The following is a 57,671-nucleotide window of genomic DNA, read 5'->3' on the forward strand; positions in this document are numbered from 1 at the left end:
TCATCCATCAGGAATACGGCCGGATCGCGAACGAGCGCACGGCCGAGCGCCACGCGCTGCTGTTGGCCGCCCGAAAGTTCGCGCGGCTTGCGCTCGAGGAGCTGCGTCATGTCGAGCACCCGCGCTGCTTCCCTGACCTTCTTGTCGATCTCGTCGCGTGGCAGTTTGCGCATCTGCAGCGGGAAAGCCAGGTTTTTGTACACGGATTTCTGCGGGTAGAGCGCGTAGTTCTGGAACACCATTGCGATGTCCCGGTCCTTGGGGTCGAGGTCGTTGACCACCCGCTCGCCGATGACGATGTCGCCGGATGTGATAGGGATGAGCCCCGCCACAAGATTGAGCGTGGTTGTCTTGCCGCAGCCTGAAGGACCGACGAGCGCAACGAATTCGCCGTCATTGACCGTCAGCGAAACATCGTTGACAGCTTTGAAGCTGCCATAGGTCTTGACCAGATCTTTGAGGACCACGTGGGCCACCGGCAACTCCCTAGTGCTTGACCGCGCCTTCGGTGAGGGCGCGTACGAAGTATCGTTGAAGGACAAGAAACAGGACGACGACCGGCACGCTCATCATGAAGCTGGCCGCCATAAGACCCGGAAAGTCCGTCGTGTTTTCCGAGAAGAAGCGCTGGATGCCGACCGGCAGAGTCAGCTGCTCGTTCTTGGAGAGGAAGGTGTAGGCGTAGATGTACTCATTCCATGCGCCGATGAAGGAATAGATCGCGGTGGCGATGATTCCCGGCGCCGAGAGCGGCATGACGATCAGGAGAAAGGCCTGGAACCGTGTTGCCCCGTCGATGCGCGCCGCTTGTTCGAGTTGCACCGGGATGTTGTCGTAGAAGCCCTTGAGGAGCCAGATTGCCAGCGGCAGGCCGAATGTGAGGTAGGTCAGGACAAGCGACCCGTGCGTGTTCACCAGCCCGATCGCGCGCATCAGGATGAAGAGCGGCACGAGGAAGATCACTGCCGGGAACATGTTGCGAAGCAAAACGGCAAAGAACAGAAAGTTCCGGCCCGGGAAGGTGAAGCGCGAAAACGCGTAGGCCGCAGGAACGGCCACGATCACCGAAAGGATGGTCGTGGCGGTGGAGACGAAAAGGCTGTTCCAGAAGAAGCGCAGGAAGTCCTGGCCGACGCTGTTTTGCGGATCGAGCAATTTCTGGTAGCTGGCGAGGGTGGGTTGGTCCGGCCACCATTGCGGCGGAAACTGCATGGCCGCGAAGCCGGATTTGATAGAGGTGATCAACATCCAGATCATCGGTAATGCAGTGTAAAGCAGCATGAACACAAGGAAGATGCGTCCACCCCACCGCCATCCGTCGATGCGGATACGGCGACGGGCCTGGCTTCGATGAGCAGTCTCGGCGATCGCGCTCATGCGCTCCCATCCTTCTGCTCATTCCCGCTCAGCGCGCGGACGTAGAAGTAGCCGAGCGACATCAGGATCAAGAACAGCAGCACCGAATAGGCCGATGCCACCCCCCAGCGCTGGCGGCCGAAGGCGAGTTCATAAATGTGGGTGATCCAGATGTGCGATGCGTTCGAGGGCCCGCCGCCGGTCATGATCCAGGGGATGATGAAAGAATTGAAGTTGGCGACTGCCAGCAGAAGGATCGTCACCGTCGAGACGTTTTTCAAGTGTGGAAAGGTGACGTGCCAGAAACGCTGCCATGCGTTGGCTCCGTCGACTTTTGCGGCGCGCAGCAACTGGTCGGGAACGGTCTGCAGGCCAGCCATCATCATGATCATGGCAAAGGGAAACTCTCGCCAGATATTGACGACGATCAACGAGGGCAGCACTGTGCTGACGCTGTCGATGAAATTCGGCGGCCGATCGGCCCATCCGAGGCCGACCAGCACCGCGCCGATGATCCCGAAGTCGGAATGGTAGATCCACTTCCAGATGTAGGAGGCGGCGACCGCGCTGATGACCCAGGGAATGATCAGGATGGCTCGCAGAATTCCGCGGCCGAGAAAGTCGCGATGGAGCGCCAGTGCGCAGGCAAATCCCAGGACAAATGAAATGAGAGTGGATCCCAGTGTCCAGATAAGAGTGTTCGAGGTGACCTTCCAGAACACCGGACTTGTGAGGATGGCGGTGTAGTTGTCGAAGCCGACGAAGATCTTGTCCCGGAGCTGCAGGCCAGGCGGTGTATTGAAAAACGACAGTTCGATCGTGTAGTAGATCGGGTAGGCAATGACGATGAGCATCACGGCGATCGCGGGAAGCACGTACGCATAGTCAGCGCGATGCTCCAAGATGTTTCGCAGCACGCCGGACCGATCCGGTTGCAGTCTTCGGTGAGCCTCGGCCTTGCCAGTCAAGATCGTCACGGTGCGGTGCCCTTATTCTTCGGAACAAACCGGCTGCAATCGAGGTGCAGCCGGTCAGATCGTCAGGATTGACTAGAGTCCGCCGTCCATCAGGTCTTTTACCTTCTTGGCTGCGTCGTCCGCTGCTTGGTCGACTGTCATCGCCCCGGTGAGGGCGTTCTGCAGCATGTCCGGGACGATGATATTCATGATCTCAGGCGACTGCGGCAGCGCCGGGAACGGGATGCCGTAGGGCAGCATCGAAGTCGTGACATCAAGGAACTTGATGTTATCAAGACGTTCCTTCATCCACTTGGTCTTGAAGCCGTTCAGGTTGCCCGGGTTCGAGCCGGCATAGGCCATCTTCAGCGACCATTCGGGGCTCGTCCACATGCAGATGATGGCCTTTGCGGCCGGCTCGTCTACCTTGCCGCCCTCGACATATTCCGGCTTCAGGATGTGGATGTTGGAGCCGCCGAACACGACGGCACGCTTGCCGTCGGGGCCAGTCGGAATGAGGCCGTAGCGCATGTTGTCGATGACGGTCTGGGCTTTGTCCTTATCGCTGCCCGTCGTCTTCTTTTGCAGGTCGAGCATGACGTTGTAGTCGGACGGGTGCGAGATCATCATGCCGAGCTGGCCAGCGAGGAAGAGCGGTTGGTTGTCGGCCTGCTGGTTGGTGAGCGCCGAGACCGGAACCGACTTGTCGCGAACGTACATGTCGTAGGAGGCTTGCAATGCGGCCTTGCTCTGCGGGCTATTGAGCTGGACCTCCTTATAGGTCGGATTGGCGGTCGCTTCGTCGAAGACGCCGCCGCCATAGGCCCACAGCTGCGGCATGAACCGGTACGGCGTATTGCCGGCATTCTTGCGAGCCACGAGGCCGTAGCCGGCAATGCCGAGCTTGTCGTGGATCTGCTTGGAATATTTGACGACGTCGTCCCAGGTTGCCGGAGCCTTGTCCGGATCGAGGCCTGCACGCTTGAAGATGTCGGCGTTCCAGATGAACGCCATCGTCTCGTTGTTGGTTGGAATGCCGTAGGTTTCCCCCTCCCAGGTCACAGCCTTCATGGCGCCCGGCCAGAAATCCTCGGTCGAATAGCCTACATCCTCGGGCTTGAGCGGCTGCAAATAGCCCTTCGAGGCGAACTCGGTGCCGCCGAGGATTTGCAGGCGGACCGCCATGGGCGCGGCATTGCCTAAAAGCGCGGTCCGGAACTTGTCCAGCAGGTCGTTATAGGTGAGGGCTTGTTCCTCAAGCTGGATGTTTGGGTAGGTCTTGCGGAAGGTCTCGAAGAAGTCCTTGTAATACTGGCGCAGGAGGTCGGGGTCGCCCTCGAATACGCCCTGATACCAGAATGTCAGGCGGCCCTTATAGTCGAGCGGGGTAACCTTGCCGCAATCGGCCGCCGTGTCGAACTCCTGCGTGCCGGCGATGGAGCGCACATATTGCGGTGACCACTGGCTCAAGTCGACCGGCGCACTGAGCGCAGACACGGACATCAACGATACCATCAAAGCAGTGGATACAGTGCCGCGTACGACGACACCGCCGAGCGAAAGACTCGTCATAGGTATTCTCCCAGGTTTTCTCCCAAGCCGCTCTGCATCGAGGCGAGCGGTCTTGCTCCCAGGCCGTGGGATTCTCCCACTTAATGTATCCCTTCGACCTTATCATACGTTTTCATGTCAAGGATTGTCTGTCAACTGAAGAAATCGTACATTGTTTTGGGAGGTTTTGCATGATATCCCGAAAATGTATGTATGGATTGGGGACAGTCTTGACTGAAACAAGCGAATTTAAAGCACAGCCCCCTGAGGGGATCGATGCTACAGGGGCCTCGAGCGAGGGCGCGTCTGTTTACCAACTGATCAGGGACGACATCATCGAAGGGCGGCTCGCGGCCAACGAGCGGCTCGTCATCACCGATCTCGCCCGGCGCCACGGCACCTCGACCAACCCCGTGCGAGAGGCTTTGCAGCTGTTGCGCGGGGAGGGCTTTGTCACCTTCTTTCCCAACCGCGGAGCGCGCGTCCGGCCCATCGATCAGGACTTTGTTCGGGATATCTACGAGATCGGCGTTTTGATCGAGCCGTCACTGACGCGCTGGTTCGTGAATATGGCGACGGTGGAGGACATTGCTGAACTCGAACGCATCCAAAGCCTCATTGAAGAGAACAACTTTGCCGACACGGTAAGGCATAGCGAACTGGACACCGCCTTTCATACCGTCATGTACCGGAAGCACTACAACCGCCATGCCGCCGAGCTTTGGTGGAAGCATCGCGAAGTGCTTCGAGCCGTGAGCCGCCGCTTCGATTTTACGCTTGCCCGGCGTGCGGCGATCCTGAGCGAGCATCGCGAGCTCATCGCGCATGTCAAAGCCGGAAGGGCGAACGAGGCAGCCGAACTTATTGCACGCCACGTCGAAGGCTCAGGCCGACACATCCTCGAACACATGCGTGCGCGTAACGCCGCTCGCGCCGGATGAATATCGTTACCCGGAACACTTCAGGTAAAGGCAATTGAGATGAAGATCACCAGCGTTCGGCCGTGGCTAATCAAGTCCGATTCTTCCTATTGGGGAGAGTTTCTGTTTGTCGAAGTGACGACCGACGAGGGGGTGAGCGGCTGGGGAGAGATCACCACCACGACAAGGCTCGCCAATCGCGCCCTCTGCACGATCTTGCGGCAGATCGGCGCCGCTTTGATGGGCGAGGACCCGGCGCGCATCGAGTATCTTTGGCACAAGATATTCCGCAGCTTCACCTACATGGGCAGTCGCGGCGCCGCCGTCGAATGCGTGAGCGCCATCGACATAGCCCTCTGGGACATCTGGGGCAAAGTCCTTGGCAAGCCGATTTACGAGCTGTTGGGCGGGCCGGTGCGCGATGAAATCGCGCTCTACACCCATCCCAACCAGGCCAAGTTTACCAGCAAAGAGGCGGTGGTCAGGGAAATTCGAGACATCGTCGAGTCCGGTTACACAGCGCTCAAGTTCGATCCTTTCCCCTACCAGGGCAGCACCGCCGATGGACAGGCTCGCGAACAGCGGGACGGCTACCTCGATGGCAGCATGACGCGCAAGGATGAGCGTGAGGCCGCCGAGCTCACCGCCCTGATCCGCGAAACGGCGGGCTCTGATGTCGACATCCTCATCGATGCGCATGGCCGGTTCGACGTTCCCACCGCCATTCGCCTTTGTCGGAGCCTCGAGGAAGCTGGCCAGATCGACTGGTTCGAGGAGCCCTGTCCGCCGGAGAGCCTCAATGCTCTCAGACAGGTCCGCGACAAGGTCAGCGCCCCTATCTCGTGGGGCGAACGCGGCCACACGAAGTGGGATTTCGTGCCGGTGCTCGAAAACAAGCTCGCCGACTACATCATGCCTGATGTCACCTGGACCGGCGGCATTACCGAGCTCAAGAAAATATCAGCCCTATGCGAAGCCTACTACATCCCGGTATCGCCGCATGACGCCGCAGGACCGATCAACGTAGTTGCCGGAGCGCAGGTGATGATGACCGTTCCCAACTTCTACAAGCTTGAAACGTCGGAGTGGAACCTCGGCAAATACGACCACCTCATCGACACACCGCTCGATGTTTCGAACGGCAGCCTAAAGCTTACACCGAGGCCCGGTCTCGGCGTTGAAATGAACCGCGACTACCTTGAAAGCCACGAGATAGATCTGGCCTAGCAACGCTCTACGCCGCCGCCGTGTGCGGCAGCGATCCCGCCGACCGAAACGAGGATAAATCATGCCAGAGGCATATGCAGCCGACGAGGCGCTCAATCGGGTCAACACGCATTCCAAGCCTTCCGAGCTTCGCATAACCGACATGCGGGTAGCCGAAATTGTCGACGCGCCGTTCACCTCGGTGCTGCTGAAGATTTATACCAACCAGGGCATTGTCGGGCTTGGCGAGGTCCGCGACAGCGCCAGCGCCACCTACGCGCTGATGCTGAAGAGCCGGCTGCTGGGTGAGAACCCTTGCAACATCGATCGACTGTTTCGCCGGGTCAAGCAGTTCGGCGGGCATGGACGGCAAGGCGGCGGCGTATCGGCGGTTGAAATCGCCTTGTGGGATCTTGCCGGAAAAGCCTATGGCGTCCCCATCTACCAGATGCTCGGCGGACGATTTCGGGAGAAAGTGCGCGTCTACTGCGATACCGACGCCGCTGTGGCGAGCGGCACCGCAACCGGCAAGCGCCTCAAGCAGCGCATGGAGCTCGGCTTCACCTTCCTGAAGATGGACCTGGGGCTGATGCAGATCGCCGATGTGCCCGGTGCCGTCGTCTTTCCCGCCGGCTCACTGGAAGGATACCGCGACCGTCCCAGCCGCGGGCCGCTGAAGACCATTGAAGAGCGGCTTGTTCGCAATGCAGCCTACGATTTGCATAACGTCCAGCATCCGTTACCGGACTCCACTTTTCCGACAAGGGCCTCGACCTGCTCGAGCAGTACATCGCCGAGGTGCGTGAGGTCATCGGTATGCAGGTTCCGCTTGCGATCGACCATATCGGCCATATCTCGATGCAGAACGGCATTCGCCTTGCCAGGCGAATTGAGAAATACGTGCCAGCCTGGCTCGAGGATGTGATCCCGTGGCAGTATACCGAGCAGTATCGACAGCTGCAGGACTCCACCACGGTGCCGATCTGCACCGGCGAGGACATATACCTCAAGGAGGGCTTCGAGCCCCTGCTCAAGAGCGGCGGCGTCTCCGTGATTCACCCGGATCTGCTCACCACTGGAGGCATCCTCGAGACCAAGAAGATCGGCGATATGGCGCAGGACCATGGTGTTCCCATGGCCATACACATGGCGGAAAGTCCGATCGCCGCAATGGCCGCCGCGCACGTCGCGACGGCAACCGAAAACTTCATGGCGCTCGAATACCACTCCGCCGATGTCGACTGGTGGGACGATATCGTTACCGGGCTTCCCAAGCCGCTGGTGAAGGACGGCTTTATCACTGTTCCGGACAAGCCGGGCCTGGGGATCGACGACGTCGTCGACGAGGTGATCTCGCAGCATCTGCAGCCGGGGGTCACCGGCATCTGGCAGCCTACGGATCATTGGGATGATGAGTATTCCTGGGATCGCACCTGGAGCTGAACGGACGGACCTATGAAGATCACCGACCTGCGCTGTGCCGTTATCGGCAAACACCCGATCGTCCGCATCGTCACGGACGAGGGCCTCTATGGCTTGGGCGAAGTCGAATTCACCAAGGCCTATCTCAAGCCCTGGGTGCTGCATTTCCGCGAGGCGCTGATCGGCGAGGACCCGACCGACGTCGAGAGAGTGATGCTGAAGATCCGCCAGCGCGGCTCCTTCAAGCCATACGGCGCGGCGGTGAGCGCGATCGAGCATGCGCTGTGGGATATTGCCGGCAAGGCCGCGGGCGTGCCGGCCTATAAGCTGCTCGGCGGCAAGGTGCGGGACAAGGTGCGGGTCTACAACGGCTCGGTCCGCCGGAAACGCTCCGGCGACCGGCCGGAGGATTACGCCGCTGACGTCAAATGGATGATGGAGCAGCCGCAGAACTTCTTCATGATCAAGCAAGGAATCTCCTTCCACTCCAACATGAAGGACACCATCGAGGGCTTCCACTACGGGGTGACGCAGAGGAAGGCCGGCTATCACGGTGCCATGGATCAGGGCGCAATCAGTGAGCGGGGTTTCAATCACATGCTCGACTGCGTGATCGCGATGAAGGAAGTGCTGGGCGATAAGGTCAGCCTGGCGCTCGACTGCGGCCCGGGCTGGATGCTGCCAGATGCGATCAGGTTCGCTCGCGCGGTCGAGAAGTACAATTTGATGTGGCTCGAGGACATGCTGACCGGCGACTACGTGCCGTGGGTCAATCCGCAGGCCTACCGGGAACTGACAACCTCCACTTCGACACCGATCCACACTGGTGAGCAGATCTACCTCCGGCACAATTTCAAGGAACTGATCGAGACGCAGGCAGTCCGCGTTATCGGCCCCGATCCAGCCGATATTGGCGGCATCGCCGAGCTCAAATGGGTCGCCGAGCATGCCTACATGCACTCGATCCTGATGGCACCGCACGGCACTGCCAACGGGCTGCTCGGTCTCGGCGCGCTGATCAATGTCTGCGCCACGTTGCCGGCAAATTATGTCGCCTTCGAATATCCGACTGCTTCGGACCCCTGGTGGGAGGATCTGGTCATCGGCTTGCCACCTGAGATCGTCAAGGACAGTATGGTGGATCTACTGGAAGCGCCGGGCCTGGGCCTCGATATCGACGCTGAAGCGGCAAGGAGATTTCTCCGGGAAGAGGATGCGGGCTTTTTCGACTGAACCTTGCTCCACCTGCCGTGCCTCCTGTCGGGCGCCAGGAAACAGGGCTTGCGCCAGTCCTTAAATGCCCGACCCGTCCAGTTGCTCGTCGTCCTCGCCTTCCCAGGGTGAGGGCATCGAGGTGCGATTGGCCGAGGGCATCGGCATCCAGCACTTCAACTCCGGCTCGGCATATTCGATGATGTGCCCGGGCGAGGAATCCGAGGCACGCCAGCCCTCTCCACCGAACTGATCGCCATGCGACCAGTAGGCGAGGTCGACTTCCGCCGGCCCCTGTTCGGACGCACGGATCGTCACCAGGATGCGGCTGCCGTCTCTCGGTGCGCTTGCCATCTGGCGCCAGCGGTCTTGCTCGTCCATCATGTTCCTCCTGCCTTGCTGCAGTGCAAGTGTTGCTTCGCCAACGAAAACGGTCAACTCAAACTTTGGGAAACCATCGCCCGTTGATCGACAACCGCGGCTGCGTGACGGAGATGACCGAAGCCCAAGCGTTGGAGGCGGCCGAAGAGATGGGCATCCCCGTCGCCTGAGCGGGGTTGACGCTTCTTTATCGAAGCCAGAGGGAATGCATCCGAAGCGTAGGAATACGATGTGCCGCGCAGCCCCGTGGAGCTGCGCGGCACTGTCCTCAGTTCTTCTCGCCGAGTTTTCGGTCAAGAAAGTCGTGAATGAGCGGCGCCATTACGTCCAACTTGTCCTCCAGCGCGAAATGGCCGGTATCGAGAAGATGCAGTTCGGCATCCGGGAGATCACGGAGATAGGGATGCGCGCCTTCGGCCGGGAAGATTTTGTCGTTCTTGCCCCACACGATCAGCGTCGGCGGCTTGTGATCCCGGAAGAAGGCCTGGAACTGCGGGTAGAGCGGCACATTGGTGCGATAGTCATAGAAGAGATCCAGCTGAATGTCCTTGTTGCCGGGTCGATCGAGCAGCGCCTGGTCATGAACCCAGTTGTCGGGGCTGATGCGGCTCAGATCGCTCATGCCGTCCGTGTACTGGAATTTCGTGGTCTCGAGGGTGACCAGGCCAGAGAGCCCGTCGCGGCTTTCCTTCGAGCCGTCAGCCCAATATTTTTTGATTGGGTCCCAGAATTCGCGAAGGCCCTCATCATAGGCGTTGCCGTTCTGTACGATGAGAGCCGTCACGCGATCCGGATGCTTCAAGGCGAGGCGATAACCCACCGGCGCACCATAATCCATGACGTACATCGCATATTTTCTTGCACCAAGCTGATCGAGCAAACCGTCAACAAGGTCGGCATAATGACCAAAGGTGTAGGCGAATTTGGTGTGGTCCGGAGCGTCACTCTGCCCGAAGCCAGGATAGTCCGGTGCGATGACCCGATAGCGATCGGCGAGAAGCGGCATCAGATTGCGGAACATATGCGAAGACGTCGGGAAGCCATGCAGCAGAACGACGACCGGGCCGTCTTTTGGGCCTGCTTCGCGGTAGAAGATGTTCACACCATCGACCGTTGCGGTCCGATAGTTGACCGTGATGGCAACCTGCTGGACAATGGCGGCTTGGGCGGGCGTGGGCGATGCCGCAAAAGACATCGGGGCAAAGCTGACGGTTGCCAGCATCAGGGTCATGATCAGGCGTTTCATGGCGGTCTCCTTCGGGTTTGAGGCGCCAGCTGCGGCTGCCTTGGAGATCAACATAGCCTTCCACGAAAAAACGATAATCCGCTCAATGCGGAACTGATAATTACGGTGTGTGTAATAATCGGAGGTACGGCCCCTGCTTGATTCAGGAGCTGTGTCCCAACATTCCGGCCCGCAATGCTGAGATCTGGCGCTCAAGGCGGCTGGCGATTGCGGCGGTGGCGCTAGTTCAACAACCGGTTTTCGCGCAGGCGGGCCGTTGCCATATCCACGAAGGCCCGTACCTTGGCAGGCGCGTGCCGCCCCTCAGGATGAAGGATGTGGATGGGCATTGGCGGCTCTTCAAAGTCGCTGAGGACGATCTGCAGCTCCCCCGCCAGCAGCGCCGGGCCGATCTGGTAGTGCAGGACTCGGGTCAGTCCCCAACCTGCGCGGGCGGCTGTGATGACGGCGTCGTTGGTGTTGCATTGTAGAAGCGGGTCGATCGTCACCCGCTGATCGTTTGCAAAACGCCATTCCGGCGATGCCCAGGCGCTTGTGGAGGCCGCGATGCGATGGTTCTTGAGGTCGGCCGGCGTGATGGGAACGCCGTGCGTCTCGAGGTAGCTTGGAGAGCCGCAGATCACATGCCGAACAGTTCCGACCTTTATCGCCGAGAAGCCTGAATCCCGCAGGTGGCCGATACGAACGGCGACGTCGACCCCTTCTTCGACAATATTGACCGGGCGATCGATGAAGAGGGTCCGTGCGTGCATGGTCGGGAAGGTGTTCAGGAACTCGGTCACGATGGGCAGCACATACATCTGCCCGAACAATGCTGAAGCCGTGATCGCCAGCGTCCCCGTCGGAGTGGCGTAGGAGCCACCCGCCGCAGCCTCTGCTTCGGCGATATCCGCCAATATGCGGCGGCAATCCTCGAAATATCGTGTGCCTGCCTCCGTCATCTTGACGGAGCGTGTCGTGCGAACGAAGAGGCGGGCGCCAATCAGATCTTCAAGCGCCGCGACGGCGCGGGTGACAGCCGGTGCACTCATATGCATGTGGCGCGCGGCATCTGCAAAACTTCCGGTTTCTGCAACCCTGGCAAAAATCCGCATTGCCTGCCATCGATCCATTCGCCCCTCAAAGATTGCTTGTGTTGCTCTCACGTGACCATCGGCCAGATATGTATCAATCGGGAAAGAGATCGAGCAAGGCCATTTCGAGACTGATACCAATGACATGACTGGAAGCGTCACGAAAGGATGGCGGTGGCTATGCCGATCGCAACAGAGATGGGTCGATATAGGACGCCGCCAGTTTTTCGATGTCGGCACAGGTTTGCCCATCTATGCCGGCTTTCATGGCGCGCTCGCGGTGTTCGGCGTCGGGTGCGAGCGCCACGGCTATCGCCTTGGACAGTTGGAAGTCGAAGCTCGAGCCCTTGCGGGCCATATCGATTTCAGCCCCGGACATGCCGAGTGCCTTAGCGTCTTTTTCCTGCTGATGAGCGATATCGGAATCGCCACGTCCGGCGGTAAGCGCGAGCTCGATCGACAGCCGTGCGCGCGCATCGAGCTTGAACCCTGCCATGGTGGCGACCTCCTTGATCTGGACCTGGCGTTAGAAGCCGAAGTCACTCAAGCCGGGGTGATCGTCCGGCCGGCGGCCGAGTGCCCATCGGAACTTGCGCTCGGCCTCGGAGATCGGGTGCTCGTTGATGCTGGCATGGCGCGTCCGCATCAGCCCGTCCTCGGCGAATTCCCAGTTCTCGTTGCCATAGGCACGAAACCACTGACCGCTGTCATCGTGATACTCATAGGCATAGCGAACGGCGATGCGGTTGCCCTGGAAAGCCCACAGTTCCTTGATCAACCGGTAATCGAGCTCGCGGTTCCATTTGCGCCTGAGGAAAGCTTCGGCCTCGGCGCGATTGGTCGCGAATTCGACGCGGTTGCGCCAGCGCGTATCGAGTGTATAGGCGAGCGCCACCTTGGCGGCATCGCGGCTGTTCCAGCCATCTTCGGCAAGGCGGACCTTTTCGATGGCGCTCTGTTCATTGAAAGGGGGAAGTGGCGGACGAGACATGGTCGGTTCCTTTATGGGCTGGAATGGAGAGTGCGGCGGTGGTCGCCACGCGGCGACCACCGTCCGTTATTCATGTTGCAAAGACGATGAAGGTTGAAAAAGAGCAAGATGCTGTTGCGTCGGATGCATCAATGGGAACCGTCAGAGTTCGAGCTGGATCTGGTTTTCCTCATCACTCTCCTGTTCGGCAGGAACCGAGCAGCACAGCAGCACTTCGCCTTCGCCAATCGCTGCCGTCGGCTCCTTGATGTAGGTCACCGCACCCTTGATGAGCTTGGTCCGGCATGTGCCGCAATTGCCTTCCCGACAACTGAATTCCGGGCTGAGGCCGCGCGCTTCCGCCAGCTCCAGCAATGTGCCAGCCTCGGGTGTCCAGCGGGCTTCCTTCAACGATCCCATGAAGGCGACCGGTACGGGCTTTGTGGATGGCGGTCGACGGGCTGGCGCGGCCACCCCGACGTCCAGCGTCCGCTTCAGGGATGACGGGCCGAAAGCCTCCGCGTGAATGCGCCCATCGGCAATATTGTAGTTGCGCAGGCCATCGTAGAGTGACTGCGTGAATTGCGGCGGGCCGCAGAGATAGAAGTCATAATCGTTGAATGGCAGATGGCGGGTGAGGAGTGACATATCGATCCGCCCGGTGGCGTCGTAGTCGGCGCCTTCTTCGGCGCCTGTGACATCGCTCAAGACCCGGATCAGCCTCACGGCGCCTCGCGCGGCGTCGACAAGCTCGGCGATTTCCCGGTCGAAGGGACGCTCCTGTCTGGAACGCGCCGCGTGAAAGAGAATGATCGGGCGAATGCGCTGCTTGCGCAGCCCCTCGTAGACAACGTGGCGCAGCATGGCGAGCAGGGGCGTGATCCCCACGCCGCCGGCAAGCAGCACCGCCGGACGGGTCACGCGGACGTCAACGGTAAAGCCGCCGGCCGGCGCACGCGCCTCGATCGTGTCGCCGACGCTGATATGATCGTGGAGATAGCTCGATACTGCGCCATCGCGCTTGACACTGATACGATAAAGGCCGTCCGAGGGTGCCACCGACAGGGTGTAGGTTCTGATGACAGGCTTGTCCGCGCCGGGAAGGCTGATGCGGATCGGCAGATGCTGGCCGGCGACATGGGGCAGCAAACCTGCCCCATCGCTCGGCTGAAGGTGAAACGAACGGATGGAAGCGCTTTCCTCCACGATCCTGGTCACGGTGAGCGGGCGCCAGCGGGTGGCGAGTTCGGCAGCGCGCAGCCGGTCGGCCGCCTGCGCCCAATCGCCGGTCATCAGCGAATTGGCGGACCAGCCCTCGTCGCGGAAGGACCAGCGCAGGGCCAACGCGTTCCTCCGGCGGACGATGCGGCGTGCCTTGAACGTCCACAGTCGCTCGGCGCCCTGGAAGGCAGCTATCTCCGGTGAATCCAGGATAAGCTCGGCGTCGCCGGTCATCTGCAGCATGTCGCCGCTGGTATAATCAACGAAGACAAGCCCGGCCTTGCCGTTCAACAGGATGTTGCCGAGCGTTGCGAAAAAGAGGTTGCCGTCGAAGTCCGGGATCGTCAGTGACCCGTCGTCGGCAACGCGAACGAAGCCGGCCTTGCCGCCGCGATGCGACACGTCGACCTGACGGCGATCTTCGCGATCGGCATAAGAGGCGACGAAGAATGCATCCGCTGCCGCGATCATGGCGCGCGCAGCATCATCGAGGTCAGGCAGGTCTTCAACGGTGCCGGCAAAATCTTCGCCGGGATTTCGAACGAATTCGAAATCCCGGAGCTGAATGTAGCGCGGGCAGTTTCCAAAACTTTGGTCGACATCGACACGGAAGCCATCGGGCAAATTGGAGACGAAGCCGTTCATGCGGTTGCGCCGCCTTGTGTGCATCTCGATGCCAAGCAGGCCAATGGGCAGGCCCTCCGCCAAACCCTCGCTTGCCGGGTCTCTGGCATCTCTCCTGGCCGCAATATCCAGGGTCGTCGGCGATGGAGAGGACATGAAGCCCGGACGCCCTTCAAGGAAGGTCGCCCAGGCGTCGCCGCGGCTATCGACGCTGCCGAGCACGATGAACGGCAGCTGAGCGTAGAAGTCGCGGTGCTGGTCCGGCATGTAATCGCGAATGACACGTTGGCCGACGGCCGCCATGCGTTCGGCGACGCCCACCTTCTGCTGAATATAGGTCTCGCCTTCATGCCAGACCGGCAGCGTCTTCAAGGTCTCATTCATGTCCGTCTCTCCTCGAAAATGAAGATCGGGCGCATGCAGCCGCACGCCCGTGTGCTGGCGTCAGGCGGCTAGGCCAACGGGTGTTTGAACGAACGGGACGAAGCCCGGCAGCGCTTCGATACGACGAAGGAACGCGTTGACGGCGGGGTAGGTGGAGAGATCGACGTTGCCTTCCGGTGCACGGGCCACATAGCTGTAGATCGCAACATCCGCGATCGTCGGCCCATTGCCGACGAGCCAGTTGTGATCGGTAAGCTGGCTTTCGAGGTTGCGGAGCAGGGCATGGGCGCGAGCGATAACCTCTTCGGGATTATACTTGGCGCCGAAGACGGTGATCAGCCGTGCCGCTGCCGGACCATAAGCCACTTCACCGGCGGCAACCGACAGCCAGCGCTGGACGGCGGCGGAGCCTTTGGCGTCTTCGGGAAGCCAGTCCGTGCGGGTCGCTTTCTTTGCGAGGTAGACCAGGATGGCGTTGGAGTCGGCGATCACGACGTCACCATCCTCGAGCACCGGCACCTGGCCGAACGGGTTGAGCTTGAGAAATTCCGGCTTCTTGTGTGCGCCGGACTTCAGGTCGACTTCGACCAGCTCGTGAGGCAGGCCAAGCAGCGAGACGAACAGACGTGCCCGATGCGAGTGACCCGAAAGAGGGTGATGATATAGTTTCATGATGCGCTCCTGCGAACTCTTCCGGCCGGGTCCATTCCCGATCCGCATGCCGAAGGTGCGATAGGCGGCCGTCAATGAGAACGGCCGCGTTGCGCAGTTCATAATTACAGATGACGCAATAATTCCGAAAAGCTGCCGGCGGGATCGACGCGACCTGACGTAAACTGCAGGGCCACGACTTCCTATTGATTATGACCCCCGAGCTTCGGAGCCCTTTGCGTTGTGTGATCCAGGCGTGCTGCGTGCGTTAAGAACTTTGTTCAGCGGCGCGGCCATTGCATTTCGATCACGCAACGAAATGATGTCTTGCCTGGATAACGTCTTCACCATCAGGACGCTTTGTCGGATTCTGCCGCCTGGAACGGGATTTCACGGGTGACAGAAATGTACGACGACATCATGATAGCCGAATGGATTGAAGCTACGCTCACGGCGCAGGCCACGCTGCCGGACGGAAATAATCTGGCAGAGCATCCCCAGGGTCCGAGCCGTAGCCCTAGCGAGCGTTTTCTGACCGACAACGATTATTTTGAACGCTTACGAAACACGTATGAGCAACTGCTAGCGCACTAAAGCGCCAGCCGTAGCTCCGTGACTGACAATATACGCGAGATCGATGATCGCTGGCGCCGCCGCAGCAGCAGTCTGCTGCCGCGAAGTCCCGGGTCGATCACGCCCGATACTTTTTCATCTCTTCCCAATTTTCCCACCTGCTTGCCAAAAAACCACAATTGCCTCACTTAGTTCACACATCCACCCTCGGCATTAAGAATTGGATCAAGACTGAATGCGCATAGCCTATGTTTTTCTCGGTGCATTTCTTGCACTCGCCCCGTCCGCCTATGCCGAGGTCGCAGCGCCGCCGGTTTTAAAACCGTTGACGCGGCAGGCGCAGGCGGCTGAGCTCAGCGCGCAATTTCTCTCGCGATACAGCTACAAGCCGGTTCCGCTCGACGATGCCTTATCGGGCAGGGTGATGGATCAGTTCGTCAAATCGCTTGATCCCGACCGCATGCTCTTCCTGCAGGCCGACGTCGACAAGTTCATGTCCGACCGCAGCGAGATCGACGACGCCATCGAACGACAGGACCTGAAGATCCCGTTTGCGATCTTCAACGCCTATCAACAGCGCGTCGTCGACCGCATGACCTATGCGCGCAGCTTGCTCAAGCAGGGCTTCGATTTCAGCGGCAAGGAAGATTATGCGGTGCTGCGCGACAAGGCACCCTGGCCGCAGTCGGAAGCCGAGAGCAACGATCTCTGGCGCAAGCGCGTCAAGAACGACTGGCTGCGGCTGAAGCTCGGCGGCAAGGACGACGCGGCGATTCGCGAAACCCTCGACAAACGCTATGAAAACACGCTCGAGCGCGCTTACAAGTTCAAGAGCGACGACGTCTTCCAGTCGTTCATGGATGCCTATTCGAACTCGATCGACCCGCATACGGATTATTTCGGCGCGGCGGCTTCCGCCGACTTCAATGTCTCGATGAAGCTTTCGCTGTTCGGCATCGGCGCGGTGCTGCAGGAGCGCGACGATTACACGACGATCCGCGAACTCGTGCCCGGCGGGCCGGCGCAACTCTCCGGCAAGCTCGCCGTCGGCGACCGCATCACCGGCGTCGGCCAGGGCAAGGACGGGCCGATCAAGGAAGTGGTGGGCACACGCCTCGATGAAGTCGTGCAGATGATCCGCGGCAAGAAAGGTTCGGTGGTGCGGCTCGACATCCTGCCGGCCGATGCCGGCGCCGATGGCGTGCATCGTGTCGTCAACCTGGTGCGCGACAAGATTAGCCTCGACAAGCAGGCGGCCAGGAAAGCCGTGCTGTCGGTGAAGGCGGGCGAGACCACGCGCAAGATCGGCATCATCACCCTGCCGGTCTTCTATGAGGATTTCGAAGCCAAGAACAAGGGCGACAAGGACTACAAGAGCGCCAGTCGCGATGTCGCCAAGCTTCTTGAGGAACTGAACCAGGAAAAGGTCGACGGCGTTCTCATCGATCTGCGCAACAATGGCGGCGGTTCGCTTGACGAGGCGATCGATCTCACCGGCCTCTTCATCGGCAAGGGGCCGGTCGTTCAGCAGCGCGCCGGCAACGGCAAGATCGAGGTCAAGAGCGCCGACCTGACAACGCCGGCCTGGACAGGTCCCTTGGGGGTTCTGATCAACCGCGGCTCGGCCTCGGCTTCGGAGATCTTTGCCGCGGCGATCCAGGATTACGGCCGCGGCGTGATCATCGGCGAGCCCAGTTTCGGCAAGGGCACGGTTCAGACGGTCGTCGATCTCGACCAGGTGGTTCACAACAGCAAACCCGAATTCGGAGAGCTGAAGGTGACGATCGCCCAGTTTTTCCGGATCAACGGCGGCACGACGCAGCTGCGCGGTGTCACCCCCGATATCAGCCTGCCCGCATTGTCCGATCCCGCGAGCTTCGGCGAGACCAGTTATGACAATGCCCTGCCGTGGGCGGAGATCAAGCCGGCGAAATATGCGCCGGAAGGCGATGTTACGGCATTGCTGCCGGCCTTGCAGAGCCGCCATGATGCGCGGATCAAGGGCGATCAGGATTTCCAGCGTCTGCTGCAGGACATCGCCGATCTGAAGGCGCAGCGCGAGAAGGGCGTCGTTTCCCTGAACGAAGCCGAGCGCCGCAAGGAAGCGGCGGCCCGGGAGGCGCGGTTCAAGGCGCGGGCCGAAGCCGGTGATGGCGAAGATCTTGCCGGCGACGACGGCCTGCAGGCGGACGAGCGCAGCCTGAGCGCCGATATCGCCATGGAAAACGCCCGCAAGAAGGCGAAGGACGTCCTGCTCGACGAAGCCGCCGCCATTGTCGGGGACGAGGCGGATTTGCAGGGCGGCGCTGTAGAGGCCGCCACGAAGCCGTCGGGAAAGGCGGAGCAGAAATAGGCGTAACCGGCGCCGATAAACCGTATTATGTCGCTTGGAATGCCCTAACGCTTTGATGATGCGAGATGTCCGTTTAACGACAGTTCGATCGACTCAACGTCGCGGCGGTATCGGTTGCCTCATACTGTTTTCTATTCCAGTATTCTGACGGGCCGGTCCCACTGGATGAGGACGACGCAGCCGGTTTCGCTCCAGACCGAATGCTCGGTGCCGGGGGCGTTGACGATGTAGCTGCCGCGGCCGTAGTCGCCCGCTTCATCCGATTGCACTCCGTCGAGCACGAGAATGGTTTCCAGCCCCTCATGCCGATGGCGGGGAACGCCGGCGCCGGCTTCATATTTCAGGAGCGCTACTCCTGGCTGATCGTCCTCAAAGGGTCGGATCCAGTGGATCGTCACCTGATCGCGGAAGGGTCCGAACTCCAGATCCCTCCAACCGCCCGAGGTCAGCAATTCGCGGGTGGTTTCAGGCATGGGCGATGCTTTCCAAAATGGCGTCGACATGGGCCGTCCAGCCGACGATTGCACCCTGGGCGCGGATCATGGCGATGGCTGCGGCCTTGAACTCCGGAAAATAGCTTTCCGTAGCCTGCTCGGCGAGCAGGCATTCATAGCCGCGGTCGTTCGCCTCGCGCATGGTGGTCTGCACGCAGACTTCGGTCGTCACACCTGCGAAAACCAGCTGTTTGATACCCTTCTGCTGCAGCACTTCGTCGAGCTCGGTCGCATAGAAGGCGCCCTTGCCCGGTTTTTCGATGACGACCTCGCCTTTGATCGGAGCAAGCTCCGGCAGAATTGCTGTGCCGGGCTCGCCGGAGATCAAAATGCGGCCCATGGGGCCTTCGTCGCCGATCCTGAGTGTGGGATTGCCGCGGTCGCGTTTGGCCGGCGGCAGATCCGAAAGATCCGGCCTATGGCATTCCATCGTGTGAATGACCGGCAGCCCGGCATAACGAAAGCCCTGGATGAGTCGTTTGACATCGGGCACGATCCTGGTGATGCGACTGACGTCGTTGCCGAGGCTTGCGCCGAAGCCGCCGGGCTCGGCGAAGTCTCGCTGCATGTCGATGACAATAAGCGCGAGCTGGTCGTGCTTCACCGGAAAGGCGAAGGGTTCTGCCTTGATCTCAGCCATCAGTGATGCCCCGCCATGTGGGCGCCGATCATGCCGATATCGGCTGAGCGGGCCGGCGTTTCGTAGACCAGCTTGCCTTCCGAAATCACCATGATGCGATCGGACATCTCGAGCAGCTCGTCGAGGTCCTCGGAGAGCAGCAACACGGCCGCGCCCGAATTTCGCGCCTTCATGATGCGGGCGCGGATTTCGGCGACGGCGGAGAAATCGAGGCCGAAACACGGGTTCGAGACGATCAGCAGATCCACCTTGCCTGTGAGTTCGCGGGCAAGCACGGCGCGCTGCACATTGCCGCCGGAAAGTGCCGCGATCGGCGAGGCAGACGAGGCTGTCTTCACCTTAAAGTCGGAAATCAGCGCCGCGGCGCGCTTCCTCATCTTGCCCTTGTTCAGCCAGACCGCGTCCTTGCCGTCGGTCTTGAGATCGAAGGTCCGAAAGGCGAGATTTTCGCTGACCGTCATGCGCGGCGCGCAGGCGTTCTGCAGCGGCTCCTCGGGAATAAAACGGACATTGTTCTTGCGCGTCTCCGGCCGTGACGCGCGGTAGGCGTCGCCGTTGACGATAACGCGGCCGGTCTCCGTCGGGCGCTGGCCGGCGAGGATTTCGGTCAATTCCTTTTGGCCATTGCCTGATATTCCGGCGATTCCGACGATCTCGCCGGAGCGGACCATGAGTTCGTCGATTTCGATGGTCTTGTGCCCCGAGCGGTCGGCCGCCTTGACCTGCTCGAGCTTGAGGACCGGCTTGGCGCCCTGCGGGGTGGGAACGCGGCTGTCGAGCTCGGCGAGCTTGACGTCGCCGATCATCATCGTCGCCATCTCGGCCGTGGAGAGTTCGCCGACCATGCCTGTGCCGACCAGCTTGCCGCGCCGCAGGATCGAGACGGCATCGGCAAATTTCGTCACCTCGTGGAACTTGTGGGAGATCATCAGCACGGTCAGTTCGCCTCGCTCCGTCATCCCGCGCACGAGGCCGAGCATCTCGTCGGCTTCCGCGGGCGTCAGCACCGAGGTCGGCTCGTCGAGGACGAGAAAGGAGCGGCCGAGATAGAGCTGCTTGACGATTTCGAGCTTCTGCTTCTCGCCGGCGGCCAGTTCGCTCACCGGCCGGTCGAGCGGGATCTGGAAGGGCATGCGCTCCATGAAGGCGGCGAGATCCTCCCGCTCCTTCGCCCAGTTGAGGATGGCAGGGACTTCAGCGCGGCTGATGACGAGGTTTTCGGCACCCGTCAGCGAGGGGACCAGCGTGAAGTGCTGATAGACCATGCCGAGCCCATAGGTCGCCGCATCCCTGGGCGAGGCAATCGCCACTTCGCGACCATCAACGGAGAGCGAACCCGATGTTGCATGATAGAAACCCATGATGCATTTGACGAGCGTCGACTTGCCGGCGCCGTTCTCGCCGAGCAGGGCATGGAAGCTGCCGGCGGGGACCTTGATCGAGACATGGTCAAGCGCGGTGAAGCTGCCGAAGCGCATCGTCATATCCATGGTGTCGATGCCGACGGCCTTGCCGGCCTGCGGAAGGGGCGTGTCGCGGATTGTGCTCATGGCTGCTGGCTCACGAACGTTTCGGAATTGGAGACGGAGCCGAAGACGCCGCCCTGCATCTTCACCATCTTGATGGCGGCGAGATGATTGCCGTAATCGGTCGCCCCGCAGCAGTCTTCCAGCAGCAGGCATTCGAAGCCGCGGTCGTTCGCCTCGCGCATCGTCGTGGAAACGCAGACGTCGGTCGTGATCCCGGTCAGGATGATGTTCTCGACGCGCTTCTGGTTGAGGATCAGCTCCAGGTCGGTGGCGCAAAACGAGCCCTTGCCGGGCTTGTCGATGATCGTCTCGCCTTCGATCGGGTAGAGTTCCGGGATGATGTCCCAGCCGGGTTCGCCGCGTGTGAGGATGCGCCCGCACGGGCCTGGATCGCCGATGCCTGCGCCGATGCGTTGTGAGCGCCAGCGCTTGTTGGCCGGCAGATCGGCGAGATCAGGGCGATGGCCCTCGCGGGTGTGGATGATGTGATAGCCCTTGGCGCGCATGGCGGCCAAAACCCGTCTGATCGGCTCGATGGGCGCCTGAACCAGCGACAGGTCGTAACCCATGTGGTCGACATAGCCGCCCTTGCCGCAGAAATCGGTCTGCATGTCGATGATGATGAGGGCCGTATTGTCCGGGCGCAGGGCGCCGTTATAGGGCCAGGGATAGGGATCAGCGTCGATATAATGTCCTTTGGTCTCGACCATGGCGTCCATCGTCTTCTTCTCCTATTCACCCGCAAGTTTGAATGTTTTGATGCCGCGGTTGGACATCAGATGCTCCCTCCTCACTTCGTCAGCGAGAGCGCGCCCGGCGCACCGGCAAGCGAGCGTGTCGGTGAGGAGGTCGCGATCATGATGACGAGGGTGAGCACGTAGGGCGCGGCGTAGAAGAGGTAGTAGCCCTGGGTCACGCCGATCGATTGCAACGCCGGCCCAAGTGCGCCGGCGCCGCCGAAGAGCAGGGCGGCGAGGAAGCACCCGATCGGGTTCCAGCGGGCGAAGATGACGAGTGCGACGGCCATCAGGCCTTGGCCTGAAGAAATGCCCTCGTTCCACGATCCCGGATAGTAAAGCGAGAGATAGGCGCCGCCGATGGCCGCCAGCGACCCGCCGACGGCGGTGGCCAGCAGGCGCACCCGATCCGGTTTGATGCCCATGGCGCGCGCCGCATCGGTGCTGTCGCCGACGACGCGCAGGATGAGGCCCAGCCGCGTATTGCCGAAGGCCCACCAGAGGGTGAAGGCCAGCAAGGCGCCGAGGATGAAGAGCACGTTGATGTTCAGCGCTGCCTGAATCTGCGGCAGGCTCGACCAGAAACCGAAGGGAATCGACGGCAGATGCGGCGCTGCAGGCTGAATGAAGGACTTGCCGAGGAAGAAGGCGAGGCCCAGGCCGAACTGCATCATAGCGATGCCGATTGCGATGTCGTTCACCTTCGGCCACTTGCAGATCCAGCCGTGAACGAGACCGAAGATGGCGCCGGTCGCCATGGCCGCGAGCACGCCGAGCCAGGGCGAATTGGTCATGACGGCGACGGCGTAGGCTGTCATCGCACCGAAGACGAGCGTACCTTCCAGGCCGAGATTGATGCGGCCGGAGCGCTCGGTAATCGTCTCGCCGAGGCTGACGAAGATGAAGGGGGTTGATACGCGGATGGCGCCCGCCAGGATCGCGAGCGGCACGCCCCAGATGCCGATGCCTGTCTCTTCCATCATGGGCTCCTTTTCCAGAGGTCGGGATTGAAGATCTTGAAGCGCCCGTAGAAGGTCTCGCAGAAGAGGATGACGATGAAGAGTGTGCCCTGCAGCACCAGCACCGTGGCATCAGGCAGGCCCATGCGGCGCTGGATGAGGCCGCCGGAAGCATCGATGCCCCCGAGCAGGATCGCAACAGGGATGATCGCCAGCGGATTGTGGCGGGCGAGGAAGGCGACGAGGATGCCGGTAAAGCCATAGCCCGCGGCGAGCGAGGCATTGGCGCTACCCTGGACGGCCACGACCTCGATCATGCCGGCAAGACCTGCGAAGCTGCCGGCGATCGCGGTGAAGCCGGCGATCAGCCTTCCGACCGGCAAACCTTGGATCTGGGCGGCGCGCACATTGCCGCCGGCGATGCGGGCGGCGAAACCGAAGCTCGTCACCTCGATCAGGATCCAGGAGAGGATGCAGGCGAGGACGCCGATCACAAGGCCCCAATGCACATCCATGCCAGGAATGTTGCCGAGCATGTATTCGGGCGGCAGCGGCTTGGTCGAGGGCTTGTTGAGACTGGCCGGATCGCGGAGCGGCCCCTCGACGAACTGATTCATCAGGGCGATGGCGATATAGGAAAGCAGCAAGGAGGAAATGGTCTCGTTGACGCCGCGGTAATGGCGCAGGAAGCCGGCAAGGCCGATCCAGATGCCGCCGACGACCATGGCGGCAATCGCCATCAGAACAAGAGCGGGAAACACGGGGGCCGCGCCGACAAGCGGCATGGCCATGGCTGCGGCGGCAACGCCGCCCAGCACGACCGCTCCTTCCCCGCCGATGATGACGAGGCCGAGGCGGGCGGGCAGGGCGACGCAGAGTGCCGTCAGGAGAAGGGGTGCGGCACGGCTTAAGCTGTTCTGCACCGAAAACCAGCTGCCGAAGCCGCCGGTATACATGAGCTGGAAGAGCATGGCCGGCGATTTGCCGATCGCCAGGATGAAGAGGGAGAAGAGCCCGAGCCCGATCAGGATGGCCGCAAGGCCGATGACCACAGGTTCGGCCCTGCGCGCGGTCCATTCGAGCAGGGGACGCAGCGCGGCTGGTTCACCGGACGCGACTGATATTGCGGGATCATTGGCCTGAACGGTCATGGCGCTTCTCCCTCACGCGGTCTACGCGGTGGACCCGACGACACCCTCGACCAGATAGTTCATGCTTTCGAGCTCGATCGCGTCTTCCGCGTAGCTCTTGTCGGCCGTCACGACGGTGTTGCCCTTGTTATCCTTCAGCGGCCCCTTGAAGACCGAGAAGCCGCCCTTCATCATGTCGGCATGCGTTGCCTCGAATGCCTTGCGGCCCGCCTCGGAAACGCCGGGGCCGAGCGCGCTCATCTTGACGAAACCATCCTTCAGGCCGCCACGCACGAAGTTGCCGAGCTTTTCGCCGGCCTGCGCCTTCTTGACGAAATCGCTATAGACATTGCCCCAGGCCCATTCAGCGCCCGTGAGGTATTTCTCGGGCGCAAGCGGGCTCTGATTGGCGTGGTAGCCGCAGACGAAGGCGCCGCGGCCGGCGGCGGTTTCGACGACCACCTTCGGACTGTCGACATGGCAGGTGATGACGTCCGCGCCCTGATCGACCAGAGCGTTGGTGGCTTCCGCCTCCTTGACCGCAAGCGACCATTCGCCGGTGAAGATCACCTGGCAGGTGATGGTCGGATCGACTGCGCGTGCGCCGAGCAGGAAGGCGTTGATGTTCTGCAGCACCTGTGGGATCGGCTTGGCCGCGACGAAGCCGATCTTCTTGCTCTTCGTCGCATGGCCGGCAGCGATGCCATTCAGATACTGCCCCTGGAAAATATAACCGAAATAGGAGCCGGTATTGGCCGGGTGCTTGCCCTCCTGCCATAACCCGCCGCAATGGCGGAACTGGATATCGGGATATTTGGCGGCCATCGCCAGCATATGCGGATCGAAATAGCCGAAGGAGGTCGGGAAGAGCAGGGTGGCGCCATCGAGATTGATCATCGATTCCATCGTCTTCTGAACGTCGACCGTCTCGGGCACGTTCTCTTCTTCGACGACGGTCATCCCAGGCAACGCCTTGACGGCCGCAGCACCCTCGGCATGCGCCTGATTGTAGCCATAGTCATCCTTGGGACCGACATAGACGAAGCCGACGGTGAGAGCCGTCTGCGCAAATGCGCGCGACGAGAGGAGACCGGGCGCCGCGCCGACGAGGGTGGCGGCAGCGGAAGCCTGAAGGAAGTGGCGGCGTTTCATGGAAAGGAGTCTGGTCATCGGAATGCTCCCCTGACGGCGGTTCTGCCGTTTTCAAAATTGGTTACAGAAAAGTGTATGCAATGGTCATGCCAGATTTTATCGCATTGATTTTATGATCGAAATTCTTCTTTCGCCGACTAACGTCGGAGAAGTGCATGCAATTTCATCTCGAAATTGGATGAAAAATATGCAGGGCCTATAAAATCGTCCGATGTCCGTACCGTTGGACTTCAAGAGCTGACTAGGCCGGCAGGGCAAAATGCATTTTTTCCAGTTACATCAATAATATATACTGCTGTTTGACTTTGCCGGCTTGAGCGGGCATGTGTATGCAACCTCAACAATGCAGAATCGGTCCTTGAAGCAAGTCAGGCGCAGAGAAATCATCAGGGCAGGGACGACCGTCGAGCAGATGGTGCGGGCGATTGCCGACATGATCGTGACCGGGCAGATGCTGCCGGGCGAGAAGCTTGATGAAGTCTCGCTTGCTGCTCGTTTTGAAGTGTCGCGCACTCCGGTGCGCGAGGCGCTCCGTGAGCTCGGGGCGATGGGGCTTGTCGACCGCGAGCCGAACCGCAGCGCCGTCGTCACCACGGTGACCGAAACCTATCTTCATTCCATGTTCGAGGCGATGGCGGAACTCGAAGCGATCTGCGCCAGGCTCTCGGCCGAACGTATGACAGTCGACGAGCGGCGCACGCTGGAGTTGGAGCATAAGGCCTCAATGAGGCTCGTGCATGCCGGCGCGCAAGAGGAATATTCGGCGCATAACACGGAATTCCACACCCGCCTTTACCGCGGGGCGCATAATGATCATATCTTTGAAATGGTGACGCAGACACGCGCACGGCTCGCCCCATTTCGACGGGCGCAGTTTCGGCTGCCCGGTCGCTTGGCAAAGTCCTACGAGGAACACGGTCGGATCGTGATGGCAGTCATGCGAGCGGACGGCATCGCTGCCGCACAGGCAGCCTATTCCCATGTGGAGATGGTCAGCGATGCGAGCGCGGTGTTTGCAACAACCGAGGAGCCGAGCGCGCGCGGCACCTGAAGTCTTGCAGGGGCATCTGCGACTAGGCTCAAGCCATGGCGGCCGCAACTGCGGCAGCCGCCCTTTGTCCGCAACGCAGCGAACTTCTTGTTTACGATCGTCCTCAGGCGTCGACGCAAATATGACAGGTCCTATATCGTCTCGGTCTCACCTCGTCCGGTAATCCTGTGGTGGCCGAGCCGCCTTGAGGCGCTTCGTGCCTCAAGGCCAGCAAGTATCGCCAGCAGGATTTTTTTGAGACAATGCTTCATGCTCTTGTCATTTGATCTGCGACGTAGGCGCGCCAGCCTCCCAATTCGGTGATTTCGCGCGCGCCTTCGATGGCGTGAGCCTCGCAGAGAAAACCGGAAATTTGGGAACCGTCATCGAGCGCTACCTTGCCGATTCCGAGCGGGGCCGGGATGTTCTGCACAAAGCGCCCGAAAGTTTCCGGAGTGACCTTCCAAACCTCGACTTCGAGGCCCTTGCCGTCGAAACCGGGTTCGCGGACCAGGCCTGGCTTCGGCGGGACGGTACCGGGCAGAACGAAGAGGCGATAATCCGGTGCAGTACGGCAGGATTTGATGCGCCTGCCGCCCGGTCGCGTCAGTTCATGGTTGAGAGGCATGCCGGTCAAATGTGCCCCGACGACGACGATCGGCACCAAGCCGTCATCGGCCGGCGCCACGCGGCTCGCCTCGGGAATCGCCGACAGACGGTCCATGCCCATTCCCGCGTTCGCCGCCCGGTGCATGGCGTCGGCGAAGGAGGCCACTGCGTCATCGGTGAAGGCGGGGCCGATCAGAGTCACGCCGGCGGGGAGATGACCGTCGGCGTCGAAGCCGGCTGGAACGGCAATCGCCGCGCAATCGAGCAGATTGACGAAATTGGTGTAACGGCCGAAATGGCCGTTTTTCACAATGGGATCCGCCATCATTTCTTCGACCGTGTAGGTCGTCGGCGAAGTCGGCAGCATCAGGATATCAGCCTTTTCCCATTCCTTCCCGGTCTTCTGTCGCAGCGCTTCGAGCTTGTACCGGCCTTCGAAGGCGGCGACCGCGTCATAGGCTTTCGCGCCCTCGATGATGGTGCGAACCGTCGGGTCGAAGTCGGCGGCATTGGTGGCAAGAAAATCCTTCACCGCCGCCAGCCGTTCGGCGACCCAGGGGCCGTTATAGAGCAGTTCGGCTGCCTGCCGGAACGGCGCGTAGTCGAAGGCAACGATGGTGGCGCCGAGGGCGCGTGCCCGTTCGATTGCGGCGTCATAGAGAGCCTCGACGTGGCTGTTGCCGAAGAATTCCCGCTCGGCTCCGTCGAGCACACCGATCCGCAACCCGGAGGTGGGCAGGCTGGCTGGAACGGCCTTGCGCGAGAACGGATCGGCGGCATCGTAGCCCTCCATCACCTTGCGGATCGCGACGCCGTCGCCGACCGTTGCAGCAAAGACGGTGACGACATCGACGCTGCGGCAGGCAGGCACGACGCCGACATTCGGCACCAGTCCCGGCGTCGGTTTGATGCCGACCAGATTGTTGAAGGCCGCCGGCACACGCCCGGAGCCGGCCGTGTCCGTGCCGAGCGCGAAGCTCGCCAGGCCCGAGGCGACGGCAACCGCCGAGCCGGAGCTCGAGCCGCCCGACACATAGTCCTTGTCGAAGACCGAGCGCGGCACTCCATAGGGCGAACGCGTGCCGTTGAGGCCGGTGGCAAACTGGTCGAGATTGGTCTTGCCGATGACGATTGCGCCTGCGGCCCGCAGCCGCGCAACGACGGTAGCGTCCGTCTCCGGCTGGTAGGAAAAGGCAGGGCAGGCAGCTGTCGTCGGCAGGCCCGTCACGTCGATATTGTCCTTTACCGCGAAGGGAATGCCCCAGAGCGGCAGGCTGTTCGGCTCAGGCGCCCGTTCCATCAGAGCGCGTGCTTCGGCGCGCAGCGCTTCGTCAGGCGTCGGGGTGATGAAGATAGCGGGATCCGTCGCGTCATTGCGACGGGCAATGACGATCTCGATAATATCGAGCGGGCTTTTGCCTGCCTCATAGGCTGCGCGAAGGCTGGTCAGATCAAGAATGGTCGGCAGCATGGGTCAGCACTCCTCCAGAACAACAATGATATCGCCCGCTTTGACGTTTCGTCCGGGCCCGGCGCGCAGGTCGCGGACACGGCCTGGCGCATGTGCGGTGACGTTGATTTCCATTTTCATGGATTCGATGATGGCAAGCGTGTCGCCGGTCGCGACCGGTGCGCCCGGCTCGACCAGCAGTTTCCAGATATTGCCGGGCACGGCGCTGGCGACACCGAAGCAGCCTTGGGGAATGTCCCCATCCGGGCTTTCGCCGGCGCCTTCGTCGGTAACGAAGCTGTCGAGACCCGCCGCCTTCCAGCGCTGGCGTTCGGCGTCGAAGGCGGCCTGCTGGCGCATCTTGAAGGTCGCAATCGAGGCGGCATTTGCCTGCAATTCCTGCTCATAGGCGGCGTAGGAAAATTCCGTCTCCTCGATCTTGACGGGATAACCGCCATGCGGAAAGGCGCTGCGGGCCTCCGCCAATTCCTGATGGCTGGCCGGAAAGAAGCGGATCTGATCGAAGAAATCGAGCAGCCACGGCTTGCCCCTGGCAAAGACCGGCGTCTGCCGCCAGGTGTTCCACACCTGGATTGTGCGACCGAACAGCTGATAGCCGCCAGGACCTTCCATGCCGTAGATGCACATATAGGCCCCGCCGATGCCGACGGCATTTTCCGGCGTCCATGTACGGGCCGGATTGTACTTCGTCGTCACCAGCCGGTGGCGCGGATCGACGGGGGTCGCCACCGGCGCGCCGAGATAGACGTCGCCGAGACCGAGCACAAGATAGCTGGCGTCGAAGACGATGTCGCGCACGGCCTGTTCGTCGGTCAGCCCGTTGATGCGGCGGATGAACTCGATGTTGTCAGGGCACCAGGGCGCATTCGGCCGCACGAGTTCCTGATATTTGCGCATGGCAAGTTCCGCATCCGGATCGTTCCAGGAAAGCGGCAGATGCACGATGCGACTCGGCACGGTGACGTCCTGGGCCGCCGGCAGACTTGCTTCGATTTCGGCCAGCAGGCCAAGCAGGCGTTTGCGGGTCAGCGTCGTGCCGTCATAATGGATCTGTAGCGAACGGATGCCGGGTGTGAGATCGACGATGCCGGGCAGACGGGCCTGCGAGACGGCCTGCATCAGCAGGTGCACTCTCAGCCGCAGAGCGATATCGAGCGTCATCGGTCCGTACTCAACCAGCAGATTGTCATCGCCCTGGCGGCGATAGACGACGGAGACAGGCCCGTCGTCACTCTTGCCGATCACAGGTGAGCCCATTTCTTCCTTCGCCCGATGCACGACCGGGCCGGCAATCGGATCATCCGATCGCGTGACGGGATGAAAGCGGATGCGATCGCCCGGCTTGAACTGGCCCATTTTCCACTGTTCGTCGCGCGCAATGACCGCCGGGCAGACGAAGCCGCCGAGGCTCGGGCCGTCAGGCCCGAGAATGATCGGCATGTCGCCGGTGAAATCGATCGCGCCGATTGCATAGGCATTGTCATGCAGGTTCGAGGGATGGAGACCAGCCTCGCCGCCATCGCTGCGCGCCCATTTCGGTGCCGGGCCGATGAGACGAACGCCGGTGCGGGCGCTGTTGAAATGCACCTCGTAATTTGTCGAGAACAGCGTCTCGATATCGCCGTGCTGGAAGAAATCAGGCGCGCCATGTGGACCATAGACAACGCCGACATCCCACTCGCGCGTCAGTTCCGCAGGCTCGGTTGCCGGCTTTGCGGCATCGGCGGTCGCCTGACGGGCAAGATGCAGCACATGGCCGGTCTTCAACGTCCCGGTGGCGTTGCCGCCGAACTGCCCGAGCCCGAAGGTGGCGCGTGAGCCGAGCACGACCGGAGCGGCAAAACCGCCCGCCACGGCGAGGTAAGCCCGCTGCCCCGGTCCATCGATGCTGCCGACGACGAGGATCTGGCCGGCGCGGATGGTGACGGCCTCGCCATGCGGCAATTTCACGCCGTCGACGCTCATCGCCATCCCGGCGCCGGCAAGGGCAACTGTCGTATCGGTATGGAATTTCAGCATCGGACCGGAGACCGTCAGCTCCAGCGCCGCAACCATGTCGCCATTGCCGACGAGGCGGTTGGCATGGCGGAAGGAACGTTCGTCCATCGGCCCGCTCGGCGGCACGCCGACATGCCAGAGACCAAGCCGGCCCGGCAGTTCCTGGATGCTCGATTGCGCGCCCGGCGCGATCACCTCGATGACATCGGCTACGAAGGAAAAATCACGTAGCGCCGTCGTCGCCACCTTGCCGCTCGCCAGAAGCCCGGAGCTGGCGATGGCCCTGAGATAGTCGAGATTGGTTTCGATGCCCGATATCGATGTTTCCGCAAGTGCCGCCTTCAGCTTTTCGATCGCAGCCGGGCGATCCTCGGCTGACACAATCACTTTGGCGAGCATCGGATCGTAGAAGGGTGTGACCTCCGTGCCGGTCTCGATCCAGCCGTCGATGCGTGCGTCCCTGGGGAACGCCACTTCCGTCAGGAGGCCGGCGCTCGGGCGGAAATCGGCATGCGGCATTTCTGCATAGATGCGCACTTCAATCGCCGCTCCCTTCGGCTGCAGGGCCTCGGCGCTCGAGAGCACGTCCTCGCCCGCCGCCTGACGGATCATCCATTCGACCAGATCGATCCCGAAGACGGCTTCGGTGACGGGATGTTCGACCTGCAGGCGGGTATTGACCTCAAGGAAGTAGAATTCCTCGCGCAGGGGATCGTAGATGAATTCCACGGTGCCGGCGGACTCATAGGAGACGGCAGCACCAAGGTCGATGGCCGCCTTGTGCAGGCGGGCGCGGGTCGCGGCAGAAAGTCCGGGGGCCGGGGTTTCCTCGACCACCTTCTGGTTTCGCCGCTGCAGCGAGCAGTCGCGCTCGCCGAGCGCGATGACCTTGCCTTGGCCGTTGCCGAAGATCTGCACTTCGACGTGCCGTGCCTCTGCCACGAAACGCTCGATATAGACGCGCGCATCGCCGAAGCTTGCCCGTGCGGTGCGCTGCACGCTTTCGAAGGATGCCTTCAGGCTTTCGGCATCGGCGCAGAGCTGCATGCCGATGCCGCCGCCGCCGGCCGTGCTTTTCAGCATGACGGGATAGCCGATCGTTTCTGCCGCAGCGAGCGCTTCATCGGCGCTCGACAGCAGGCCGGTGCCAGGCAGCAGCGGCACGCCGCTCGTCCTCGCGAGTTCCCGCGCCGTATGCTTCAGCCCGAAGGCAGAGAGGTGCTCGGGCCGTGGCCCGATGAAGGCGATGCCTTCGGCGGCGAGGCGCTCCGCAAAACCGATATTTTCCGACAGGAAGCCGTAGCCGGGATGAACGGCCTCGGCCCCCGTCGCCTTGCAGGCGGCAATGACGGCATCGACATTGAGGTAGCTTTCGCCGGCGGGCGCCGGCCCGAGGCGCACCGCTTCATCCGCCATCAACGCAGGCTTGGCGAAGCGGTCGGCATCGGAATAGACGGCGACAGAGGCAATACCCATCCGTCGCAGCGTCTTGATGACCCGGATGGCGATTTCGCCCCGGTTGGCGATCAGGACTTTCTTGAACATGCTCAGTCCTCGCCGTCCCAGATCAGCACCCGGATCGGCGTCGGATCGAAGCCATTGCAGGGATTGTTGATCTGCGGGCAGTTGGAGATGACGCAGAGCACGTCCATCTCCGCGACGAGTTCGACATAGTCGCCGGGTGCGGAAATGCCGTCGACGATCGTCATCTCGCCATTCGGCTTGATCGGCACGTTCATGAAGAAATTGATGTTCGGCACGATGTCGCGTTTGCCCATGCCGTGTTTCGAAACTTCGAGCACAAAGTTGTCGCGGCAGGCATGCAGGTATTTCGTGCCATGACCGAAGCGCACCGTATTGCTCTCGCAGGAGCAGGCGCCGGCGGAGGTGTCATGGCGGCCGCAGCTGTCGGCCGTCATCGTCAGCATGACATTGCCTTCGTTCGACATGATCTTGGTGCCGATGCCGATATAGGCAGCACCCTGCATGCGCATCGTATCCTGATTGGAATAGCGCTCGGAGAAATCATCGGCACGGTAGAAGAGCGTGTCGATCGCCTGCTGGCCAAGACTGTCTTCGATGCGGATCGTCTGGCCCTTGCGCACAAGGCCGGACCACGGAGCTTCGGCCGGAATGAAATGATCCTGCGCGACATTCTGCAGGGTGCGGGCAGGGGAGGTCTGAATGAAATCGGACATCGTCATCTCCTCAGGCCTGCATCAGGGTGTTGTTTTCGAAACCGCGCGCGGCTTCGGCCGTCGCCGTGCGGCAGAGATCGTCGGCAGCAGGGATTGCCGCCTTGTAGCGCGTGATGACGACAGGCTTCGGCTGATAGGTGGGATCGGGATCGAGCGGATGCGGGCAGGTGGAAAAGCCGACCAGCATGTCCATCTCGGCACGCAGTTCGACATAGTCGCCGCTGTTGGAGCGTTTGCCTTGCCAGCCGAACCCACCACTCTCGGCCAGGCGGACGGGCGCGAAAAGATTGAGGATGCCGGGAATATCGCGCCTGTCGAGGCCGAGCTTGACGGCGACGAGGATCAGATTGTCACGGGTATTGCGTGTCTTCTCACTCGGATATTTCGCGGCATTCGAGGTGGCCGTCGAGCCGCCCATCAGACAGTCATGGGCGCCGGAACTATCCTCGATCATCGAGAACATGACGCGGCCCATATCGGAAAAAATCACCCGCCCCTTGCCGAGTGCCGTCGTCCACTGGACCTTGGCGGTATCGACGAGATTGATCCGCTCGCTCGTATCGCCGGCATTCCAGGCAATGAGCGCCACCGTGGAATTTCCCTCTGCCTGATCGATGCGGATCGCCTCGCCGCGCAAGAGCTTCGTCGACCAGTACCAGCCGCCGGGAATGGTCTCCTGGTGGATGACGGCGGCGGCATCGATGGCCGGCGCCGGCAGCGGGCTGGGGCCGGGCAGGACCTTGGGCGCAAATTCCAGCCCCTTCTTCTGGTGCTCCTCGTAACGCGCGCGATTGGAGGCGATTTCTTCGGGGGCGCGTCTCACATGCATCATAGCGTCTCTCCTGATGATGCCAGGTCGTCCCGGCCATGCCCCAGGGAAGCGACCGGGCCGTCCCGGTCAGGGCTGAAGATCGATGGCTGGCCGGCAAGGCGCGGCGGCCAGATGGCAATATCCTTGGTGATGGTGGCGCCGTAGCGCTCCTTTTCCTCAGGCCGGTCGCGGCGGCGTTCGAAGGCGACGACGCGGTTGGCCAGCGTGAAAGCCTCGCGCATGTCATGCGTGACCATGACGACGGTCATCTGCGTTTCATGCCAGAGCCGCTTCATCAGCGTGTGGATCTCGGCGCGGATGCCGGGATCGAGCGCGCCGAACGGTTCATCGAGCAGCAGCACCTTCGGCTTCATGATAAGCGCCTGGGCGAGCGCCAGGCGCTGCTGCATGCCGCCGGAAAGCTGAGCCGGATACTTGTTCTCCGAACCGGCGAGCCCGACTTCGGCAATCAGTTGGCGTGCTTCCTCGATGGCGCTGCGGCGTGCGGCGCCGAAGAGCCTGGCCTTGTAGCGCGCGGCGGAAAATTCCCTGCCGAGCAGCACGTTGGCGAGCACCGTCAGGTGTGGAAAGACGGAATAACGCTGGAAGACGACGCCGCGATCCGGTCCCGGCTCCGCCGGCAGAGCTTCGCCGTCGAGCAGGATCTTGCCCTTCGTCGGTTGCTCCTGGCCGAGCAGCATGCGCAGGAAAGTGGTCTTGCCGCAGCCTGATGGGCCGACAAGGGCGACGAAGGCACGCGAAGCGACTGTCAGTGACACATCCTCGAGGACGATCTGGTCGCCATATTCCTTCCAGACCCTTTCGATCTTCAACTCGCTCATGCCTGCTTCTCCAGTTCGGACCAGGGGAAGACGGCGATGCGCAAGCGATCGAGCAGGGCGTTCATGACCACCGCAAGCAGGGTGATCCAGACGACATAGGGAAATATGACATCCATCGAGAGATAGCGGCGGACGAGGAAGATGCGGTAGCCGAGACCGGAGTCCGACGAGATCGCCTCGGCCGCGATCAGGAACAGCCAGGCCGGGCCGAGCTGCAGTCGGAGGCAAGTGATCAACCGCGGCAGGATTTGCGGCAGCACGACGCGCAGTCCGATCTGCCAGGAGGAGCCGCCGAGCGTCTCGGCCTTGACGATCTGTTCGCGCGGCAATTCCAGCGCCTTCAGCGCCAGATCGCGGATCATCGTCGGCGCGACGCCGATGACGATAAGGGTGATTTTTGACGTCTCTCCGAGACCCATGACGATGAACAGGATCGGCAGCAGCGCCAGTGGTGGCACCATGGAGATGACGGCGACGAAGGGGGAAAGCAGCGCTCTGAGATAGGGCAGCATGCCGATCAGCATGCCGATGATGAGCGCTGTCGCCGTCGAGATGCCGAGGCCGGAGAGCAGGCGGATGAGGCTCGCGCCCGTGTCCGACCAGAGCAGAAACTCGCCGGTGCGCGGGTCGGCGACGAAGGCCAGACGGTTGATCGCATCGGCAAAGCCGGCAAGGCTCGGCAGAAGCTTGTCGTTGGCGTTATCAGCCAGTCGCGCGGCCGAGCCGAAGGCATAGGCAAGGGCGAGCAGCACGAAGGGCAGCATCGTCAAGGCGAACTGGGCGCCCCGGCTCGGCCTCGTGTTGATCCAACGCATGGGAAATGCTCCGCTGATGAAGGGGAGGGAGCGCGGCAGACCGCGCCCCATTGCGATCAGAGCGAACCGTCGGCGGCGGCCTTCATATAGGCATCGGTGAAGCGCAGCTTCACATTGCCGGCGTCGCCCAGCACCTTGCCGTCAGGCATTTCGATGCCGATGACGTCGGCGGACGGCGCGCCGTTGCCGAGCAGACCCTTCTCGAAGAGGAAGTTGCGCACCAGATCCATGGTCTTCGGCAGGCTGGGCGAAGCGGTGAAGGCAACGGCATCAGCCGGCTTGTCGAAGAGCTTGGTGGCGGCAAGCTGGGCTTCGAAGCCGGAAAGATCGGTGCCCGAAGCCGAGCCCATGGCCTCGCGGGCGGCCTTACCCTCGGCGGTGTCGGCGCGCAGCAGTGCGGCCGTCTCGTACCAGATGCCGGCAAGCGCCTTGCCGAAGTTCGGATTGTCCTTCAGCACGCCGCTATTGGCGACCATCAGGTCGATGATTTCGCCCGGCACTTGCGAGCTGTCGAAAACCTTCTTGGCCGAGGGATCTTGGAGGATGGTGGAGACCAGCGGGTTCCAGGTGACGACGGCGGTGACGTCAGGCGTCTTATAGGCCGCGACCATGTCGGCGTCGGAGGTGTTGACGACCTTCACGTCGCGTTCCGTCAGCTTGATGCTTTCGAGCGCGCGGGCGAGCAGATAGTGCGATACGGAGAATTCGACGAGATTGACGTTCTGGCCCTTGATATCGGCAAGGCTCGCCTTGTCCTTCAGGATCACGGCGTCATTGCCGTTGGAAAAGTCGCCGACGATCACGGCGGTCGTATCGACGCCGCCGGCGGCCGGGATCGACAGCCCATCCATATTGGTCAGCGTCACTGCATCGAAGGCGCCGGCCGTGTACTGGTTCATCGATTCCACATAGTCGTTGAATTGGGTGACCTCGATCTTGATGCCGTATTTGTCGGCCCATTTCTTGACGATGCCGTGGTCGGCCGCGTAGCCCCAGGGCATCCAGCCGACATAGATGGACCAGGCCACCTTGAATTCCGTCTTCTGTTCCGCCTCTGCGACGGAAGCAAGGCCAAGCATCAGCGATAGCGCCAGCGCTGTGGTGGAAACAATCTTCGAAAAAGTCTGCATTGAAATTCCCCTTCTGCTTTTCTTCAAAAGGGATCGGCAAAGACCATCGTGCCACCAATCCCTTGGCTTACGAGGTCTCCCGGGCTTTTGTCCCGCCGTGCACCCGGCGGGATTTCTCCTCCGCCGGTGGTGGCTCTCGGACCAGTCGCGCTTCAGAAAAGTGCCGGAACCCTAGCCACCAACTCAGCACATTCTTTGCAAGAGGTGTGCCAGCTTATAAATCTTTGATTTTTCTAGCGCCCGTTCCTTGGTTGCCTGTTACTGTGTACACTTTGCGGCATTTGCTAAATTTTTGAGCAGCGATCGGCGCGGCCATCCAATCGACCTCGTCCTTTCGATCGACCGGCACATCCGGTGCGCCGGCACCGACACATTTTTTGGAAGCCCTCCAATTGCCTTGGAAGTAACCAAACTTGCTTTTTTACAGTCGCAGGAATACTTTTATTTGGTCGGTCAATAAATCGTCCAACCAGTACTGTCTGCGGTGGAGCTATGCCCGAGTTTCACGGAAAGAACCGCCTTGCGGCTATATTGCTGATCTTCCTGACGGCATTGGTCTTTCTCGGGCTTGACCAGCCCGCTGCCGCCGCATCCGCTGAACAGGATGGCCGGCGGGTTGCCTTGATCGTCGGCAACTCCGTTTATAAGACGCTGCCCTCATTGCCCAATCCTGCAAACGACGTCCAGGAAGTCGCAAACACGCTGCGCAGGGCCGGCTTCGACGTGACGATCGGCATCAATGTCGACCGCATCGGACTTGAGAATACGGTGCGCAGCTTCCTGCGCTCGGCGAACAATGCCGAGGCCGGTCTCATCTATTATTCCGGCCACGGCATCCAGGTCGGCGGACAGAATTTCCTCGTGCCGGTCGATGCGACGCTGGAAACGCCCTATGACGTCGAGACGCAGACCATGCCGCTCGACCTGATCCTGAACCATCTCAAGCAGAATTCGCGCGTGCAGCTGATCTTCCTCGATGCCTGCCGCAACAACCCGTTCAATGCGCAGAAATTCTGGATGGCGGAAAAGCTGGAGCCGGTCGGCGCGACGCGCGGGCTGGCGCGCATCGACAGCGATCTCGGCAGCCTGATCGCCTTCTCGACGGAGCCGGGCCAGGTGGCGCTCGATGGCGAGGGGGCGCTCAGCCCCTATTCCGAATCCTTCATCAAGCGCGCCAGCGAGCCGAACAAGGAAATCCGCCAGGTCCTGACCGATGTGCGCCGCGATGTGATCGCCATGACCAATGGCAAGCAGGTCCCGTGGGAAAACTCCTCGCTGATGGACAGCTTCTATTTCATCCCCGCCCCACCGCCGCCGAGCGTCGAGCCGATGCAGCAGGTGAGCGTACCGGAAGGCGCCTCCGCGACCCCGCTGCCGATCGCTCCGCCGCATGACGAAACCGGCGCGGCGCTGCTCGTCACGCTCAACCAGCTGCCCCAGACCGGCAAGCTCAGTTTCGACGGCAAGCCGGTGGACCAGGGCGCCAAGCTGCCGGCCGCGGCGCTGACGGCGCTGAGCTATGATTCATCGGGCGTTGCCGCCGGAACGATCGGCCTGATCGGCTATACGGTCAGCGATCCCTATGGCCAGGCGACGCAGGGCGTCGTCGCCATCACCGTCTCGGCCGATGCCGGCGCCAAGCTCGCCCAGCTCGAACAGGAAAAGCAAGCGCGGCTTGCCGATGCCGGCGCCTATCTGAAGGCGCTGCCGCGCGACGTCGATGCGACGATCGGCGTCGGTCCCATCGAAGCCCGTCTGCCTGAAGTACCGGTATCGGCCGCGGACATGACCTTCAAGGTCGCCGCCCTCCCCGACAAGGGCACGCTGCGGGCCGGCGACCGGGTGATCGGGCCCGGCCACGTGCTTGAGGCAGCCGATATTCCGGCGCTATCCTACGAGCCGCAGATCGGCACCGAAAACCAGCCTTTCGCCCTGACGCTGCAAGCCGCCAACGACGACCTGCCGCCCGCCACCGTCACCTTCAAGCCGACGCTTGACGCCTGCGATACCGCCGCCGCCGCACCGCTCGACCTGCAGGGCGTCACCGCCGGCAAGCTGCCGAATGAAATCGATCCAGCCATCGCGGTGCCAGCCTGCACGGACGCAATAAAGACCTATCCTCAGGTGGCGCGCTTCGTCTACCAGCTCGGCCGCGCCCAGCTTGCCAACCGCGACACCAAGACGGCCTTCGGGACGATCAAAAAGGCGATGGATGCCGGGCATATCCGGGCGATCTACGAACTGTCGAGCCTTTACGAGTTCGGTGCCTCCGTGCCGCGCGACGCCGCCAAGGCAAGCCAGATCGCCAAGGACGGAGCGGCCAAGGGCGATCCCTTTGCCCTGCACAGCTACGGCAAGGCGCTCTACTACGGCCGCGGCACCAAGGCCGATCAGCAGCTTGGCTTGCGCCTGATGCTGCAGGCCGCCGATCTCGGCCATACCTATGCAATGAATGAACTCGGCTATATCTTCCTGAACGGCGTCAACGTTCCGGCCGATCCGGAGCGCGGCATCCGCTTCTACGAGGCCGGTGTCCAGCGCAACGACATCTATTCGCTGAACAATCTTGCGCTGGTCTACCGTTTCGGAAAAGGCGCCCCGGAAGATCTGCCGAAAGCGCTCGAGCTTTTCACCCGGGCGTCGGAGGGCGGCCAGCCCTATGCTCCGACCAATCTCGGGCGCATGTACCGGGACGGCGTCGGCGTTGCCGCGGACAAGACCGAAGCGGTGAAGTGGCTGGAGATGGGCGCCGAACGCGGCGACTATTGGGGCGCGCTCGACCGCGCGATACTGGCCAGGGAAGACGGTACCGACGACAGCCTTGAAACTGCGGCGCGTTATTTCGCGCTGGCCACAGCCATCAACATGCCGGGCAGCGGCGATCCGAAGAACCAGGCAAAGGCGGCACTCAAGACCTTGCCCAATGATGCAAAGAAGAAAGCGGAAGAGACCCTTGCCGCCGAGCTGACCGCTCAGGAGAAAAAGGCGCTTCCGAAAACCAAGTCGCTCGATGACAGGCTCGTTCAGCTCGCCAAGGCGACATGGGTCAAGCGAAATCCGAGGTACGATCTCTTCTAAAACGGCGATCCGGGGGCGCCCCACATGACCAGAAAGCTCATCATTCGTGTTCTGCTTTGCTCGACTTTCCTCGCCGGTTCAGGCGCAATCCTGCAGAGCTGTATCTTCGATCCTGGCGCCAAGACGCTGTTTGCCAGTGAAGAGCCGGCGAGAGCCGTCACCCCTGCGAAGCAAACCACGCCCGCCGCGAAGAAAAGAGTGGTCGCAAATACCAGTCAATCGGCTTTCGCCCGCTCTGAGAATAGTTCCGGCGGCAATTCCAGCTCTGGCGGTGGCGGCATGGGCGGCGGCTCCAGTTCCAGCAGCTCTTCCAGTTCGTCCAGCTCGAGCAGTTCATCGAGCTCTTCCGGTAGCCCTTCCTGGTCCGACCGCCGCCTGAAGACCGATATCCGTCGGCTCGGCACCTCGGCTGAGGGCATCCCGATCTATGCCTTCCGCTACATCTGGGGCGGCCCGCTCTTCGTCGGCACGATGGCGCAGGATCTATTGGCGATCCGGCCTGAAGCTGTCATCGCGACAAGGTCGGGCTACTACATGGTCGACTACGACAAGCTCGATATTGCGATGATCTCGCTGCCGGAGGATATGCCGTCCCTGACGGCTGCAGCAGCAATGGCGCTTGCGGCGCGGGCGGCACGGATAGGCTCTCCGGTCTCCGTCCAGCCGGCAATCTGATCGAGAAAGCTGAGCGCGTGCCGATATCGCAGGACAGGGATATCGTGGCCGGCAGCCCTCTCGTCAGTCAGGCTGCGACCCTTGCCGGCGTTCTCGTCGGCATCGCGCTGTCGGACTATCTGCAGCTTGAGCCCGGCATGGCGATGGCGCTTGCCGTCATCTGCCTTCTCCTGGCGTGGATGCTTGTCGAAGGCATACCGGCCGCGCGTCAAGCCTGGGCATCACGGGAAAGACGCAACGAGGCTCCTGCCATCTTCTGGCGGCGCATCGGAACCAAGCTCGTCGGCCTCGCCGCGCTCCTCGGCGCGGTCGTCATTGCCTGTGCGGTCTTTCCGTTTTTCACGCAGTCGTCGGCGGTCCAATGGGTTGTCGAAGCCAGCCATACGACCATTCCCCTTTCCATCGTGCTGGCGATTGCCACAATTCTCTACGTCGCGGTCACCGATCTGATCGCCAAGCAGCCCGATGATTATCTCCATCAGGCCGGACGGGCGGTGCTGATGCAGGATTTTCGCGAAGAGGACGTGCTCTTCGCATTGCGCCTGCTCGCGATCAAATGCTTCTTTCTCGTGCTGATGTTTTCAAGCGGCATGGCCGCTCTTTCCGATCTGGCCGACAAGCCGGCCTGGGCCTTTCCTCCACTGTCAGCGGCCTGGTTCGAAGGCTGGACGCGGCTTGTCTTTCTCCTCGATGTCATCCTTGCAGCCGGCGGCTACATCGCCACCCTTAAGCTTTTCGGCTGGCATGTCAGGGCGACGGAGACGACGGCACTCGGCTGGCTCGTCTGCCTCATCTGTTACGAGCCGTTCTTTCCTGCGATCTCGCAGGCCTTCGTGCCTTATGGCGACGGGCCGGGCTGGGAGAGCGTCATCCGGGAGGGGTCGACAGTCTTCATCCTCTGGAGTGCCGCGATGCTGTTCTGCGCCCTGATCTATGTCTGGGCGACCATCGCCTTCGGGCCGCGTTTCTCCAACCTCACCCATCGCGGCATCATCACCTCAGGCCCCTACCGCTTCATCAAACATCCGGCCTATGTCTCAAAGAACATCGCCTGGTGGCTGTTTGCGGCCCCGAGCTTTATCGCAAGCGGGTTTGCGGAAGGACTTGCCCGGGCCGGCATGCTGGCGATCGTCACTCTCATCTACATCATGCGCGCCCGCGCCGAAGAACGCATGCTGAGCCTGGATCCAGCCTATCGGGACTATGCCGAGCGCGTCGCAGCGCACGGTCTTCTGGCGATGGCGAAGCGGCGTCTGGCGCCGACCGCGCCGCGTGTTTGAAAGTCGCGCAAAGACTTTGACCAGGCGAATTCGACCGGAACGCATCCCTAATCTCCGTCATCCCGGGCCTTGAGCCGAGGACCCATGCCACGGCTGCCGGTGAGTCCGGTATGGATGCTCGGCTCAAGGTCTGGGATGACGGAGAACGGAGTGACGGAAGAGGCAAATCACGGCGCGGACACCCGCGTCAGGAAGGAAGTCCGCCCCATCAAACAATAACGTGCGGCCAGTGACGCTCCCGCGTTCAGCCATCCAGCCCCTTGAAGCGCACCGGCTGATAGCCGCGCAGCAGCAGGATTCCGAGTGAATAGGTGTTGCGGCAGACGCGGCCCTTGCAGGCATTGGGCGTTGCCTCCATCACCTCCACCTTGCGGTCGTCGGTGAAGCGCATGAACAGCATCACATGCGAACCCGGGCGGTTCAGCGCGTCGCCCGGCTGCAGCGACCAGGGGTCGGCAAGCCGTCTGGTAATGCTCGGGATCGCCCGGGTCGAGACATGCATCTTCAGCCCCCAGGCTTCGCTGACGAAGCCGGAGCAGTCGACGCCGAGAATATTGGTTTGCGGCGCGCTCTTGGTGCAGACATTGCCGGCCGTCTGGCCGTCGACGACACCCTCGGTGAAATCCTCGAGCGGCGTCTTGCAGCCCCAGCAATAGGGCACGCCCTTCACCGTCTGGCCGCGTTTGCCGAACAGGTAGAACGGCCGGCGCAGCCGGTTCATGTTGTCGCAAGCCGGCCCCGGATCCTTGCCGTAGGCCGCCGGCGTCACCAGCCAGTTCAGCGTCTCGAAGCCGATCGCCCGCTCGATGACGTCGCCGCGCGATTTCGGCAGGATGGCGACCTTCGGCCCCTTTCCGGGCTTGGCCGCCATCGATGGCTTTGCCGGCCTGGCGACGGCGAGCTTGCGGCCGGGTTCGCGCCCCTCGAGTTTCAGCACCTGCGCCCGGCTCTCCCCAGAGCGAAGGAAAAGCACGTCGCCGCGCGGGCCGATCGCCACGAAGCGCCTGGAGAAGACCGTGCCGGGTTCGATCGGCAGGTCGTAGACGCGCTCCAGCACGCCGTTCGGCGTGAAGCGCACCACCAGCATGCCGGTCCGTTCCGGCCGCTCGGCGGGCACGAGTTCGACCAGCGCATAGGGCCTGCCCGTCGTGTCGATGTCGAGCAGTTCGACGGTGCCGATGCGGTTTTCCCCGGTGAGCTGAAGCGAGAGGAAATTCTCCTCCGAGCTCGCGCGCCGCAGCAGGATTTCCGCCTTGTCGTTTGCCGCCGAAACTTCTGCAACGATATCGCCGAGGCCGCGGCTCGGCACGTATTGAACAACCGGCGGGCGGGCTTGCGGCCGGCTGCTGCGGCCGATCTCGTCGATGATGCTGTTCAGCGGACCGGGCGGCACCGAGCCCATCGAGGCGAAGACCGAGCGGGTGTAGTCGTCGGCATCGCCGCCGTCGATGGCGCGCAGGGTCTGCGAGCGGCCATCGGCGCCGGGGGAGCGCTCGAGCGGCACGATGCCGTCAGACCAGAGGTAGAGTTCGTTATGAACAACGGCGAGATCCTCCGGCGCCGCATTTTCGGGCAGCGGCAGGATCTCCGGATCGGCCTGCGAGCGTTCGCCGTCAACGGCGAGCACGCGGCCGTTATTCTGGTCGAGGATGTAGACGGTGCCGTCATCGCCGACGGTGATCGCCGCCGGTCCGGATGCCTCGACCTCCTCATTGGCGGAGATGATGCCGACCGAACGGGCGCCGTCGCCGCTCGGAAGCTCGATCATCACCGTATCTTTTGCGAGCACAGGCCAGGCGATTGCGATCGCCGCGGCCATCAGAATATGCGAGCTGAAACTGCGCATTGCCGTGAACCCCGGAACAGGATCATCTTGGCCCTGGGGGCCTCGGTCTGAAGCCTGTTCACAATTAAAGAGTGAGAGAATGATGTCGCCCGAAAACCGTTCACAACTTTCGGCATCATGCCCCAAGTCCTTAAAATGTTAGGATAGAAGCGGCTCGTCAGCAAGGCGTTGCTTTCCAAACGATTTGGAGATCGGCGTCGACAATAGTACAACTTCATCGTCTTGGAGTTTTACTGGCAGGGAAGCCGATGCTGGACTGGAACGGTGACGAAGTGGCGCTCGACGTCAGCCTGCTGGAGCAGGTGCGCGCGGCAAGGATCGGCTTTTCCGATCGGGTCTGCGCCGCCTCGGCCAGCAAGGACGAAAAACATCTGGCGCAGTTGCGCTCCGAGCCGACCTATCTGATGGCCGAGTTTCTTTATTCGATGAAGGTGTTCGGCATCAACACGGCTGAAGATGTCGAGCGCTTCGCCGATCTGCACAATGATTACGTGGTGTCGCTCACCCGCGATCCGGCGAAGCTGCAACGCCTCGGGCTTTCGCAGGAGCGGGCGCTCGCTTCGATGTTCACCGCCGACACCAAGCCGCGGCTGATCCAGAACTGGGCTGAAAAATCAGGCGCCATCGATCAGTCCAATCTCGCCCGTTTCCTGGTCGCCGTCATGTCGAGCGAGACCTGCCGCAAGACGCTGATCGATTTCGAGACAGCCGGCTTCATGCAGCGCAGGCGCTCGCCCTATGGCACGATGGTGGTCTGGTCGACCGGCAGGATCGAGGAAATCTTCGGCGAGATGCTGCGCAATCTCCGCCTCAGCCTGCAGCAGCTGAAGATCCTCTGAGCTCTCTCCAGCCGATTTCACCCCTCCCAATCGATTGGCGCCGAGCGCCGTTGCCTTCCATCCGGCCTCTCCCTATTGTCGATCCAGAGCAATTCCAGCAAAAGTGTGCAGCGGTTTTGCGTTCGGAATTGCGCGAAAACATAGAGATAGAGCAATTCCGTGACTCGATGAAAACGGAACTGCTCTGGTCGCGCGATGGCGCCCTTGGACGGATGTGATGACGATGAAAAAATCCCGGCTCATAAGCTTGTCGATCGGCCTGCTGCTTTCGCTTGGGATGGCCGGAATCGGCTATGCCGGATCGGTCGAGGATGCGCTGGCGGCGCGAAACCCCGCGCTTGCGGCGCTGCGCCGGCACGATGAAAAGGCTTTTGCCGCCGCCGTTGCTGTTATCGCCGACCATGAACGCGCCGAGGGGCTGACGCCGGGCCAGGGCAAGCTGCCGGAGACGACCTCGCCCGGCCGCGACATGGGCTCGGGCTCCGGCAAGGAATTCACATCGGACAATCCGGATATTCTCTGGCTCTACAATTCCTCGCCGGAGGGAATGAGCGACCTGATCTCGATTCTGAAATCCGCCGGCCAGAAGCCGAAGAACTAACCGTCTTTCTCCAATCCAGTCCGACTATAAACGGACGGCGGATATTGCCGGCCGTGGGTTTTGCCGCGCCTCTGCCTTCGCGCAATCTTTCCGGCTCCAAATAATTTGTAACCCTCCCTCAAGCAAGACAGCCAAAGCCATCCCAATTTCACCGGTCGGTGCTATTCTCATCTTCAGCACAGTGTGAGATTGTTTCGAAGGGGGAGGTTCCGATGCTCAGCCGCAAAGCCATCCTGGCCGCAGCCACATGTCTTTCGCTTTTGTCGCCGATCCCCGAGGTCGGGGCGCAGAACGAACGCACGCTGACGGAAGCGCCGGCTCAGAGCGGGCCTGTCAGCATCACCTTCGATCGCGCCGAGGCGAGATATGCCGTCGGCGAAGTCGTCGGCCTCTTCATCCAGTCGAGCGAGAACGCCTATGTCACGGTGCTGAACGTTTCGCCGAACGGCTCCGTCACCAAGCTCTTCCCGAACAAATACCAGACCGATGCCCTCGTTGCCGCCGGCAAGCGCGTGCAGGTGCCGGATCCGGCAAGCGGCGCCAGGCTGCAGGTTTCGGGTCCGGTCGGGCAGGAGCAGATCAAGGTCTTCTATTCCTCCAAGCCGCTGACCATCTTCGCCGATCTCGGCGGCAGCGGCAGCGGCATGTTCCGCTCCATCGATGGCGGCATGGAGGCCGTCTCCCGCAGCCTCGAAGAAGCCCGCAGCCTCGGCACCAAGATCAGCAGCAAGACGCTGACGCTGACCACTGTCGACAGCACGGCCGCCCTGCCGCCTTCCGTCGTTCCGCCCGTCGCCGCCGTTCCCGCCGCAAAACCCGCGCCGGTCGAGCAGGCGGCAAAGCCGCCGGTTGCGCCGAAACCGCCGGCTGCCCCGAAGCCGAAACCGGTCGTCAAACCTGAAGTCGCCAAGAAGCCCGAGGCGATCGAAAAGCCGAAGCCCGCGCCCAAACCGGTCGAACAGGCCGTGACGCAGCCGCCGAAGAAATACAAGATCGTCACCAACCTGGCGCCCGGCCAGCAGCTTGCCGCCGATGAGCTGCAGCTGATCGGACCCGCCGACACCACCGCCTCCACCCGGCCCAGCCAATATAAACAACCGAGCCAATATCAGCAGCCGTCCCAGTCTGCCCAGACCAAGATGCCGAAACTGCCGATGCCGCAGATCAAGATGCCGCAATTCAAGCTTCCCGGCGGTTTCAGCATCAAGATGCCGCCGATGAGCTTTGGCCGGTCGGCCGAACCCGGCCAGTCCGGCGAGGAGATCGAGGTCGCCAATGCCGATAGCCCGGCCTGCAACGCCCTGCTCGACAAGCTGAACACCGCCGTTGCCGCCAAGGATATCACGGCTGCCGCCTCCGAGGCCGATGCCATTGCCGTCAGCGCCGAATGCGGACAGTTCCAGATCAACGCCCAACGCCGCGTCGCAGCCCTGAGGCTCGCCGCCGCTCAGGAAATGATGGCCGCCGACAAGCCGGTCGCCGAGTATGAACCGCTGCTCGTCGCCGCCGACAGCCCGCAGGTGCTCTGGCAGGCCTCCGCCACGCTCGGCGAGATCTATTTCTCCGCCCGCCGCTTCGCCGATGCCGCCGCCGATTACCAGCAGGCGATCGAGATCATCAAGAACGAGACCCGCACGCCGAAGGCGCCGCCGGCCGAGACCATCTCCGATCTCATCCAGCGCGCCGCCCAGGCCCGCATTCTGGCCGCCAATCCCACCAGCGACAACCCGCAGGGCAGTTTCGTGCCGGCCGAGAAGGATCACCGCAGCGGCGTGCTCGGCGGCATCTATTCAGAAAATGTGCGCGGCATCGTGCCGGTCTCCATCCCGGTGCCGATCACCTTCGATTTCGACAAGTCGACCTTCACCTCGATTGGCACCGAGGCTGCCCAGGAATTGCTGCAAGCGCTGAAGGAGCAGAAGCCCGGCCGCGTCATCCTGATCGGCCATACCGATCGCAAAGGCGGCGACGATTACAATAAGAGGCTCTCCGAGCGCCGCGCCCAGGCCGTTGCCGATTTCCTGAAGAAAAACGGCATCGACGCCACGATCGACGCGGAAGGCCGCGGCGCCTCCGAACCGGTTGACGTGACCGCCACCGCCAACCTCACCGAAGACGATATCGACGCGCTCAACCGCCGCGTCGAATGGCGCCGCGAATAGAGGGGCGAGGGGGAACCGGCCATGTCCACATTCGCTCCCATGGCCGCCGCACTCGCCCTTCTTGTTCTGGCGGGCACGAACAGCCTCGCCAGGACGATCGAAGCTCCCGAGCGCGGCACGGTCAGAGCCGTTCTGATCGGCATCGATCTCTATCGCAATGTCCCGCCGCTGCACGGCGCCGTCGCCGATGCCGAGGATCTTTCCCTGTCGCTGCGCTCGCTCGGGGTCGAGGACATGACGCTCTTGAAGAACGGCGCGGCCGACCGCCAGGGCATCTTCGATGCGATCGGCGCCGTCACGCAAAGGGCAGGCGAGGGCGATCTCGTCGTGCTCGGCATCGCCGGCCACGGATCGAGCGAGCCGGAGCGCGTCAAGGGCTCGAAACCCAGCGGCCGCGACGAGGTCTATGTGCTGGCCGGCTTCGATACGAGGCTGCCGGGATCGCGCGAGCGCATCTTCGGCGACGAATTCAAGGTGCTGATCCACAAGCTGGAGGAAAAAGGCGCCGAGGTCCTGTTTATCGCCGACACCTGCCATGCCGGCGGCCTCACTCGCGATGTCGACCCGCGCGGCGCCGAGATCACCTGGCGCCAGGCGCCGTCCTATACGATCGAGGAGGATGACCTGGCGCCGATTTCGACCACGGCCGATGCCCTCTCCACCGGCTTCGATTACAAGCGGTTGACCTTTCTTGCCGCCGTCGACGACCATACCAAATCGCCGGAAATATCGATTCCCGGCATAGCTCAGAAGCGCGGGGCGCTGAGTTATGCCACCGCCCGCGCCTTCGAAGGGGCGGCCGACCGCAACGGCGACGGCACTGTGACCCGCCGCGAGCTGTTCGAATATGTGCGCCAGTCGGTCTATCAGTTCACCGACCAGCGGCAGAACATCTTCACGCAAAGCCCGCCCGGGGCGGATCTCGACCGCGCCGTCGTCTATGCCTATGACAAAGCCGGCCCGGCGGAAGGGCAGAAATCGAATGTGCCGCCCCCGCCGCCCGAACCCGCCCCGATCACCCTTGCCGCCCTCGGTTCGGAGCCGGTGCTGGAGGCTGTCGCTCCCGCCGTCACGCCGTTCAAGCTGACGGACGATGCCAATGCCGAACTCGTCTTCGATCCGCAAAAGCGCGAGGCGATCGCCGGCGGCGATGTCGTCGCCTCCGAAGTCGGCGCCGGCGACATGCCCTTCGTCGTCGACCGGATGGCCGCGCTCGACACGCTGAAGCGGCTGTCGGAGATCAACCCGCAAACCGTGCGGGTGACACCATCCGACAAGGTTCATCGCGACGGCGAGCGCGTCGGCGTCACGGTGTCCGAGCTTGCCGGGCGCAAGCTCGTGCTGTTCGACGTCACCGGCGATGGCACGGTGCAGTTTCTCTATCCCGGCGACAGGGAAGCCGATGCCGAGATGTCTGCGACCTTCGATCTCGATCTTTCCGTCGTCGCTCCCTTCGGCACGGACCTGCTCGTCGCGGTCACCTCCGATCAGGCGATGCCTGGTCTGGTAGAATTCCTGAAACAGAACGACCGGCGCCGCACCGCCGGCAACATCGCCAGACAGCTCGGCGAGCTTCTGCCCGAGGGCGCGCGCGTCGGATTTACGGTCCTCTATACCTCCGCCGGAGCCAGGCTATGAGCACGTCGATCAGCAAGGTCTTCAACATTGCGGCCGTCCTTCTGCTGCTGGCCGCGCCGACGTTTGCGCAGCAGGATACCGATTTTGCCGGTGAGGATGGCGGGCGGGTGATCGGCGGCCAGGCGGCGAAGAAGGGCGAATGGCCCTGGCAGGTGAAGATCCTGGCGCCCGATCCCGAGCAGCGCGGCCGCTTCGGCGGCCATTGCGGCGGCTCGCTGATTTCGCCGCGCTGGATCCTGACCGCCGCCCATTGCGTCACCAGCGGCCGTTCCGGCAAGCAGGATCTCTTCGCCCGCGACCTCCTGATCGTCGAGGGAAAGCAGAAGATCGACAAGGTGATCTCGGTTGACGGCCCTGATAAGCCGGGGCTGTCCGTCGAGGACGTGATCATTCACGAGGATTTCGACCGCAAGGTCTTCGCCAACGACATCGCCCTCATCAAGCTTGCCGAACCTGCCGTCTCGAAGCCGGCAATCCTCGCCTCCGCCGCGGACGAGGCCGTGGAAAGCCCCGGCCACACCGCCGTCGTCACCGGCTGGGGTTACACCAAGGCCGATCACGGCTGGGATGACAAATACCTGCCGACCGAACTGCAGGAGGTCGAGCTGCCGCTCGTCTCGCGCGAGGATTGCCGCGCCGCCTATCGCGAGAGCTCTATGCGCATGAACCCGATTGACGAGCGCAATGTCTGCGCCGGTTATGCCGAGGGCGGCAAGGATGCCTGCCAGGGCGACAGCGGCGGGCCGCTGGTCGCGCAGCGCCCCGACAAGCGCTGGATCCAGCTCGGCATCGTCAGCTGGGGCGCCGGCTGCGCCGAGGCCGAACATTACGGGGTCTATACCCGCGTCGCCGCCTTCCGCGACTGGATCGCCGCCAGGACGGACGGTGACGTGCCGAACGCGCCCGACACTTCGGCTGCTGCCGCCGAGGATCAGGTGGCGGCAATCGACACCAAGCGCCGGCCTGCTGCAAGCGAGACGACGGCCGGCACCAAGCAGAAGCAGACGCCGGCTGCACAGCTCGAGGCCAACCTTGCAATTACGACGCCGCCCGGCAGCACGACCGCGCCTGCGGAAACGACGGAGACTCCAGCATCGCCTTCGCCCGAAGGCAGCCAGCCCGAGGTTCAGGCGCCGGCCGCCGAGCTGCCCATGGCTGTGCGTTCTCCCGGCGACCGCGCGCTTCTGATCGGCATCGACGACTATGAGATGCGCGAGGCGAAGCTGACCGGCTCGGTCGACGATGTGAAGGCGATGCAGCTCTTCCTCGTCAAGACGGTCGGCTACCGTCCGGAACAGATCCACACGCTCACCAATCGCAAGGCCACCCGCGCTGCGATCCTTGCCGAAATCGACGACTGGCTGGTGCGTCAGTCTGAGGCCGGCAGCCGCGTCTTCCTCTATTTCAGCGGCCAGGGCTCCGAGGAAATGGGCGCCGAGGCGACGACGAGCCCGACGCTGGTCGCCGCCGATGCCAAGCTGGTGCGCGAGGGGGCCAAGGTGACCGTCACCAATCAGATCCGCGAGACCGAAATCGCCGCCCGGCTGAACAGCCTCAGGGACCGCCGCGTCACGCTGCTGATCGATGCCTGCCATGTCGGCCCCGGCAGCCGCAGCGCGGTGGCCGCGCCCGCCGGCGGCACGGTGCGCTGCCTCGGGCCCGCTCTGGCGTCGCTGCAGCCGCCGAACCGCTCCGGCAAGGAGGCGAAATTCTCCTTCGGCGGCGAAACGGCGATGGTCTGGTCGGCGGTCAATGCCGGGCAATGGGCGCTGGTCGATACCGAGGCCAAACCGCCGCTCGGCGTCTTCACCCGCCGCTTCATCGAAGGCGTGCAGGAAGGGGTGGCGCGCGCTTCCGACAAGCCTGACGTCAGCAACGCCGCCCTGCTTGATTATGTCAGGCGCAAATCGGACGAATATTGCCGGGCCCATTCCGAGGACTGCCGCTTCACGCCGGTGCCGCAATTCTACGGCCTGCCGGACGCGCTCGGCCGCGATGTCATCACCGGCGAGGAGGCAAAGACGCCGGTCGCCGCCGTCGAAAACACGCTGAAGACCGACAATGAGGCGGGCGTTGCCGTCGACGTGCTGCCCGGCACCTCGGTCAGCATCGGCGACAAGGTGGCGATGCGCGTCTCCACCAAGAAATCAGGCTATCTGATCCTCGTCGATATCGACGCCGCCGGCAAGCTGACGCAGCTCTATCCCAACAAGCGCTCGATGGGCCTGAAACCGACGGCCAAGGGCGGCGACAACCGGCTCGATCCGGCCCGGCCGGTGGTCGTGCCGGATGCCCGCAATCCCTATATCGGTTTCGAATATGTGGTGGAGGGGCCGGCCGGCGTCGGCATGGTCGTCGCCATTCTCAGCGACAAGCCGATCGAAGTGCTCGACCTGCCTGACGTGCCGACACCGCTCGTCGGCCAGCGCGCCGCCTTCAACTATGTCTACGACCTCGCCCGCAGCCTCAGGATCGTCGGCGACGACGAGACCGGCGTCCAGGGCAAATGGTCGTTCGATTCCAAATTCTATCGCATCCGCTGAAAGGGAGGCGAATGATGTCGAGATCCATTCTGCTGGCGGGCCTTTCCGCTTCCCTGATGGCGCTGGCGCCCGCCCATGCGGGCGATGCCACCGACACCAGGGCGGTCCTTGCCGCCCAGGCCGGGCTTGCCGTCGACCTGATCGACCGCACGCTGGCGAAAGAGGGGGCGGCCAACATCATGGTGTCGCCGGCAAGCCTTGCCGCCGCGCTGGGTCTCGCGAGCCTCGGCGCCTCGGATGCGGGCAAGGCGGCCATCGCACGGGGGCTGGGTTTCGGCGATGCGGTCAAGGGGCCGGAGAAGGTGCTCGACGAGATGAACCCGAAGACGCCGCCGGCGGCGGATGCGCCGCTGGCCTCAGGTGTTGCGATCGTCTTCGACGACAAGCTGGCGCTCCTCCCCGATGCCCTCCCCATGCTGGCCGGTCACCGTATCAAGCCGTCGATCGAGGATCTCGATCAGCCCCAATCCGTCGAGCACATCAACGGCTGGGTCAGGCAGGCGACGCGCGACGCCATTCCGGCGATCCTGGAAACGCCGCCCGGCGGCGGCTTCATCAGCCTCGGCGCGCTCTCCTTCAAGGCGCGCTGGAAAACCGCCTTCGAGGCTCAGAGCCCGGCCGCCCCGTTTCGGCGGCCGGACGGCTCGACGGTCTCGGTGCCGATGATGCATCTTGCCGGCGACGGCCAGAAATTCCGCGTCGACGATCGTTTCGCAGCCGTCGACCTCGCCTATTCTGGTGAAACCTACCGCATGGTGGTGATCGCGGCGCGCTCGGAAAAGGGTGTCGGCGGTTCCGATCTCAAAACCCTTGCCTCCTGGCTCCAGGGCGAGAAATTCGAAGCCGCCAAGGGGGAAATCTTCCTGCCCCGCTTTTCCCTCAATGACGGGCGTGATTTGATGCCGACACTCCATGCCATGGGCCTTTCGCCTGATAAGGCGAGCGATGCGGCTTTTCCCAGGTTCACCACGGAAAACATCAGCTTGTCGCGCGTTCTGCAGAAGACGATGATCAAGGTCGATGAGAATGGCACGGAAGCGGCGGCGGCAACGGCCGTGGTCACCGAGCGCAGCATCGATCCGAAACTGGTGCGGGTGAGCGCCGACGCCCGTTTCGCCTTCGCGCTTCGCGATACGAAGACCGGCCTGTTTCTCGCCGCCGGCCTGATCGGCGATCCGCTTCTGGCGGGTGAATGACATGCGCTTTGATGAAGACAAAATGGCAGGGGGACACGTGCATGAGAAGTGATCTGATCGCCCGCTACACGATCGGCGAGCCGGTCTATGAAAACGAGTTCATCGTCTATCCGGCTCAGGACAAGCGGATGGATCGTTCGGTCTTCATCGTCGCGCCCGATGTGGCGCTGAAACTGGACAAGGCCCGCTTCGAGCGGGTCTGGACCTCGGTCAACGAGGCCAAATCGCTGACGGCGCGGCGCTTCGTCGAGATCGAGGATCTGATCCCGCCATCGCCGGAAGACGACAACTTCTATATCGTCGAGAAGCGGCCGTCGAAGACGCTGCACCAGTATCTCGAGGAAACCGAGATGGTCGCCTATGACCGCGCCATCGAGATCGGCCGCCATATCCTCGAAGGGCTGGCGACGCTGCACGGGGCCGGTTACGCCCACAATGCCCTGACCGACCAGTGCATCTACGTGTCGGAGGATTATTCCGGCCTCTCGGTCCGGATCGGCAACCTGCACCTGATCTCCAGGATCGGCGAGCACATCATCCCGCCCTATGCGCCGGAATTCGGCGCGCCGGAGATCTATGCCAGCGGCACATTCTCGGCCTCCGCCGCACTCGACATCTATGCGATGGGCATGATCGCCTACAAGCTCTTCCTGCCGCGGCAGACCTATGCCAGCGTCTTCGACAGCGTCATGGTCTGGGAGGACGAGCACCAGCGCGAGCAGAGCTGGAAGAACATCCATCTCGACCCCTCCAACATCTTCCCGCGCCTCGACGTGCTGATCCCCGGATTTCCCGAGGGCCTGGCCAGCCTGATCGAGAGAATGCTGAGCCGCGATCCGGCCCAGCGACCGCGCATGGGCGCCGATGCGCTCGGCGAATTCAGCCGCGTCACCACGGGCATCCAGCCGATGGCCTGGGACCCGCGCGGCGGCATGCCGCAACAGCCGGAAGCGCCGAAGCGGAAGAAATGGACGCTGGCGCATTTCTCGATGATCGGTGCGCTGCTCCTGATCTGCATCGGTGTCGGCGTCGTCACGATCCCGAAGCTGCTGCGCCCCGATCCCAAGCTCGTCGCCGATGTCGGCACCTGGAAGAAGGAGGCCGAAAGCCGCAGGGACAAAGCCGTCGCCGCCAAGGCGCCGGAACGCCCCTCCGGCGACGAGGCGAAGCTCTCCTATGATGCCGGCGCCGCCGCACTGACCGAGGCTAATGCCGCCCTCAAGGATGAGGACTACAAGAAGGCGCTTCCGGGCTACCAGAAGGCCGCCATCAGCCTTGGCAAATCGCTGATCTCAATCTCGAAAGAAAACGCTGAAAAGGCCAAATCGGCCGCTGCCGCCGCCGGCGGCGACAAGGCGCCGAGTTTTGCCGAGGCCGACAGCAAGATGAAAGCCGCCGCCGACAGCGCCGCCGCCCAGCAGATGCACGGCGCGGTCGATAATTACGAGGCCGCCAAAGCGGCTTACGACGATCTCGCCAAGGGGCTGACCGCGCTGTCGGCAGCCGAAAAGGACGCCACGGCAAAACGCGAAACCGTCACCCGCATCGGCGCCGGCGACAGCCCCGACGTCGCCAAGGCGAGCGGCCTGATGACCGAGGCCAAGGCCAAGGCCGAGCAATGGCAGCTGCCGGCCGCGACCTCCGGCTACGGCGACGCCGCCAAGCTCTTCGCCGCACTGATATCGGATGTGATGGCGGCCAAGGACGAGGCGACGGCGCTGAGGCAGAAAGTCACCGATCTCCACGCCTCGCTGACGACGCGCGCCGGCCCCACTGATCCGACACTTGCCGCGCTGGCGCCGAAGCTCACCGAGGCCGATGGCCGCTACACCGCCGAGGCCTACAAGCTCGCCATCGCAGCCTATCAGCCGATCCTGACCGATCTCCAAGCGCTCTCGGCGCGCGGCTTCTGCCCGGTTGCACCCAATGTCGCCTTCGAGACCATCCCTGCCGGCAGCTATCCGCTCGACAACGTCCGGCTGATGACCTCGTCGCTGAAGGAGCTCGGCGGCATGCTCGGCGTCGCCAATGGCGCCGTGAAGGTCGAAAAATCCTTCTGCATACAGGCCAAGGCGGTCACCCGCGCCGAGATGGCCGAGTATTACACCGCCAACTCAGACCCGGCCTCCGCCCAGGCCTATGCCGGCAATCCCGAGCAGCCGGCCGACGACGTGCCGCTCGCCGAGGCACAGAACTATACCGCCTGGCTGTCGAAACAGCTGAACGCCCCCGTCCACCTGCCGTCGGCGACCGAATGGATGGCGAGCGCCGTCAAGCTGACGACGGAAAAACTGCCCGACAACGGCGACATCATCCTGCAATGGAGCGCCACCCCCTGCGAAGCCGGCGGCAACGTCGCCTTCATGGCCCAGGAGGGCTCCACTTTCGTCGTCTGCTCGGATGCTTCGGCCGGCGGGATTTTTCGGGTGAGTGCTGAGTTGCGGTGAGACGAGGGGCGGACCGGAAAAGGAAACGCGACTGAGGCAGTGCCGCTAGTAGGCGAAAAGCCGAAATTGGTCCACCAGTGCAACGCTTGGCACCGCAACGCAGGGCGCTCTGAAAAGGTTTGAACGTCCTCTTTCTTCGTCATTCGGAGCACTCCCGTTTAAGCAGCGTCCGCCCAAAAATTTCAATTCCAAATTTCTAAATACGCGCGTACATTGAACTGGGGACTGCAGTATCCGTGCGTTGAGGTGTCGGGGAAATGTGCTGGAATACATCATCAGCATTCACGCCTGTCGGGTTTGCTTTGCGAGGGCCGAAATCTCGCAAGATCGTGTGGACATTGGGCGACGCGGCGCGTCTCCTGATGAACGACTGGCCTTGCGACGACGGCGAGGAATACATGGCTGCCGTCAAAGCCTGCGTCGACGCCATCACTGGCAAAATTTCCCCGGAACAATTCCGCGAAGTACTTCTGCGTGCGGCCGATGAGGCGGGTATCCGCACTCTTTCGCTGGTTCCGCAGGGAATGGGTGAGCGGCGGCCGGGTCTTCCCCCCACGTTGCGAATATAGCCTTTCCTTTAGGCGAGTATCCGCTTTCGTCAGGTTTCCGTGAAGGAACGACCGATTTGGGGCCGGTGGCGGAATGGCCGATCTTGGTGGCAGGCTACCGAAAAGCGGACAGACCCATCCAAAAACACTCGGGTGATCGAAAATGTCCACAAGCGGACGCTGAGGCGCTTATACGAGGCCCACATCGGATCATCCAGGCCTCATCGCTAGAGCGTACAGGCGTGGAGGCGCTGCGCACATTTATGCCGTCCCCGACCCAGTGGATAACCCTCCGCAACGCGTCAATCTCGCTTTGATAATGGAGCCGCACTGCTATGATTTGTCATGCATTTTGATCTAGTGTTTCTTTGGGGATTGTCGTTGCTGCCTGATCGTGAGCATCAGGGACTGCGGCCATGAGCGGTCGCGGCACCGCGGCCGGCGTGGTCTTCCAAGCTGAGGTTGGGGCGTACGCTGCCGCCTTCATCCTTGGGGAGAGGCCGATTTCCCGGCTGAGCACGGGCCTTCCGGGCAACCCTATCAAAGTGAACTTTGAAACACCGACTGCAATCGATGACGTTGTAGTGCGGACGAACGTTGGCGAAATCTACGTACAGGCAAAACGCGCGATCTCGTTGTCGGCTAAAGCGGACAGCGAGATCGCTTCGGTCGCGGATCAGTTTGTACGCCAGTTTCGTGCCGGGGTGATCGATAGCGGAGTCCGCCGTGATTTAGAACCTGCGCGCGATCGTCTTTTGCTTGTTGTCGAAGAAGGCACCGGCGATCCCATCGCCATTCATCTCAAGGAGGTTTTCGATCGGCATAGAACCGGCGCCGCGACGGCACTTCCCACAAATCGACGAACTGCGCTCGAGACGTTCTCAGCACACGTGGACAAAGCATGGCTGAGCGCCGCTGGGACGGCGATCACGGATGCGGAAAGAACCGCGCTGCTTCGAGTATGCGCCGTCGCTTCTATCACGGACGCGTCGCGGCAACTCGCTGAAGAAGCGCTGCGTGACGTCGTCGAAACGCCTGGCAGTGAAACGGCTGCGATGGACCTGCTCGTTACGTGGGCGGCAAATTCGTCGGCGGAAGGGACCGGGGGAGACACCGCTGCGATCCGGCTCTCCTTGTCGGCGACAGTTTCGTTCGCTGCGCCGCCGAGCTACCGCAACGACGTGGAAAAGCTACTTGGCTACAGCGCAGCCACCATGCTGCGGCTGGAGCGGTTCGCCTCACTCGGTACGCCCGAGGGCCTTGTCACCATTCCCAGGCCCATTGCCGCCGCGATCGCATTGGCCGCAGCTTCCGCAAGCCTTGCGATCACCGGTGAACCAGGCGCCGGCAAGTCGGCGGTCATGTACGAAACTGCAAAGCAGCTCCCAGCGGGATCAGCGATCGTTCTTGCGGTTGAAGCGAGCGCAACGTCACTCGACGCTTTACGCGGTGAAATCGGCCTTCAGCACCCTCTTGTAGACGTACTCGCAAACTTGCCGGGACCAAGACCGAGCTACCTTTTTCTTGATGCTCTCGATGCGGTGCGCGGCGGAGCGGCGGAGGCCACCTATCGTAAGCTCGCAGAAACAGTGTCTGCGTTGCCGGGATGGCGCGTCGTCGCCTCGGTGCGCACTTTCGACCTTCGCCTCGGGAGAGAGTGGCAACGGGTGTTCCGAGGGAATCCCCCTGACGCGAACTATGTGCATGCGGGGTTTCCAACCGTGAGGCATATGCATGTCGGAGTGCTTAACGCCGCCGAGATCATGCACGTCACTGGGCATTCGCCCTCCACCGCAACGGCGATTGCAGCCGGTGGATCGAGACTAGCAGCACTGTCAACCAACCCATTCAACCTCGCTCTGCTTGGTGACCTCCTTACCGGTGGAGTTACCGCGGCCGCACTTTCGAGCGTAGGGACGCGGGGAGAGCTTCTTGCTCGCTACTGGGACGAGCGCATCACAGGGCTGGGAACTCCAGCGACCGTGACGCTCCGCAGCCTGATCGATTTGATGGTGCAGGCCCGCTCTGTCGATCTTCCCGTTACCAGCGTACCAATTCCTGCAGCCTCTACCGTCGACGATTTGCAACATGTCGGTGTCCTGACTGAAGAGCGATCCCACCGATTGGCTTTCAGACACCACGTCCTGTTCGACTATGCCGTGGCCCGGCTATTACTGATGCCAGACAGGAATGCCGCTCGATCGTATGTTGGCCGCGCATCGGGCGCGGGCCTCCTGATCTCTCCCTCTATTGGATACTGGATCGAGGATCTTAAAACAGCGATCCCCCCCGACGAGTTTTGGAAGTACGCTGTCTCGCTGATTGGTGACGACACGGTCGATCCCATCATTAAAATCGAATTCGCTCGGCTTATCGTCGAATCTGTCAAGGAGGGAGATGACCTAGGAGTGCTGCTAGAGATCCTACCCGTGGATGATACTGCAGGCGGGCGTCCGTTTCAGCATCTTGCCGGATCGCTTTTGACTAGGGTCCACAACGGTCAACCGATTGCCGTCGGACCGTGGGCCGGGCTCCTTGCAATGATGGTGTCACCGGGCGACTCCCAGATTGGGAGCATGTCCGCGTTAATCGGCAGGTTTCTTGAAAGCAATCCCGATTCTGCGTCCCTCGCAGCGCTCGGCAAGGCAAGTCGCGTCGTCTTCGATTGGATGTCTCAGGCTGACGGCCGCATCAACTGGTTGGCACCACGTGTCATCCCCTTCGTCGCGCAAACTTTCGGGACTGATCCCGCGGCTTCCGGCACCCGCCTTCGCCAAGTTATTGAAGGCGATCGCTTCGCCCGAGTGGGATACAAGGAAGTCCCTTGGCTCTCTCAGGAGACGCTGCGCATCGCACCACACGACGAAGAGCTCGTCGTAGCCCTGTTTGCGCGGGTTTTCCGGGGCGGTGACTTTAGCCGCGACAGAGTCACTTCGATGGGCAACAGTTGGATTCTCCCAATGAGTTCGAACGCCGCCCAGGACTTCGGAATGGCGACTCATTCGTTGTGTCAGGACTTTCCAGCGCTCTTGCGCGATCATCCAAGGCTGGCACTTCGGGCGCTTGCGATATCTTTCGCTGGAGAGCGCGACAAGGACCACGCGCCGAGCGAACCCGTCGCCCTAAGATCGGTGACGCTGAACGGCGTCAAATACGGCTTTGAGCACGATATGA

The 57,671-nt window shown here is 62.2% G+C and carries 44 protein-coding genes, 1 pseudogene and 1 riboswitch (2 of these 46 only partly in view); of the genes and pseudogenes, 19 read left to right on the forward strand and 26 right to left on the reverse strand.

Features of this window, described 5'->3' with window-relative positions:
- From HJC04_RS04060 to HJC04_RS04075, 4 genes are all read right to left on the reverse strand, one after another.
- Window positions 1-476: the beginning of an ABC transporter ATP-binding protein gene (locus tag HJC04_RS04060; RefSeq protein ID WP_210632576.1), read on the reverse strand. Its footprint begins 622 nt before the window's first position; the window shows 476 of its 1,098 coding nt (coding positions 1-476); it begins with the start codon at window positions 474-476; its stop codon lies off the left edge, out of view.
- Between the two features lie 10 nt (window positions 477-486).
- Complete coding sequence (locus HJC04_RS04065) at window positions 487-1,377, reverse strand: carbohydrate ABC transporter permease (RefSeq protein WP_210632577.1); 891 nt, start codon at window positions 1,375-1,377, stop codon at window positions 487-489.
- A complete protein-coding gene (locus tag HJC04_RS04070; protein WP_221144911.1) occupies window positions 1,374-2,333 on the reverse strand; it encodes a carbohydrate ABC transporter permease in 960 nt (319 codons plus the stop codon). Before HJC04_RS04070 ends, HJC04_RS04065 begins: the two co-directional genes overlap by 4 nt.
- 72 nt (window positions 2,334-2,405) lie before the next feature.
- The gene (locus HJC04_RS04075; protein ID WP_210632579.1) at window positions 2,406-3,884 is read right to left on the reverse strand and encodes a sugar ABC transporter substrate-binding protein; all 1,479 of its coding nucleotides are present in this window, start codon (window positions 3,882-3,884) and stop codon (window positions 2,406-2,408) included.
- Between the two features lie 209 nt (window positions 3,885-4,093).
- Here HJC04_RS04075 and HJC04_RS04080 point away from each other — a divergent pair, with 209 nt between their 5' ends.
- From HJC04_RS04080 to HJC04_RS04095, 4 genes and pseudogenes are all read left to right on the forward strand, one after another.
- Entirely contained in the window at window positions 4,094-4,804 is a 711-nt protein-coding gene (locus HJC04_RS04080) for a GntR family transcriptional regulator (RefSeq protein ID WP_210632580.1), read from the forward strand.
- A gap of 39 nt (window positions 4,805-4,843) precedes the next feature.
- Window positions 4,844-6,010 (forward strand): mandelate racemase/muconate lactonizing enzyme family protein, encoded by a 1,167-nt coding sequence (locus HJC04_RS04085; RefSeq protein WP_221144913.1) that lies wholly within the window; start codon window positions 4,844-4,846, stop codon window positions 6,008-6,010.
- A 61-nt stretch (window positions 6,011-6,071) separates the two neighbouring features.
- A pseudogene (locus HJC04_RS04090) lies at window positions 6,072-7,432 on the forward strand (mandelate racemase/muconate lactonizing enzyme family protein).
- A gap of 12 nt (window positions 7,433-7,444) precedes the next feature.
- A complete protein-coding gene (locus tag HJC04_RS04095) occupies window positions 7,445-8,644 on the forward strand; it encodes a mandelate racemase/muconate lactonizing enzyme family protein (RefSeq protein ID WP_210632583.1) in 1,200 nt (399 codons plus the stop codon).
- A 60-nt stretch (window positions 8,645-8,704) separates the two neighbouring features.
- Here HJC04_RS04095 and HJC04_RS04100 read toward each other — a convergent pair whose 3' ends face one another.
- The 7 genes from HJC04_RS04100 to HJC04_RS04130 all read right to left on the reverse strand — a co-directional run bounded on the left by HJC04_RS04100 (window position 8,705) and on the right by HJC04_RS04130 (window position 15,194).
- Window positions 8,705-9,004 carry a hypothetical protein gene (locus HJC04_RS04100; RefSeq protein WP_092751436.1) on the reverse strand — a complete coding sequence of 100 codons (300 nt, stop codon included), beginning with the start codon at window positions 9,002-9,004 and terminating at the stop codon, window positions 8,705-8,707.
- A gap of 268 nt (window positions 9,005-9,272) precedes the next feature.
- Window positions 9,273-10,250: an alpha/beta fold hydrolase gene (locus tag HJC04_RS04105; RefSeq protein WP_221144915.1), complete on the reverse strand. Its 978-nt coding sequence runs from the start codon at window positions 10,248-10,250 to the stop codon at window positions 9,273-9,275.
- Window positions 10,251-10,471: 221 nt separating this feature from the next.
- Entirely contained in the window at window positions 10,472-11,362 is an 891-nt protein-coding gene (locus HJC04_RS04110) for a LysR family transcriptional regulator (RefSeq protein ID WP_210632650.1), read from the reverse strand.
- A 139-nt stretch (window positions 11,363-11,501) separates the two neighbouring features.
- Entirely contained in the window at window positions 11,502-11,819 is a 318-nt protein-coding gene (locus HJC04_RS04115; protein ID WP_259668792.1) for a hypothetical protein, read from the reverse strand.
- Between the two features lie 30 nt (window positions 11,820-11,849).
- Window positions 11,850-12,314 carry a DUF1348 family protein gene (locus tag HJC04_RS04120; protein ID WP_210632586.1) on the reverse strand — a complete coding sequence of 155 codons (465 nt, stop codon included), beginning with the start codon at window positions 12,312-12,314 and terminating at the stop codon, window positions 11,850-11,852.
- A 141-nt stretch (window positions 12,315-12,455) separates the two neighbouring features.
- The gene (locus HJC04_RS04125) at window positions 12,456-14,522 is read right to left on the reverse strand and encodes a pyridoxamine 5'-phosphate oxidase family protein (RefSeq protein WP_221144917.1); all 2,067 of its coding nucleotides are present in this window, start codon (window positions 14,520-14,522) and stop codon (window positions 12,456-12,458) included.
- Between the two features lie 60 nt (window positions 14,523-14,582).
- Window positions 14,583-15,194, reverse strand: coding sequence for a glutathione S-transferase family protein (locus HJC04_RS04130; RefSeq protein ID WP_210632588.1), 612 nt, complete (start codon window positions 15,192-15,194; stop codon window positions 14,583-14,585).
- A gap of 384 nt (window positions 15,195-15,578) precedes the next feature.
- Here HJC04_RS04130 and HJC04_RS04135 point away from each other — a divergent pair, with 384 nt between their 5' ends.
- Window positions 15,579-15,767 (forward strand): hypothetical protein, encoded by a 189-nt coding sequence (locus HJC04_RS04135; protein ID WP_210632589.1) that lies wholly within the window; start codon window positions 15,579-15,581, stop codon window positions 15,765-15,767.
- Window positions 15,768-15,981: 214 nt separating this feature from the next.
- A complete protein-coding gene (locus HJC04_RS04140; protein ID WP_221144919.1) occupies window positions 15,982-18,099 on the forward strand; it encodes a carboxy terminal-processing peptidase in 2,118 nt (705 codons plus the stop codon).
- 131 nt (window positions 18,100-18,230) lie between these two features.
- On the opposite strand, the gene HJC04_RS04145 is transcribed toward HJC04_RS04140, so the two are convergent.
- The 7 genes from HJC04_RS04145 to HJC04_RS04175 form a co-directional block, all read right to left on the reverse strand.
- Window positions 18,231-18,572 (reverse strand): cupin domain-containing protein, encoded by a 342-nt coding sequence (locus HJC04_RS04145; protein WP_210632591.1) that lies wholly within the window; start codon window positions 18,570-18,572, stop codon window positions 18,231-18,233.
- Window positions 18,565-19,233 carry a cysteine hydrolase family protein gene (locus HJC04_RS04150; protein ID WP_210632592.1) on the reverse strand — a complete coding sequence of 223 codons (669 nt, stop codon included), beginning with the start codon at window positions 19,231-19,233 and terminating at the stop codon, window positions 18,565-18,567. The genes HJC04_RS04145 and HJC04_RS04150 overlap by 8 nt, the downstream gene beginning before the upstream one ends.
- The gene (locus tag HJC04_RS04155) at window positions 19,233-20,783 is read right to left on the reverse strand and encodes an ABC transporter ATP-binding protein (RefSeq protein ID WP_221144920.1); all 1,551 of its coding nucleotides are present in this window, start codon (window positions 20,781-20,783) and stop codon (window positions 19,233-19,235) included. The genes HJC04_RS04150 and HJC04_RS04155 overlap by 1 nt, the downstream gene beginning before the upstream one ends.
- Window positions 20,780-21,481 (reverse strand): cysteine hydrolase family protein, encoded by a 702-nt coding sequence (locus HJC04_RS04160; protein ID WP_210632594.1) that lies wholly within the window; start codon window positions 21,479-21,481, stop codon window positions 20,780-20,782. The genes HJC04_RS04155 and HJC04_RS04160 overlap by 4 nt, the downstream gene beginning before the upstream one ends.
- A 71-nt stretch (window positions 21,482-21,552) precedes the next feature.
- Entirely contained in the window at window positions 21,553-22,479 is a 927-nt protein-coding gene (locus HJC04_RS04165) for an ABC transporter permease (RefSeq protein WP_221145209.1), read from the reverse strand.
- Window positions 22,479-23,609 (reverse strand): ABC transporter permease, encoded by a 1,131-nt coding sequence (locus HJC04_RS04170; RefSeq protein ID WP_210632596.1) that lies wholly within the window; start codon window positions 23,607-23,609, stop codon window positions 22,479-22,481. Before HJC04_RS04170 ends, HJC04_RS04165 begins: the two co-directional genes overlap by 1 nt.
- Window positions 23,610-23,630: 21 nt before the next feature.
- Complete coding sequence (locus HJC04_RS04175) at window positions 23,631-24,758, reverse strand: BMP family ABC transporter substrate-binding protein (RefSeq protein WP_210632597.1); 1,128 nt, start codon at window positions 24,756-24,758, stop codon at window positions 23,631-23,633.
- A 340-nt stretch (window positions 24,759-25,098) separates the two neighbouring features.
- Here HJC04_RS04175 and HJC04_RS04180 point away from each other — a divergent pair, with 340 nt between their 5' ends.
- A complete protein-coding gene (locus HJC04_RS04180; protein WP_210632598.1) occupies window positions 25,099-25,791 on the forward strand; it encodes a GntR family transcriptional regulator in 693 nt (230 codons plus the stop codon).
- A 247-nt stretch (window positions 25,792-26,038) separates the two neighbouring features.
- Here the strand turns inward: HJC04_RS04180 and atzF are convergent, their stop codons facing one another.
- The 7 genes from atzF to HJC04_RS04215 are packed head-to-tail and all read right to left on the reverse strand — an operon-like array spanning window position 26,039 to window position 35,644.
- Window positions 26,039-27,850, reverse strand: a complete 1,812-nt coding sequence (gene atzF, locus HJC04_RS04185; protein WP_210632599.1) for an allophanate hydrolase — start codon at window positions 27,848-27,850, stop codon at window positions 26,039-26,041.
- Between the two features lie 3 nt (window positions 27,851-27,853).
- A complete protein-coding gene (gene uca / locus HJC04_RS04190; protein ID WP_210632600.1) occupies window positions 27,854-31,393 on the reverse strand; it encodes an urea carboxylase in 3,540 nt (1,179 codons plus the stop codon).
- 2 nt (window positions 31,394-31,395) lie between these two features.
- Window positions 31,396-32,046, reverse strand: coding sequence for an urea amidolyase associated protein UAAP2 (locus tag HJC04_RS04195; protein WP_210632601.1), 651 nt, complete (start codon window positions 32,044-32,046; stop codon window positions 31,396-31,398).
- A gap of 10 nt (window positions 32,047-32,056) precedes the next feature.
- Window positions 32,057-32,878 carry an urea amidolyase associated protein UAAP1 gene (locus HJC04_RS04200; RefSeq protein WP_210632602.1) on the reverse strand — a complete coding sequence of 274 codons (822 nt, stop codon included), beginning with the start codon at window positions 32,876-32,878 and terminating at the stop codon, window positions 32,057-32,059.
- Window positions 32,875-33,699 (reverse strand): ABC transporter ATP-binding protein, encoded by an 825-nt coding sequence (locus tag HJC04_RS04205; protein ID WP_210632603.1) that lies wholly within the window; start codon window positions 33,697-33,699, stop codon window positions 32,875-32,877. The genes HJC04_RS04200 and HJC04_RS04205 overlap by 4 nt, the downstream gene beginning before the upstream one ends.
- Window positions 33,696-34,514 carry an ABC transporter permease gene (locus HJC04_RS04210; protein WP_221144922.1) on the reverse strand — a complete coding sequence of 273 codons (819 nt, stop codon included), beginning with the start codon at window positions 34,512-34,514 and terminating at the stop codon, window positions 33,696-33,698. Before HJC04_RS04210 ends, HJC04_RS04205 begins: the two co-directional genes overlap by 4 nt.
- Before the next feature lie 56 nt (window positions 34,515-34,570).
- Window positions 34,571-35,644, reverse strand: coding sequence for a putative urea ABC transporter substrate-binding protein (locus HJC04_RS04215; RefSeq protein WP_210632605.1), 1,074 nt, complete (start codon window positions 35,642-35,644; stop codon window positions 34,571-34,573).
- A gap of 74 nt (window positions 35,645-35,718) precedes the next feature.
- Window positions 35,719-35,830, reverse strand: a riboswitch (guanidine-I (ykkC/yxkD leader).
- Window positions 35,831-36,136: 306 nt separating this feature from the next.
- On the opposite strand from HJC04_RS04215, the gene HJC04_RS04220 reads away from it, so the two are divergent.
- Genes HJC04_RS04220 through HJC04_RS04230 form a run of 3 tightly spaced genes read left to right on the forward strand, consistent with a single transcriptional unit; the run spans window position 36,137 to window position 40,677 of the window.
- The gene (locus tag HJC04_RS04220; RefSeq protein WP_221123110.1) at window positions 36,137-38,722 is read left to right on the forward strand and encodes a caspase family protein; all 2,586 of its coding nucleotides are present in this window, start codon (window positions 36,137-36,139) and stop codon (window positions 38,720-38,722) included.
- A gap of 24 nt (window positions 38,723-38,746) precedes the next feature.
- Window positions 38,747-39,397, forward strand: coding sequence for a tail fiber domain-containing protein (locus HJC04_RS04225; RefSeq protein ID WP_221123111.1), 651 nt, complete (start codon window positions 38,747-38,749; stop codon window positions 39,395-39,397).
- A 17-nt stretch (window positions 39,398-39,414) separates the two neighbouring features.
- Entirely contained in the window at window positions 39,415-40,677 is a 1,263-nt protein-coding gene (locus HJC04_RS04230) for an isoprenylcysteine carboxylmethyltransferase family protein (protein WP_221124009.1), read from the forward strand.
- Window positions 40,678-40,921: 244 nt separating this feature from the next.
- On the opposite strand, the gene HJC04_RS04235 is transcribed toward HJC04_RS04230, so the two are convergent.
- On the reverse strand, window positions 40,922-42,523 hold the full coding sequence (locus HJC04_RS04235) for a hypothetical protein (RefSeq protein WP_221144924.1): 1,602 nt from the start codon (window positions 42,521-42,523) through the stop codon (window positions 40,922-40,924).
- A 248-nt stretch (window positions 42,524-42,771) separates the two neighbouring features.
- On the opposite strand from HJC04_RS04235, the gene HJC04_RS04240 reads away from it, so the two are divergent.
- The 9 genes from HJC04_RS04240 to HJC04_RS04280 form a co-directional block, all read left to right on the forward strand.
- On the forward strand, window positions 42,772-43,362 hold the full coding sequence (locus HJC04_RS04240; protein ID WP_221144925.1) for a hypothetical protein: 591 nt from the start codon (window positions 42,772-42,774) through the stop codon (window positions 43,360-43,362).
- 223 nt (window positions 43,363-43,585) lie between these two features.
- Window positions 43,586-43,963, forward strand: a complete 378-nt coding sequence (locus HJC04_RS04245) for a hypothetical protein (protein WP_221145211.1) — start codon at window positions 43,586-43,588, stop codon at window positions 43,961-43,963.
- A gap of 212 nt (window positions 43,964-44,175) precedes the next feature.
- Entirely contained in the window at window positions 44,176-46,125 is a 1,950-nt protein-coding gene (locus HJC04_RS04250; RefSeq protein WP_221144926.1) for a DUF4384 domain-containing protein, read from the forward strand.
- A gap of 21 nt (window positions 46,126-46,146) precedes the next feature.
- A complete protein-coding gene (locus HJC04_RS04255; protein ID WP_210632612.1) occupies window positions 46,147-47,763 on the forward strand; it encodes a caspase family protein in 1,617 nt (538 codons plus the stop codon).
- Window positions 47,760-50,306 (forward strand): trypsin-like serine protease, encoded by a 2,547-nt coding sequence (locus tag HJC04_RS04260; RefSeq protein ID WP_221144927.1) that lies wholly within the window; start codon window positions 47,760-47,762, stop codon window positions 50,304-50,306. The genes HJC04_RS04255 and HJC04_RS04260 overlap by 4 nt, the downstream gene beginning before the upstream one ends.
- Window positions 50,307-50,320: 14 nt before the next feature.
- Window positions 50,321-51,502 carry a serpin family protein gene (locus HJC04_RS04265; protein WP_210632614.1) on the forward strand — a complete coding sequence of 394 codons (1,182 nt, stop codon included), beginning with the start codon at window positions 50,321-50,323 and terminating at the stop codon, window positions 51,500-51,502.
- Window positions 51,503-51,543: 41 nt separating this feature from the next.
- Window positions 51,544-53,949 carry a protein kinase domain-containing protein gene (locus tag HJC04_RS04270; protein ID WP_221144928.1) on the forward strand — a complete coding sequence of 802 codons (2,406 nt, stop codon included), beginning with the start codon at window positions 51,544-51,546 and terminating at the stop codon, window positions 53,947-53,949.
- Between the two features lie 257 nt (window positions 53,950-54,206).
- On the forward strand, window positions 54,207-54,518 hold the full coding sequence (locus tag HJC04_RS04275; protein WP_221144929.1) for a DUF982 domain-containing protein: 312 nt from the start codon (window positions 54,207-54,209) through the stop codon (window positions 54,516-54,518).
- 395 nt (window positions 54,519-54,913) lie between these two features.
- Window positions 54,914-57,671: the 5' portion of a hypothetical protein gene (locus HJC04_RS04280; RefSeq protein WP_221144930.1), read on the forward strand. The gene runs 1,961 nt beyond the window's last position; the window shows 2,758 of its 4,719 coding nt (coding positions 1-2,758); it begins with the start codon at window positions 54,914-54,916; the stop codon falls past the right edge of the window.

It is taken from the genome of Rhizobium sp. NLR8a (assembly GCF_019685235.1).
Lineage (GTDB): Bacteria > Pseudomonadota > Alphaproteobacteria > Rhizobiales > Rhizobiaceae > Rhizobium.

Bases quoted from the DNA above. Each gene is read 5' to 3' on its own strand.
- HJC04_RS04200 (WP_210632602.1), bottom strand. From the start codon at position 32,878: ATGATGCATGTGAGACGCGCCCCCGAAGAAATCGCCTCCAATCGCGCG.
- HJC04_RS04195 (WP_210632601.1), bottom strand. From the start codon at position 32,046: ATGTCCGATTTCATTCAGACCTCCCCTGCCCGCACCCTGCAGAATGTC.
- HJC04_RS04095 (WP_210632583.1), top strand. From the start codon at position 7,445: ATGAAGATCACCGACCTGCGCTGTGCCGTTATCGGCAAACACCCGATC.
- HJC04_RS04120 (WP_210632586.1), bottom strand. From the start codon at position 12,314: ATGTCTCGTCCGCCACTTCCCCCTTTCAATGAACAGAGCGCCATCGAA.
- HJC04_RS04110 (WP_210632650.1), bottom strand. From the start codon at position 11,362: ATGGATCGATGGCAGGCAATGCGGATTTTTGCCAGGGTTGCAGAAACC.
- HJC04_RS04140 (WP_221144919.1), top strand. From the start codon at position 15,982: ATGCGCATAGCCTATGTTTTTCTCGGTGCATTTCTTGCACTCGCCCCG.
- HJC04_RS04255 (WP_210632612.1), top strand. From the start codon at position 46,147: ATGTCCACATTCGCTCCCATGGCCGCCGCACTCGCCCTTCTTGTTCTG.
- HJC04_RS04115 (WP_259668792.1), bottom strand. From the start codon at position 11,819: ATGGCAGGGTTCAAGCTCGATGCGCGCGCACGGCTGTCGATCGAGCTC.
- atzF (WP_210632599.1), bottom strand. From the start codon at position 27,850: ATGCTGCCGACCATTCTTGATCTGACCAGCCTTCGCGCAGCCTATGAG.
- HJC04_RS04175 (WP_210632597.1), bottom strand. From the start codon at position 24,758: ATGACCAGACTCCTTTCCATGAAACGCCGCCACTTCCTTCAGGCTTCC.
- HJC04_RS04250 (WP_221144926.1), top strand. From the start codon at position 44,176: ATGCTCAGCCGCAAAGCCATCCTGGCCGCAGCCACATGTCTTTCGCTT.
- HJC04_RS04215 (WP_210632605.1), bottom strand. From the start codon at position 35,644: ATGCAGACTTTTTCGAAGATTGTTTCCACCACAGCGCTGGCGCTATCG.
- HJC04_RS04265 (WP_210632614.1), top strand. From the start codon at position 50,321: ATGTCGAGATCCATTCTGCTGGCGGGCCTTTCCGCTTCCCTGATGGCG.
- HJC04_RS04065 (WP_210632577.1), bottom strand. From the start codon at position 1,377: ATGAGCGCGATCGCCGAGACTGCTCATCGAAGCCAGGCCCGTCGCCGT.
- HJC04_RS04145 (WP_210632591.1), bottom strand. From the start codon at position 18,572: ATGCCTGAAACCACCCGCGAATTGCTGACCTCGGGCGGTTGGAGGGAT.
- HJC04_RS04205 (WP_210632603.1), bottom strand. From the start codon at position 33,699: ATGAGCGAGTTGAAGATCGAAAGGGTCTGGAAGGAATATGGCGACCAG.
- HJC04_RS04270 (WP_221144928.1), top strand. From the start codon at position 51,544: ATGAGAAGTGATCTGATCGCCCGCTACACGATCGGCGAGCCGGTCTAT.
- HJC04_RS04220 (WP_221123110.1), top strand. From the start codon at position 36,137: ATGCCCGAGTTTCACGGAAAGAACCGCCTTGCGGCTATATTGCTGATC.
- HJC04_RS04100 (WP_092751436.1), bottom strand. From the start codon at position 9,004: ATGGACGAGCAAGACCGCTGGCGCCAGATGGCAAGCGCACCGAGAGAC.
- HJC04_RS04125 (WP_221144917.1), bottom strand. From the start codon at position 14,522: ATGAATGAGACCTTGAAGACGCTGCCGGTCTGGCATGAAGGCGAGACC.
- HJC04_RS04085 (WP_221144913.1), top strand. From the start codon at position 4,844: ATGAAGATCACCAGCGTTCGGCCGTGGCTAATCAAGTCCGATTCTTCC.
- HJC04_RS04105 (WP_221144915.1), bottom strand. From the start codon at position 10,250: ATGAAACGCCTGATCATGACCCTGATGCTGGCAACCGTCAGCTTTGCC.
- HJC04_RS04155 (WP_221144920.1), bottom strand. From the start codon at position 20,783: ATGAGCACAATCCGCGACACGCCCCTTCCGCAGGCCGGCAAGGCCGTC.
- HJC04_RS04135 (WP_210632589.1), top strand. From the start codon at position 15,579: ATGTACGACGACATCATGATAGCCGAATGGATTGAAGCTACGCTCACG.
- HJC04_RS04160 (WP_210632594.1), bottom strand. From the start codon at position 21,481: ATGGACGCCATGGTCGAGACCAAAGGACATTATATCGACGCTGATCCC.
- HJC04_RS04225 (WP_221123111.1), top strand. From the start codon at position 38,747: ATGACCAGAAAGCTCATCATTCGTGTTCTGCTTTGCTCGACTTTCCTC.
- HJC04_RS04235 (WP_221144924.1), bottom strand. From the start codon at position 42,523: ATGCGCAGTTTCAGCTCGCATATTCTGATGGCCGCGGCGATCGCAATC.
- HJC04_RS04130 (WP_210632588.1), bottom strand. From the start codon at position 15,194: ATGAAACTATATCATCACCCTCTTTCGGGTCACTCGCATCGGGCACGT.
- HJC04_RS04210 (WP_221144922.1), bottom strand. From the start codon at position 34,514: ATGCGTTGGATCAACACGAGGCCGAGCCGGGGCGCCCAGTTCGCCTTG.
- HJC04_RS04240 (WP_221144925.1), top strand. From the start codon at position 42,772: ATGCTGGACTGGAACGGTGACGAAGTGGCGCTCGACGTCAGCCTGCTG.
- HJC04_RS04275 (WP_221144929.1), top strand. From the start codon at position 54,207: ATGTGCTGGAATACATCATCAGCATTCACGCCTGTCGGGTTTGCTTTG.
- HJC04_RS04165 (WP_221145209.1), bottom strand. From the start codon at position 22,479: ATGGAAGAGACAGGCATCGGCATCTGGGGCGTGCCGCTCGCGATCCTG.
- HJC04_RS04260 (WP_221144927.1), top strand. From the start codon at position 47,760: ATGAGCACGTCGATCAGCAAGGTCTTCAACATTGCGGCCGTCCTTCTG.
- HJC04_RS04170 (WP_210632596.1), bottom strand. From the start codon at position 23,609: ATGACCGTTCAGGCCAATGATCCCGCAATATCAGTCGCGTCCGGTGAA.
- uca (WP_210632600.1), bottom strand. From the start codon at position 31,393: ATGTTCAAGAAAGTCCTGATCGCCAACCGGGGCGAAATCGCCATCCGG.
- HJC04_RS04150 (WP_210632592.1), bottom strand. From the start codon at position 19,233: ATGGCTGAGATCAAGGCAGAACCCTTCGCCTTTCCGGTGAAGCACGAC.
- HJC04_RS04075 (WP_210632579.1), bottom strand. From the start codon at position 3,884: ATGACGAGTCTTTCGCTCGGCGGTGTCGTCGTACGCGGCACTGTATCC.
- HJC04_RS04245 (WP_221145211.1), top strand. From the start codon at position 43,586: ATGAAAAAATCCCGGCTCATAAGCTTGTCGATCGGCCTGCTGCTTTCG.